The following is a 57,671-nucleotide window of genomic DNA, read 5'->3' as shown; positions in this document are numbered from 1 at the left end:
AAGAAAGCGGGCAAACTCGCTAAAGATGTGAAAAGCGCAGCCGTATTAGGTGCTGGCATTATGGGAGGCGGTATCGCTTACCAAAGCGCCAGCAAAGGCACGCCAATCGTGATGAAGGATATCGCTCAACCTGCATTAGATTTAGGTTTAGGCGAAGCCGCCAAACTGTTATCTGCGCAAGTTGCTCGTGGCCGCTCTACCCCAGAAAAAATGGCTAAAGTGCTGAACAACATCACCCCAGCATTAGACTATGCACCAGTGAAACATGCTGACGTGGTTGTCGAAGCCGTCGTTGAGCATCCAAAAGTGAAAGCACAAGTACTGGCTGAAGTTGAGCAATACGTCAGTGAAGATGCGATTATCGCCTCTAACACTTCAACCATTTCTATCAACCTGCTCGCGAAGAGCATGAAGAAGCCTGAACGTTTCTGCGGTATGCACTTCTTCAACCCTGTGCACAAAATGCCATTGGTTGAAGTTATCCGTGGCGAGCACAGCTCAGAAGAAACCATCGCATCAGTTGTCGCCTACGCCAGCAAAATGGGTAAAACCCCAATCGTTGTTAACGATTGCCCGGGCTTCTTCGTTAACCGCGTTCTCTTCCCTTACTTTGCTGGCTTTAACGGCCTGCTCGCCGAAGGTGGCGACTTTGCCGCTATCGACAAAGTAATGGAAAAACAATTCGGCTGGCCAATGGGCCCTGCTTATCTGCTAGACGTTGTCGGTTTAGACACAGGCCACCACGCCCAAGCAGTAATGGCCGAAGGCTTCCCCGATCGTATGGGCAAATCCGGCAATGACGCGATTGACGTGATGTTCGAAAACAAACGTCTCGGTCAGAAGAATGGCAAAGGCTTCTACGCTTACTCTGTGGATAGCCGCGGTAAGCCAAAGAAAGACGTCGACCCAACCAGCTACGAGCTGCTGAAGGCCGCCTTTGGTGAACAAAAAGCATTCGATGCGGATGAAATCATCGCCCGCACTATGATCCCAATGATTATCGAAACCGTTCGCTGTTTAGAAGAAGGCATTGTGGCATCACCTGCCGAAGCGGATATGGGCTTAGTCTACGGTTTAGGCTTCCCACCATTCCGTGGTGGTGTGTTCCGTTACTTAGATACTATGGGCGTAGCCAACTTTGTCGCCTTAGCTGACAAATACGCTCACTTAGGTGGTTTGTATCAAGTCACCGACGCCATGCGCGCCCTTGCAGCCAACAACGGTAGCTACTACCAAGCCTAATTAGCGGGAAAGGAATTTAATTATGAAACAAGCTGTTATCGTAGATTGCATTCGTACTCCTATGGGCCGCTCTAAGGCTGGGGTGTTCCGTAATGTACGTGCAGAAACACTCTCTGCCGAATTAATGAAAGGTCTATTACTGCGTAACCCGCAATTAGATCCCAATACTATTGAAGACGTTATTTGGGGCTGCGTGCAGCAAACCCTAGAGCAAGGCTTCAACATTGCCCGTAATGCATCATTGCTGGCAGGTATCCCGAAGACGGCTGGCGCCGTGACAGTCAACCGCCTATGTGGTTCTTCAATGGAAGCCATCCACCAAGCAGCACGTGCCATTATGACAGGCATGGGCGACACCTTTATCATTGGTGGTGTTGAGCATATGGGCCACGTCCCGATGAACCACGGTGTGGATTTCCATCCTGGTTTAGCCAATAACGTTGCTAAAGCATCTGGCATGATGGGCTTAACCGCTGAGATGTTAGGTAAGCTTCACGGTATTACCCGTGAGCAGCAGGATGCCTTTGCAGTGCGTTCACACCAACGCGCTTACGCAGCCACAGTTGAAGGACGTTTTGCCAAGGAAATCTATGGCATCGAAGGTCATGATGCTAACGGTGCACTGATTAAAGTACTGCACGACGAAGTGATTCGCCCAGAAACGACCATGGAATCGTTAGCAGCACTGCGCCCAGTATTCGACCCTGCAAACGGTACTGTGACTGCGGGTACCTCATCAGCCTTATCCGACGGTGCTTCGGCCATGTTAATTATGGAAGAATCTAAAGCGCGCGCTTTGGGTCTACCAATCCGTGCACGCATTCGCTCTATGGCGGTTGCAGGTTGTGATGCGGCTATCATGGGTTACGGCCCAGTGCCTGCCACGCAAAAAGCACTTGCTCGCGCCGGTATTACCGTTGCCGACTTAGATGTGATTGAACTTAACGAAGCCTTTGCTGCTCAGTCTTTACCTTGTGTGAAAGATTTAGGTTTAGCAGATGTGGTTGATGACAAAATCAACCTCAACGGCGGCGCAATTGCACTAGGTCACCCACTGGGTTGTTCTGGCGCGCGTATTTCAACGACGCTGATCAACCTGATGGAACACAAAGATGCGACCTTAGGTTTAGCCACTATGTGTATCGGTTTAGGCCAAGGTATTGCAACCGTTTTCGAACGCGTTTAATCCTTAACGATTCTCCCTTCAAAGAGCCGGACTCAGTTCCGGCTTTTTTATGCAGCTTTAAAATCATTGTGAAATAATGCCACGCTAAAACGTCGATGATAAAGTTGCTAAGCCAAAAACGCTTAAAGTTAGATTATCTCGATTTTATAGCAGCTATAAAAGTCCCGTATTTTTTTATGATGAAGAGATCCATCCCATTCTCAAGCATTTGAGGAAGATTAGGGATCACGAAATAACATTGTTCCACGTGAAACATCTCACTAATCCCGATTCTCGGATAAATAAAATGGAGTAAAACCAATTACCCGTTGCATCACAAAATCAGGCCGCCAACTTGGTTTATCAAAACCACTGGAGTAACATTAGCCAATTCTGTTTAACCGTTCAGTCGAGGTCATATGAACGACGTTTTCTCAACCGCACAACACAAACTGGATGCTCTTGGTTTGCGCTGCCCAGAACCAGTAATGATGGTGCGTAAAACGGTAAGACAAATGGCTCAAGGAGAAACACTGCTTATCATCGCGGATGATCCTGCTACTACCCGTGATATTCCCAGTTTTTGTGAGTTTATGGATCACACACTGATCGCCAGTGAAACCAACCAAATACCCTATCAATATTTGATTAAAAAGGGACTCTAAGTCCCAACATCGACATTAGGATAAGGACATCAAACATGCCGAAACTAGTTGCTATCGCCTACAAAACGATTAAACGCGGACCAATGAATGAGGTGCTGTGCGCGAATGTCACCCAGCACAGCGGTATTGAAAAAGATGTATTTGGTCGCCCAGGCAAAAGGCAAGTCACCGTACTCTCGCTCCAGCAGTGGCAAATAGCGTGTCAAAGTATAGGTGCAAATTTACCTTGGACGACTCGCCGCGCCAATCTTTTAGTCGATGGATTAACTTTTAGTCCTGCCGATGTGGGTAAACAGTTGCACATTGGGGATCTCTGCCTCGAAGTCACAGGAGAAACTGATCCCTGTAAAAAGATGGACCAAGCTCATGCCGGCTTAGAGTCAGCACTAACACCTGATTGGCGAGGCGGTGTCACTTGCCGTGTCATCAATGATGCCATGATCCACATCGGCGATCCCGTCACATTAAACTAATCATCACTTCATGGAGAGTAAGCTGCATTACTCTCCCACAGTTTCTCCGCCTCAACTGCTGCCCCTCGGTCATTAATTGAAACAGTATTTCCGTTTTCCTTACAGGGTATTTGTGCGATAACTTAGCGTAGCATTAACAAATATTTATCCAACCTGATAACAATCAAGCCCTAGAATAACGATAACAGGACATAACATGTTGAAACCTAAGCTGACACCGCTTTATATCGCCCTGATGCTTGGCCTTAACTCCCACGCTGTACAGGCAGCAGACGCCCAAAAAACGAGTTGGGACGTCAATGCGCCAGCCAATGCCCCGCTAGAAAAAGTGGCAATAGATGTAACCGAAGGCACTTGGATGAACATCAGTGTCAGTCCAGACGGCAAACATTTAGTATTCGATTTACTCGGTGATATTTATCAAATCCCAGTCACGGGAGGTGAAGCAAAACCATTAGCTCAAGGCATAGCCTGGCAAATGCAGCCCGTTTATAGCCCTGATGGTAAACACATCGCCTTTACCTCTGATGCGGATGGTGGTGACAATATTTGGATTATGGATGTCGATGGCAGCAATCCACGCACCGTCACATCAGAAACTTTTCGCTTACTCAACAGCCCAGCGTGGAGCCCTGATTCGCAATATTTAGTGGGTCGTAAACATTTTACCGCCAGTCGTAGTTTAGGTGCCGGCGAAGTATGGCTCTACCATGTTGCTGGTGGCGAAGGTGTAAAACTCACCGAACGCCCAAATGATGAGAAAGACTTAGGTGAACCTGCCTATTCACCCGATGGCCGCTATATCTATTTCAGTCAAGATGACACTCCAGGAAAAACCTTCCATTACTCCAAAGACTCAGTAAACGGCATCTATAAAATCAAGCGTTACGATACCAAAACAGGTGATATCGAAATTCTGATCGAAGGGACTGGCGGAGCCATTCGCCCAACCCCAAGTCCTGATGGCACCAAACTGGCCTACATCAAGCGTGATGATTTCCAATCATCCTTATATTTGCTTGATTTGAAATCCGGTGAAACCACTAAACTGTTCGGCGATTTAGACCGCGATATGCAAGAGACTTGGGCAATCCATGGTGTTTACCCGACGATGGCATGGACTCCAGACAACAAAGACATCTTCTTCTGGGCTAAAGGCAAAATTAACCGCCTCAACGTTGCTAATAAAACGGTCACCGATATTCCATTTTCCGTAAAAACCCAAATAGACGTTCAGCCTTCAGTACGCTTTAAACAAGATATTGATAAAGATGTATTCGATGTAAAAATGCTGCGAATGGCACAAGTTTCACCGGATGGAAGTAAGGTCGCCTTCGAAGCATTGGGTAAAATCTGGTTGAAGACACTTCCCGATGGCAAGATGTCGCGCTTAACCGAGTTAGATAACGATATCGAAGAACTCTATCCCCAGTGGTCGCGTGATGGCAAAAATATTGTCTTCACAACTTGGAATGACCAAGACCAAGGCACAGTACAAGTGATCAGCGCTAAAGGTGGCAAAGCGAAACAAGTTACCACTGAGCCAGGAAAATACGTCGAGCCCACCTTTTCTCCCGATGGCGAACTTGTGGTGTATCGTAAAACCCAAGGCGGCCATCTCACACCTCGAACTTGGTCGCAGGAACCAGGTCTGTACAAGGCCGATTTAAAAACCAAACAAAATAAAAAAATCTCCGCAGAAGGCTATCAAGCACAATTCGGAGCCTCAGCCGATCGCATATTTTTTATGAATAGTGGTGAAGATGACACACCGCAGCTTGCCTCTATTAACTTGGATGGGTTTGATAAGCGCGTTCACTACAGCAGTAAGCATGCAACTGAATTTAGAGTCTCACCCGACGGTAAACAGCTTGCCTTTGCCGAGCGCTTTAAAGTTTGGGTGACGCCCTTTGCTAAACATGGTGAAACCGTTGAAATCGGCCCTAACGCCAGCAATCTTCCAGTCACTCAGTTAAGTGTGCGAGCCGGCGAAAGTATCAGTTGGAATAGCAAGAGTAATCAACTCTATTGGACTCTTGGCCCAGAACTGTACCAAGCCGATGTTGATTCGCAGTATCTTAAAAAGAACGCGCAAACTAAGCCAAGCATTATCAATTTAGGCTTTACTGAAAAAGCTGATGTTCCACGTGGAACAGTCGCCTTTGTAGGCGGTAAAGTGATCACCATGGAAAATGACCAAGTCATCGATAAGGGAGTCGTGATCGTCAAAGACAATCATATTGTTGCTGTTGGCGACGCTAACACGGCAATTCCAAAGGATGCACAAGTTATCGATATAAGCGGCAAATCCATTATGCCCGGTTTGTTTGACGCTCACGCCCATGGCGCCCAGGCCGATGATGAAATAGTGCCCCAACAAAACTGGGCGCTCTACTCTGGATTATCCCTAGGCGTGACGACCATCCATGATCCATCGAACGATACCACTGAAATCTTTGCCGCTTCTGAGCAACAAAAAGCTGGTAATATCGTTGGCCCGCGGATTTTCTCCACTGGAACAATTCTCTACGGCGCAAATGCACCCGGATACACCTCGCATATCGACTCACTCGATGATGCAAAATTCCATTTAGAGCGACTCAAAAAAGTTGGTGCCTTTAGCGTTAAGAGCTACAACCAACCGCGTCGCAATCAAAGACAACATGTTATCGCTGCAGCTCGTGAACTCGAAATGATGGTCGTGCCAGAGGGTGGCAGCTTACTGCAACATAACCTGACCATGGTTGCCGATGGCCATACAACCGTAGAACACTCGTTACCCGTGGCAAATATTTATAACGATATTAAACAGTTCTGGGGCCAAACTAAGGTCGGTTACACTCCAACCTTGGTCGTCGCCTACGGCGGTATTTCGGGTGAAAACTATTGGTATGATAAGACCGATGTGTGGGCCCATCCACGTTTGTCTATGTATGTGCCAAGCGATATTTTGCAGGCTCGATCAATGCGTCGCCCCCACGCTCCAGACAGTCACTACAACCACTTCAATGTTGCTAAAGTGGCTAATGAGTTTAATAAATTAGGCATTCATCCAAATATTGGCGCCCACGGTCAACGTGAGGGTTTAGCCGCCCATTGGGAAATGTGGATGTTCGCCCAAGGTGGCATGAGCAATATGGATGTACTCAAAACTGCGACCATCAACCCTGCCACCACCTTCGGCTTAGAGCATCAACTTGGCTCGATTAAGCCAGGTAAGCTTGCAGATTTAATCGTTATTGATGGCGATCCATTAGCGGATATTCGAGTCACAGATAAAGTCACTTATACTATGGTCAATGGTAAGTTGTTTGATGCTGAGTCGATGAACCAACTCAATGGCAGCAAACAACAGCGTAAGCCTTTCTTCTTCCAGAAAATCTAATCTCAGCAAGTAGAAATAACAAAAGGCATGTTCCACGTGGAACATGCCTTTTCTATTTCGCTGCCCATCAAAGCAAACTGAATTAATTATTGATGATCACAACAAGCTTGATAAGAAATACAGTCAACTAGATGATCGTTCACCATTCCCACCGCCTGCATAAAAGCATAACAAATCGTCGGACCAACAAAGTTAAAGCCAAGCTTTTTTAATGCCTTAGACATAGCCTCTGATTCAGGTGTTTGCGCAGGCACCTGCGACATGGAGGTAAATTGATTCACCAATGGCTTGCCACCAACGAAGCTCCATAGAAATTCAGAAAAATCTTTGCCATCCGCAGTGTATGCTAAGTATCCTTTTGCATTACGAATAATCGAATGGATCTTAAGGCGATTACGCACAATTCCTGGGTTAGCCATCAACTCCTCGACTTTAGCGTCGTCAAAAGTTGCAATCACAGCCGGCTCAAAATCCGCAAAGGCTTGTTCGTAGTTTTGCTGCTTCTTTAAGATAGTAATCCAAGATAACCCAGCTTGTTGCCCATCTAAACAGAGCTTGGCAAACAACTCCTTCGAATCATAAACTGGGCGTCCCCACACCTTATCGTGGTACTCGCGATACAAGGGATCATCACTGACCCAATTACAGCGGATTTCTTCCATGGCCTATCTACCTTAACGTTTTAACGAAGAAGGTAAAAAATAACCTACATAAGCAGAGATCTACAAGGTATAATCGAAACCATTTTCTATTCAAGCTGACGGCAGTAGACAAGTAGACATGACGACGAAACACGACGTAAAAACATTTCAGGGTTTCATTCTAACCCTACAGGAATATTGGGCGCAGCAAGGCTGTGCAATCGTTCAACCTCTAGATATGGAAGTCGGTGCGGGTACATTCCACCCACAAACTTTCCTACGCTCTTTAGGGCCTGAGCCAATGAGCAGTGCCTATGTGCAGCCATCGCGCCGCCCTACCGACGGCCGTTACGGTGAAAACCCAAACCGTCTGCAGCACTACTACCAATTCCAAGTCGTGTTAAAACCGTCACCGGATAATATCCAAGAACTCTATTTAGGTTCTCTGCAAGCTCTTGGTATTGATACACAAATCCATGATATCCGTTTTGTGGAAGACAACTGGGAATCACCAACGCTAGGCGCTTGGGGTCTGGGTTGGGAAGTCTGGTTAAACGGCATGGAAGTGACTCAGTTTACTTACTTCCAACAAGTCGGCGGCTTAGAGTGTAGCCCTGTCACAGGTGAAATCACATACGGTTTAGAGCGTCTCGCCATGTATATCCAAGGTGTAGATAGCGTGTACGACCTCGTATGGACCGATGGTCCAATGGGCCTAATCACCTATGGCGATGTGTTCCACCAAAACGAAGTTGAGCAATCGACCTATAACTTTGAGCACGCAGACGTCGACTTTATGTTTGCCCTGTTCGATCAATGCGAAAAAATGTGTCAGCACTTATTGTCGCTTGAAAAACCATTACCTCTACCCGCCTATGAGCAAGTGATGAAAGCCTCGCACGCCTTCAACCTGCTCGATGCACGCCACGCCATTTCAGTGACTGAACGTCAGCGTTATATCCTGCGCGTTCGTACAATGGCTAAAGCCGTTGCTGAATCCTATTATCAGGCACGCGAAGCGCTTGGCTTCCCAATGTGTAAGTAGAGGTAACACATGAATTTTGAAAACTTACTCATCGAGTTAGGCACTGAAGAATTACCGCCAAAGGCGCTGCGTAAACTGGCTGAGTCTTTCTTAGCGAACTTCACCGAAGAATTGACCAAAGCCGATTTAGCTTTTAAATCAGCTGTTTGGTATGCAGCGCCCCGCCGTTTAGCCATTAATGTGACTGAACTGGCTATTGCTCAAGCGGACAAAATCGTTGAAAAGCGCGGCCCCGCTGTCAGCTCAGCTTTCGATGCCGAAGGTAAACCAACCAAAGCCGCAGAAGGTTGGGCACGTGGTAACGGTATTACCGTTGACCAAGCTGAGCGTTTGGTGACCGATAAAGGTGAATGGCTGGTTTATAACGCCAAAGTAGAAGGCGTTGAAACCAAGAGCTTAATCGCAGCGATGGCGCAACGTGCGCTGGATAAGTTACCCATTCCTAAGCCAATGCGCTGGGGAAGCAGCAAGACACAATTTATTCGCCCGGTTCACACCGCTACCATGCTGTTAGGCAGTGAGTTAATTGAAGGTGAATTGCTCGGCATTAAATCGGCACGTAATGTTCGTGGTCACCGCTTTATGGGGACAGGCTTCGAGCTTGACCATGCAGACAACTACCTGACACTGCTGAAAGAAAAAGGTAAAGTCATCGCCGACTACGAAAGCCGTAAAGCCTTAATCAAAGCCGATGCAGAAAAAGCGGCCGCTAAGATTGGTGGCACCGCCGATATCGAAGACGACCTGCTGGAAGAAGTCACCTCTTTAGTTGAATGGCCAGTCGTATTAACCGCAAGCTTTGAAGAGAAGTTCTTGAACGTGCCTTCAGAAGCCTTGGTTTATACGATGAAGGGCGATCAGAAATACTTCCCAGTATTCGATGATGCCGGTAAGTTACTGCCAAACTTTATCTTTGTCGCCAATATCGAATCAAAAGATCCGGCGCAAATCATTGCTGGTAATGAGAAAGTGGTTCGTCCACGCTTGGCTGATGCTGAGTTTTTCTTTAATACCGATAAGAAGCACACACTAGAATCACGTTTACCGAGCCTTGAGACCGTCTTGTTCCAACAACAACTCGGCACCTTAAAAGACAAAGTGACTCGTATCTCTGCCCTAGCCGCCTTTATTGCCGAACAAACTGGCGCTAACGCCGTTGATGCCGCCCGCGCAGGTTTATTGTCTAAAACAGACTTAATGACCAATATGGTGATGGAGTTTACCGATACTCAAGGCACTATGGGCATGCATTACGCCCGCCTAGACGGTGAAACTGAAGCCGTAGCCTTAGCCATGGAAGAGCAATACAAGCCAAAATTCTCTGGCGATACAGTTCCGACGGCAGCGGTATCTTGCGCAGTCGCTTTAGCGGATAAACTCGATACCTTAGTCGGTATCTTCGGTATTGGTCAGGCACCTAAGGGCGCAGCTGACCCATTTGCTCTACGCCGCGCCGCTATCGGTGTGCTACGCATTATCGTTGAGAACAAGCTGCCACTAGACTTAGTGACCCTAATTGCTAAGGCTCAGGAACTCCATGGAATCAACTTAAGCAACGCGAATGCAAGCGATGAAGTGCTTGAGTTCTTAATGGCACGTTTCCGTGCTTGGTACCAAGATAAAGGTATCGATGTTGATGTGATCCTCGCCGTATTAGCACGTCGCCCAACTCGCCCAGCTGACTTTGATAGCCGTATCAATGCGGTATCACACTTCAGAAGCTTAGAAGCCTCTAGCGCTCTGGCAGCGGCGAATAAGCGTGTATCTAACATTCTGGCGAAAGTAGAAGGCGAACTACCGACTGCGATAAATTCAGCTCTGTTAGCCGAAGCAGCAGAACAAGCGTTAGCTGCAAAACTTGCTGAACTTCAGCCTCTGCTTGCTCCACTGTTTGCGAATGCGGATTACCAACAGGCATTAACGCTGCTGGCGAGCTTACGTGAAAGTGTTGACCAGTTCTTCGAAGACGTGATGGTAATGGCCGATGACGAAGCCCTGAAAAACAACCGTTTAGCCCTGCTAAATAACCTACGTGAGCAATTCTTACATGTAGCGGATATTTCTCTACTCCAGTAAGTCACACGTTAGGTGCCAATAAAAAACGCGCTGATAGCGCGTTTTTTTTTGGCTGCAATTTATTAAAATTGCTGGAGTTTTTCATGCAACGCCTCAAATTGAACTTGATCGAGTCCAACCAAGGCTAACAAGTTACTCAGCATGTCTGCAGGCAATTTACCCGCTTGCTGCAGCATCGAAATCTCACTGATGATATTTGCGCGCCAAACCACTGCGGCAATCCCCTCATGCGGCCGGGTATGTAAGTGGGCAAGTTTATCCAGTTGAGCTTCAAAAATACTGGGTAACTGCCAATATCTTGCTAATAACGCACTTAAGGTAAGTGATTTGGCCGTCATCACTTGTCGGAATAACCAAGAATTTGGCTGCTCACCAGGCTCTGCTTGCACAAAAGCATCAAGCAACATTTTGAAGATGGCGAGCTTACCCACATCATGCAGTAATCCTAATAGGAATGCGGTATCCCTATCTTCTTCACTCAGCTCGCTAGTTAAAAAGGCCACCTGCATTGAATGACGCCAAATCTCAGCGCCAAAGCGCCGAAAATAAATGGGTTTAATATCTAGCATCTCACGCACTAGGCAGCTAGTCACAAAGCAACGTAACTGTTCACGGCCAAGTTGTACTAAAGCTTGCTGCAAGCTAGTCACTTCCCGCTCACCACGCTTAAAGGCCGGTGAGTTACACAGCTTAAGCACTTCGACGCTCAGTAAGGGATCTTGCTCGATTAACGCCAACAAGTCTTTAGTATCAAACTGTGGATCTGCTAACTTACGGTCTAGCTCCAATACCTTAGAGGGAAGCTTCAGCACCTTTTCGGCTATCACTTGTGGCGATGCTAAGGCTAGCTCTATTTCAGCCATGACACGCCGTTCAAGGTTATTAGCAACGCCACCAGCATCTTTGGTTCTGGCGGGGAATAACAAACTATAAAACAGCGCCGCTAAGTCAATACTCATCGAAGTATCACATTGCTCTTCTACACGTTTTTTAGGTGACGCTGTCGTTAAAGGTTTGCTGAGATCGGTCTGACTAAAGCTTTTAGGTCGCTCAAGTGTTGCTTGCTCACGGATATTAAAAATTTTGTTGAATATGGATTTAATCAAAATATTCCAACCTACGAAAGCTGTGTTTACTGAGCCAGTATTACATTATCCGTCCATTGTAATTGATATGCTAGAGCAGCCACTATCAGTATTATGTGCAGCTTGAGTATATGTTGCCAAACTTAAGATAAGGTTACCAAGTCGAATTGTTTCACGTGAAACCATAGTCCAATTTAGCTTGATAGCGTGAGCAATTTGAATAGCTGAATATGAGCATGCAACAACTCAACGGCTCGGAGAAAAACAAACATAATGTATAGTGCTTAGCACGACTCAAAATTGGAAGGCGCTTATGAAACTCTATATCGGCAATAAAAACTACTCTAGCTGGTCGCTCCGAGCTTGGTTAATGGCTGCGAAATCAGGCGTTAAGTTCGATGAAGTGCTATTACAACTCGATACCGATAGCTTCTACCAGCAACTCCAATCCATTTCGCCAACGCTAAAAGTACCAACACTGGTCGATGGTGACATTACCGTTTGGGATTCACTGTCGATTTGTGAATATATCAATGATTGTTATCTTTCAGGCGCTGCATGGCCACAAGAGCCAAAACAAAAAGCCAAGGCTCGCTCCCTCGCCTGTGAAATGCATTCAGGCTTTCATGCCCTACGAAATGCCCTGCCTATGAATATCCGTACCCGTCGATATGTCGAGCTTAGCCCCGCTGTTCAGCAAGATATTGCACGCATCGACAGCATTTGGTCTCAGCAAATGACTGAGTTTACCCCATCCAAAAATCAGGGCACTTGGTTATTTGGCGAGTGGTCAATCGCCGATATGATGTTTGCACCAGTGGTAATGCGCTTCTTTACCTATGAGATTGAAGTCTCGCAAGCGAGCCGAGCGTATATGGAATTTATTGTGAGCCAGCCAGAAATGCAGGCTTGGATAACTGCCGCAAAAGCGGAGACTGAAATTGTCGAAGCCGATGAGGCGGGTGTTGATAGGTAATTTGTTGCAAAAGAAAAGGGAAAGCTAAGCTTTCCCTTTTTTATCAATCAGTTATATCTGTAAAAAACGATATTAAACGTCTAGATATTAAACGTCTAAGTTAGCTACGTTCAGCGCGTTGGCTTCAATAAACTCACGACGCGGTTCTACTTGATCGCCCATCAAGCAAGTAAACAGCTGATCCGCACCAACGGCATCATCAATGGTCACTTGCAGCATACGGCGTGATTCAGGATCCATTGTGGTTTCCCACAATTGCTCAGGGTTCATCTCACCCAATCCTTTATAACGTTGGATATATAAACCACGTTTAGCTTCAGAAATAGTCCAATCTAGTGCTTCAATGAAGCTCCCAACTTCTTTCACTCGGTCGCCACGTTGCACATAACCACCGACTTCAATCAAGCCTTCTAGGGCTGTACCTAACTTAGCAATACGTTGATAATCCATTGATTGGAAGAAGTCATAGCTAAATAGGTAATGCGTGTCGATACCATGTTTACGAATGGTGATCTTTGGCAGATACACTTTACGCTCAGGATCGAGTACAGGCTCACCAGAATACAGCACGCCGCTATTTTCTAATTCCACCAACTCATGAATAAAGGCGTCTATCCATTCCTTCATCTTAGCTTCATCGGCCAACATCTCATTGCTGATCATTGGGTGGTAAAGCATCCGATTAGTGATATGCGTTGGATAACGTTGCTCTAAACGGGCAACAATCGCCTCTACTTCGCGGTATTGCGTCACTAAACGCTCTAATGGCTCACCCGACATACCTGGCGCACCTTGAGATGGATAAATGCTGGTGCCATCTAACGCTTGAGTGGTCAAATACTGAGTCAGTGCCGCTTCGTCTTTCAGATATTGTTCTTGCTTACCTTTCTTCACTTTGAATAAAGGTGGTTGAGCAATATACACATAACCACGTTCAATCAGTTCAGGCATTTGGCGGAAGAAGAAGGTCAACAGCAAGGTACGAATGTGCGAGCCGTCGACGTCAGCATCCGTCATGATGATGATGTTGTGGTAGCGAGTCTTATCTGGGTTGTATTCATCACGACCAATACCACAGCCAAGTGCGGTGATTAGTGTTGCAACCTCTTGAGAAGACAGCATTTTATCGAAACGGGCTTTCTCAACGTTTAAGATTTTACCTTTCAGTGGCAGAATCGCTTGATTCTTACGATTACGTCCCTGCTTAGCGCTACCGCCAGCAGAGTCCCCTTCCACTATGTAGATTTCTGAAAGACCAGGATCTTTCTCTTGGCAATCCGCCAGCTTACCAGGCAAACCACCTAAATCAAGCGCGCCTTTACGACGGGTCATTTCACGGGCTTTACGCGCCGCTTCACGGGCACGGGCCGCATCAACAATCTTACCAACGATTAACTTAGCATCGGCAGGATTTTCAAGCAGATAGTCGTTTAGCTTTTCACCCATGGTTTGTTCAACCGCGGCTTTCACTTCGCTAGACACTAGCTTGTCTTTGGTTTGCGAGCTGAACTTAGGATCGGGCACTTTAACCGAGATAACAGCCGTTAAACCTTCGCGTGCGTCATCGCCAGTCGCGTTGGTTTTGCCTTTCTTGTTATAACCTTCGTTTTCCATGTAGTTGTTTAGGTTACGTGTCAACGCACTACGGAAACCGGCTAAGTGAGTACCACCGTCACGCTGCGGGATGTTGTTGGTAAAACAGAATATGTTTTCTTGGTAACCATCGTTCCACTGCATCGCCACTTCAACGGTAATGCCGTCGTCACGCTCCTGCATAAAGTGGAATACATCTTTGTTTACCGGCGTTTTATTACGGTTCAAGTAATCAACGAATGCGCTGATACCGCCTTCGTATTTAAAGAATTCGTTTTTATTATCACGCTCGTCGACTAAGCGAATCCCCACACCAGAGTTAAGGAACGATAGTTCTCGCACCCGTTTAGCCAGGATTTCAAAGTGAAACTCAACATCACTGAAAGTTTGCTCACTGGGCCAGAAACGGATTTCGGTACCCGTTTTAGTTGCATCACCAATCTCTTTGATTGGCGCATCAGGTACACCATGGGTGTAAAACTGCTCGTGGACTTTACCATCGCGACGAATAGTTAATTGCAGCTTTTTAGAAAGCGCGTTGACCACCGACACACCCACACCGTGCAGACCACCTGACACTTTATAGGAGTTATCGTCGAACTTACCACCAGCATGCAGAACCGTCATGATAACTTCTGCGGCCGATACACCTTCTTCTTCATGGATAGAGACCGGAATACCACGGCCATCATCCTTAACAGAAACCGAACCATCCACATGGATAGTAATTGTGATATCAGTACAATGGCCCGCTAAGGCTTCATCGATAGAGTTATCGACTACTTCGAACACCATATGATGTAGACCCGTACCGTCGTCGGTGTCACCAATATACATCCCAGGTCTCTTACGTACTGCATCAAGGCCCTTAAGGACCTTAATACTCGAAGAATCGTAACTATTCTCTGACATATTATTCTCTCAATGGTTATTCAATTACCGTTACACGTCCGTGTTCCACATGGAACATCCTACTGGGAGGCGTGTGTAACGAATCGACTATTGCTGCTGGCTCAATGGCGGTCACAAACACTTGTGCACCAGTGTCCACTAGCTGTTTCAGCAATAGCTGCCTATGCTGTGCATCCAACTCGGATGGAAGATCATCCACAAGATAAATACTGTGTTTATCTATTTGTTGTTTGAGCAACTTTCCCTGTGCAATACGCAGTGCACAGACTAATAATTTCAATTGACCACGGGACAGGGCATCCTGCGCCGGCAAAGTGCCTACACGAAGTCTTAAGTCAGCTTTATGGGGACCGCTGACGGTATGACCCGTAGCCAAATCTCTGGGATATTGTGATTCGAGAAGTTGTGCAAAATCCGTTTTGCTATCCCAGCCGCGGGTAAATGAAACCTTAACATTCACCTGCGGTAAAAACTCCTCGATTATACCCTTAAGTAGCTCATTTAACGAGTCTACATAACGGTTTCGTATTTCGGTGACCTGCTCGGTATAACGGACAAACTCCCGATCCCAATATTGGATTTGATCATAGGGAGAATTATTCCTAAGCAGCTGATTTCGTTGCTTAAGAACTCGCCTCACATTCACCCACGCCGCATAAAACTGTGGGTCCGAATGAAAGGCCCCCCAATCAATAAACTGCCTGCGGGATTTTGGACCTTCAAACAATAACGAAAAGCTTTCCGGCGTGATGACTTGTATGGGCAAGGTTTCAGCTAAAGTCGATAGCCGTTTGACCTTTTCGCCGTCAATTTTGACTTCGGTTTCGCCACTGCGAAAACGCCGCAGACCAATTTTACTGTCGCCGCGGGGTAAATTTAAGGTCGCAAACAGGGTTAGTTTGTCTTGGTCGTTATTGATGACTCGCTGGGATAAGTGGCTGCGAAACGAGCGCCCCATCCCGAGAAAGTAAATCGCCTCAAGAATACTGGTTTTGCCACTGCCATTTTGACCATAGATCAGATTAATCCCCTCACTCGGGCTCAGTTGCGCCAATTGAATATTGCGAAAAGAATCAATATTAAGACGGATAAGGCTCATGCGTTACTCATCAAACCGCATCGACGGCTCAGGCCAAGACTCAGGACTGTTATCATACCGCAATTCACATCCATTAGAGTTAATAAGGCAACAAGGGATAAGGTCTGAAGACATATACGCCGCTAAAAAGCGGCGTATGGCACTGCGTAGAAATAGGATGACTATAAGCGCATTGGCATAACCACATACATGGAATCTTCTTCCAAGTGGTTTTCCAATAAAGCACTCGAGTTACCATCGATTAAAGTGATACGCACATCATCGGACTTAAGGTTGTTGAGCACGTCCAATAAGTAACTGACGTTGAAACCAATTTCGAGTGGCTGATTGTTGTAATCCACATCGATGATTTCTTCCGCTTCTTCTTGCTCTGGGTTATTAGCGGTGATTTTCAGTAATCCCGCTTCTAACTGAATGCGTACACCACGAAACTTCTCATTCGATAAAATAGAAGCGCGCGTTAAAGCTTGCTTGAAGTGGTTACGGCTGGCGATAACGATTTTATCACCGCCCTTAGGTAACACGCGGCGATAATCGGGGAAGCGACCATCGACTAATTTGCTGGTAAAGACTGTGGTGCTGGTGGTCGCGCGAATCGCGTTGTCGCCAATGGCAATCGCGATATCTAAATCATCGGCTTCCAACAAACGCGCCATTTCCATCACGCCTTTACGGGGCACGATCACTTGTTTTTCAGGTAATTGTGCATCTATGGTTCTGTGACTTAAGGCTAAGCGGTGACCGTCGGTAGCAATGGCGCGCAGCACATTACCTTCGGTTTCGAGCAATAAACCATTCAGATAGTAACGAACGTCTTGGTTCGCCATCGAAAACTGGGTCGCATCAATCAAAGACTTCAGCACGCCTTGCTTAAGGGTGAATTCGATTTCCGCCTGAAAGGCTTCCACGTTGGGGTATTCTTCTGCGGGCAGGGTTGCCAGCGAAAAACGACTACGGCCAGAGCGTAACAACCACTTGTTATCTTGCTGCTCGACCTTAAGCTCGCTTTGCTCGGGTAAGGATTTAACGATATCTAACAGCTTCTTAGCAGGAACTGTAGTTCGACCTTCTTCGATATCACCATGAATAACCGCCTGACCGACTAACTCAACTTCAAGGTCGGTACCTGTCATTTTGAGTGAGTGACCACTAACTTCTACAAGGAGATTTGCCAAAATAGGCAAGTTATGGCGTCTTTCTACCGCACCACAAACCAATTGAAGCGGCTTTAATAGGGCGTCCCTATCAATTGAAAATTTCATAGTGTCCAAATTCCTTGATTTTAAGAAGATAAGGTTCTAATCAAGTTAGCATAATCTTCTTTAATGTCGTGACTCTCTTCCCGTAGCTGAGCAATCTTACGACAGGCATGTAACACTGTGGTGTGATCTCGACCACCAAAGGCATCACCAATTTCCGGCAAGCTCTGGTTAGTTAATTCTTTGGATAACGCCATGGCCACTTGTCTTGGGCGCGCAACACTGCGCGAACGACGCTTAGACAACATATCAGCCATCTTGATTTTGTAGTATTCAGCTACGGTTTTCTGAATGTTGTCTATAGTGACTAATTTTTCCTGCAGTGCCAAGAGGTCACGTAGTGCTTCACGCACAAAATCAATCGTTATTGGGCGACCGGTAAAATTAGCGTTGGCGATCACGCGGTTTAACGCCCCTTCTAACTCGCGTACGTTTGAACGTAAGCGCTTAGCAATAAAAAAGGCCACTTCATCGGGCAGGTTAATGCCGCTCTCTTGGGCTTTACGCATCAAAATCGCCACGCGAGTTTCAAGCTCTGGCGGTTCAATTGCAACTGTTAAGCCCCAACCAAAGCGGGATTTTAATCTGTCCTCTACCCCGTCGATCTCTTTTGGATAACGATCCGATGTCAGGATGATCTGATGGTTACCTTCAAGCAGTGCGTTAAAGGTATGGAAAAATTCTTCTTGGGATCGGTCTTTATTGGCAAAAAATTGAATATCGTCGATAAACAGTGCATCGACACTACGGTAATAGCGTTTGAATTCTTCGATCGCATTGTTTTGCAGCGCTTTGACCATGTCTTGCACAAAACGCTCAGAATGCATATAAACCACTTTAGCATTGGGATTATTTTTAATGATCCCGTTACCGACAGCGTGCAACAAGTGAGTCTTACCTAGACCAGTTCCACCATATAAGAATAGTGGGTTATATGCACCGCCTGGATTTTCAGCTACTTGCAATGCAGCCGCTTTACCAAGTTGGTTTGACTTACCCTCAACGAAGTTATCGAATTGATAAGTTGGATTGATATTGCTGCGATGGTTAGTGTTAGTCACAGGCTCGGTGGTATTAAATGATGTACCAACAGAAGCCTTAGTTTGGGGATTGGGTACGCGCACTGCTGCGACGGGCGCAGGTTCTGGCTTTTTCGCGGACGGACGACTACCGATATCGAAGCGTAGCTTAGGCGCATCATTACCCATTTGCTCAGTAAAAAACTGATTAATGATATTGATGTACTTATCCCTAACCCAATCGAGCACGAAGCGGTTAGGCGCATATAACACCAAAGTATCTCCATCCATTTCGGCTTGTAACGGTCTGATCCACATACTGAACTGCTGAGCAGAAAGCTCATCTTGCAGTCTTCCGATACATTGTTGCCAAAGTGAAACCGCCACTAAGTTATCCCCAAAAGATCATCAAAAAGAGGTGTATTCTATAGCGAGATCTCAAGGATCGCTATCCTTAAAAAATAATTATCCCCAACAAGATCATTCTTTGTCAGCATCCTCGATCATCAAAGATCAAATTCGATCCTTTTATTCAACAAATAGGGAAAATCCCGCTTTATTAAGCGATCCAGATTGATCTATAATGGCGCCCCTTTGATCTGTTAACAGATCCTCTTAACTACTAGATGTAGTGTCCATACACAGAGTTATCCACATCTTATAGTGTGTGGGGGGAGTTGATCTAAGGATACGCTGGCAGAAATAACCCACTTGCTGACTTTCGTTGTTGACGGGGACAAGTAAAGTGATTACAATTCGGCCTCTTTTTTACCCTTACCTCTATTCGTGGAGATAAGGATATGTTCACTAATAACAAAGACGGATTGCCATCATGAGTAAACGTACTTTTCAACCTAGCAACCTGAAGCGCAAGCGTTCTCACGGCTTCCGCGCTCGTATGGCTACTGCAGGCGGCCGTAAGGTGCTTGCACGTCGTCGTGCGAAAGGTCGCGCTCGTTTATCTGCTTAATTAAGTGGATAACTAGTTGACTAGCTATACCTTTACGCGGGAGTTACGCTTGCTAACTCCCGCGCAATTTAAATCTGTATTTTCCAATCCCATCAAAGCATCTTCTGCTGAAATAACCTTGCTTGCCATTCCTAATTCGGAACAACATCCGCGTCTGGGTCTTACTGTTGCTAAACGCTACGTAAAACGTGCCAATCAGCGAAATCGCATTAAGCGAGTGATCAGAGATAGTTTTCGCCTCAATCAACACAATATTCCTCATCTTGATATTGTTGTGCTGGTTAGAAATGGGGTGATGGAAATGGAAAATGCCGAACTCAACAAGTTGATAGAAAAGCTATGGCGCAAACTCAGTCGCCGCTACAATGGCTAGCAACCACGTTTATTCGTGGCTATCAAATCTTCATCAGCCCAATCTTGGGACCTCGATGTCGTTTCAATCCCACTTGCTCTCATTACGCCATTGAGGCAATAAAAGTGCACGGAACCGCGAAAGGTTGTTGGTTTGCATTGAAACGCATATTAAAATGTCACCCTTTGCATCCCGGCGGTAGTGATCCCGTCCCCCCTAAAAATGACAGGTGTAATAAATAGGCTATGGAATCTCAACGCAATATATTGCTAATAGGACTACTGTTTGTCAGCTTTTTGCTGTGGCAACAGTGGCAAGCAGACAAAGCTCCAAAACCCGTTGCAACCGAATCGTCTGTAGTGGCGAATGCGACCACTAATCACAGTGCTGATGTTCCAGAAGCGGATACTGGTGTGCCAGCAGCAGTCGCTGCGACGCAAAATCTAATCACTGTTAAAACCGATCAGCTCGATGTGCAAATCAACCCTGTGGGTGGTGATATTGTTTTTGCTGCACTGGTTTCACATAAATTGGAACAGGGTAAAGACCAGCCATTTGTTTTGCTTGAGCAAACCAAAGATTACACTTATATCGCTCAGAGTGGCCTAATTGGCCGTGATGGTATAGATAGCAGTGCTAAAGGTCGCGCCGCATTTGCCGCCAGCAAAACTGAATTTACCTTAGCCGATGGCCAAGACACCTTAGAAGTACCACTGACCTATGTGGCTGATAACGGTGTGACTTACACAAAAGTGTTTATATTCCATCGTGGCAAGTTTAACGTTGATATCGATTACAAAATCAACAACACCTCAGCTGCTCCATTACAAGTTCAGATGTACGGTCAGATTAAACAGACCATCAAGCCATCTGAAAGCAGCATGATGATGCCAACTTACCGTGGCGCCGCGTTTTCGACTCAAGATGTACGTTACGAAAAGTACAAGTTTGAAGATATGAGCAAGAGCAATCTCAATCAACCGACTCTCGGTGGTTGGGCGGCGATGCTGCAACATTACTTCGTATCAGCTTGGATCCCACCAGCAACCGATAGCAACACGATTTTCTCGAGTGTAAGCGCTGGCGGTTTAGCGAACATTGGTTTCCGTGGCGCGATATATGATATTGCACCAGGTGCAACGCAAGAAATTAGCTCACAGTTTTATGTTGGCCCTAAAGATCAAAAAGCGCTATCTGCGTTATCTGATACCTTAAACCTAGTAGTTGATTACGGTTTCCTTTGGTGGTTAGCCGTTCCAATCCACTGGTTATTGATGTTCTATCAATCATTTGTGGGTAACTGGGGTGTGGCAATTATCCTGATCACCTTAACCGTTCGTGGTTTACTGTTCCCGCTTACCAAAGCGCAGTACACCTCAATGGCGAAGATGCGTAACCTACAGCCAAAACTGCAGGAACTAAAAGAGCGTTTCGGCGATGACCGTCAAAAGATGGGTCAAGCCATGATGGAACTGTATAAGAAGGAAAAAGTTAACCCTATGGGTGGCTGTTTACCTATTATTTTACAGATGCCAATCTTTATTGCCCTATACTGGGTATTGCTAGAGAGCTTCGAGCTGCGTCATGCTCCATTTATGTTATGGATCCACGACTTATCAGTACAAGATCCATACTACATTCTGCCGCTGCTGATGGGTGTGTCCATGTTTGTGATGCAAAAAATGCAACCCATCGCACCGACAATGGACCCAATGCAAGTGAAGATGATGCAATGGATGCCAGTGATCTTTACCGTATTCTTCCTGTGGTTCCCATCGGGTCTGGTACTGTACTGGTTAGTGGGTAACATTGTTGCCATCATCCAGCAGAAGATTATTTATGCAGGTCTAGAGAAAAAAGGCTTAAAATAAGCCCAAGCGCTAGATAGGAGCTAACAGCTCAGCATATTCAAAAAGGCGGCTTCATTGGCCGCCTTTTCCTTTAGATAATTTGATCGATATTAATGGGTATTTCCGTGACAACTGACACTATCGTGGCACAGGCCACCGCGCCCGGACGGGGCGGCGTGGGTATCATTCGTATCTCTGGTGATAAGGCAACTGATGTGGCCATGGCCGTATTGGGTCATTTACCTAAACCCCGTTACGCCGATTACTGCGACTTTAAAAATGCCTCAGGCCAAGTGATAGACCAAGGTATCGCACTGTTTTTTAAAGGCCCTAATTCCTTCACGGGTGAAGATGTATTAGAGCTGCAGGGCCACGGTGGTCAAATCGTCCTCGATATGCTGATCAAACGCGTGCTCGAAGTCGAAGGCATTCGCATCGCCAAACCCGGCGAGTTTAGCGAACAGGCCTTTATGAACGATAAACTAGACTTAACCCAGGCCGAAGCCATTGCCGACCTTATCGATGCCACCAGTGAACAAGCGGCTAAAAGCGCGCTGCAATCGCTCCAAGGTGAGTTTTCGAAGGAAGTGCATGAGCTGGTGGATCAAGTCACCCATCTGCGTTTATACGTCGAAGCCGCGATTGATTTCCCCGATGAAGAAGTCGACTTTTTAAGTGATGGCAAAATTGCCAATGCACTCTACAAAATCATCGACAAACTCAGCGCCGTCCAAGCCAGTGCCAAGCAAGGCTCGATTATCCGCGAAGGCATGAAGGTGGTGATTGCCGGTCGCCCCAATGCCGGAAAATCCAGTCTACTTAATGCGCTCGCCGGTAAAGAGTCGGCGATTGTGACCGAAATAGCTGGCACCACTCGCGATGTGCTGCGCGAACACATTCATTTAGATGGTATGCCGCTGCATATTATCGACACCGCAGGTTTACGGGATACCACAGATACGGTTGAACAAATCGGTATCGAGCGCGCTTGGAATGAAATCAACAGTGCCGATCGGGTGTTGTTTATGGTCGATGGCACCACCACGGATGCCGTCGATCCTCACGATATTTGGCCCGATTTTATCGATCGTCTCCCCGCCAATTTAGGCGTGACCGTTGTCCGCAATAAGGCCGATCTCACCGGTGAAAACCTCGCCATGACCGAAGAAAAAGGTTACAGCGTGTATAGGATCTCGGCCAAAACAGGCCTCGGTGTTGACGAGTTAAAACAGCACCTTAAATCGCTGATGGGTTATCAGAGTAATCTCGAAGGTGGCTTTATCGCCCGTCGTCGTCACCTCGAAGCATTGGATGTTGCCGCAAGCCATCTGCAACTCGGTAAAGAGCAATTAGAGGTTTATCTCGCAGGTGAACTGTTAGCAGAAGAGCTCAGAATGGCGCAACTCGCCCTATCTGAAATCACTGGCCGTTTTACTTCAGACGATCTACTCGGCAAAATTTTTAGCTCATTCTGTATCGGGAAGTAAAATAGTAAAACGCATCAAACCAAATCAAAACAACATTATGATTTTAAAATAATTTTGTTTTATTGGGTGGGAAGTGATTTGAAGGGTTTTGTCGATTCTTGCTCCGTATGTGCTCCGAAGATAAATTTTGGAGCACATTTGTAATATAAGAAAAAAACCCATTAAATAAATATATTAGTAGACAAGAATAAAGCCTAAACTTGCCTAATTGGCCAAAATAGAACGAATACTGTTCCTCCACGACCCGATGGCTGGCAGACCACATGGCCGCCGTGAGCTTCAACAATAGTCTTAACCACGGCAAGACCAAGCCCGCTACCGCCACTTTTTCGTGAACGAGAAGGATCGACTCGACGAAATGCTTCGAATACGTAACTGGCGGCAGCATCAGGGATACCTGGCCCCTCATCTTCCACACTTAGATAGCAATTATCATCCGAATGATAGAGCCGCACGGTTAACTCGCCGGGATCTGCATGCTGGCGAGCATTTTCTAGGAGTGCGATTAGCACCTGACGGATACGGATGGCATCACAGTAAACTTGAAGGCTAGAATCGAGTTCCAACTTAAGTTTGAGTCCTCTGGCATCTAAAGCCGCTGCAAAGGTTTCAATCACTGTACTAAGTTCATCCGCTAAACAAACCTCTACACGATGTAACTCTAAGTGGCCACTGTCGTTAAGGCTCAGCACTCGTAAATCTTCTATCAGGTGATTTAAGCCTTCGACCTGCCGTAACAATCCCTCGAACAACTCACTATTAGGACTAAAAACACCTTCCGCTAAGCCCTGCAATCGACCACGCAAAATGGTGACCGGAGTGCGAAGCTCATGGGCAATAGCCGCATTCCAAAACTCCCGCTCGCGGGTCATACACTCTAATCGCTCAGCCATCGCATTAAAGTCACTGACCAGTTGCGCGGTTTCTCCCATAGTATCTTGATCCATTTTTGCGCGTGCGTTGAGTTTACCTAGAGCGACTTCGCGTAGGCTATATGCCACAGAATTCAACGGATTGAGGATTCGCCGAGACAGACGAACAGCAACAAAAAGCGACATCCCCAATGCGGCGGCGATAGTGCAAACAATCCAGAGCATCTCCATCCGAGAAGGCATCCAAGTTTCAGAGATGCTGCCAGGCAAGTAGGTCACCGCAATAGCATAGAAAACATAGGAACCAAATACCGACAGGAAAATAATCCCTAGCGTCATCACTGCTAAGGATTTAATAATTTGTCTGCGTAAGCCTGGTGATTGCTTCATACTTCACCACCAAAGCGATAGCCAACCCCCCAGATGCTGAGCGGTACTCCTTGAATATTAAGGGCTTCAAGTTTTTTACGCAGCTTGCTGATATGACTATCTACAGTGCGTTCCTGAGTATCACCTTCGGGCAAGCAATTAATCAGCAGCTCCTCACGGCTAAAAACACGTTTTGGCGCCCGCATCAGACAGGCTAACAGTTTAAATTCAGTGAGTGTCAGATCGAGTATTTGCTGCTGACCTTTCAAGTTCACGCTGGCCTCGTGACTGTCTAAGTCGATTTGAAACTGGCCGACGCGCAATATTTGGCTATTGGTAGACGGGTTAATTCGGACGCGTCGCAAAACAGCTTGAACCCTAGCGACCACCTCAGCAGGATTGAAAGGCTTAACCACATAGTCATCGGCACCGAGGCGTAACCCCATTAACTTATCGATATCTTGGTCAAGCGCGGTAAGCATGATCACTGGTGTATCGCCACGGGAACGAATTTCATTCAATACCTTCCAGCCATCGAGATTAGGCATCTGTACATCAAGCAACAACAGATCGGGCTTAAATGTACCGTGCATGGCTAATGCTTGAATACCATCCGTAGCGTGTTGAGTTCGCAGCCCACTTCGCTGTAAATAGGCAATCAGAATCTCGGCAATCTCGGCTTCATCTTCGGCAATCAGTACAAGTGCCGAAGTCATCTGACTTTTTGTGGCATTGAGATTGGACATAAATAGCTCTAAGGCTGAAATTGAAGAACTTTATCACTCCCTCCACACATTCTCCACAAAGCCTCGAATAATTCGCAATAGCGACTCGTCATAATTCAGTGAGTTCTCAAGCATTGGTCAATGTCATCAGTGAGAACGTAGCAAATAGAGGAGAGTTGGTTATGTTCAGCAAAAAACGGCATTTAAACTTGGTACTCTTGGTAGGAATTGCCGTAATGGGATTGATGGGTTGCGACTCCGCGGAGCAGGAGGAAAATCCCCCCTCTCTAATCCAGGTTTCTGTAATCACACTGGATAACGAAGCACTATTGGTCACAGAAGATCTACCTGGTCGAGTTGTTGCTGTTCGCAGTGCAGAGATCCGCGCGCAAGTTAGCGGCATAGTTCAACATCGTCTGTTCGAACAAGGCAGCGAGGTAACATCTGGCACAGTGCTATTCCAGATTGATCCTGCACAATTTAAAGCCGATGTTGCTATTGCGGCAGCCGCCTTGCAACGAGCCGAAGCCGTATTGGTTCGTTCTCGCCAGGAAACTGCACGCTTGGCCTCCCTGTTAAAAACCGAAGCGGTTAGCCAACAAATGTTTGATGATGCAATTTCCCTGCGCGATCAAGCCGCAGCAGATGTCGCCCAATCCCAAGCGACACTTACGCGGCGCCAGTTAGATTTAGAATTTGCCAGCGTCAAAGCCCCTATCTCAGGGCAAATTGATCAAGCCTTAGTGAGTGAAGGAGCCTTAGTCTCACCGACTGATACCACCCCAATGGCGAGGATCCAACAAATTGACCAAGTGTATGTCGATGTTCGACTGCCAGCATCAATGTTAGACAGCATGCGCCAGCAAGCAAACGAAGCTAACCCAGAGTTAAGCGTAGAGATCCTGAGCAGCAGCGGTGAGTCTCTTGGCATGAAAGGTCATATCTTATTTTCGGGCTCCGAGGTGGATACAGGTACCGGTGATGTACTGCTGCGTGTACTCGTTGATAATCCACAACATCGCCTATTGCCCGGTCTTTTTGTAAAAGCTCGGGTTCCAAAGACTTACTATTCTTCCACTCTGAGAGTGCCACAACAGACGGTCACCCGTAAGGCGGGTCAATCCCAAGTATGGGTACTCAATGCGGAGGGCAAGGTACAGCCAGTAGCAATTAAAGTCGATGAGCTAGTGGCAGGCCGCTACCGCGTGATATCAGGACTATCTGCTGGCCAGCAGATAGTCGTTGAAGGCATCGAACGCCTAAGTCCTGATGCGCAGGTTCATGCTCGGCTTTGGCAACCCACAGCAGAGCAGCAATTAAGTGCCGATGTGCGCTGATTTGGAGACATACCATGCCACAGTTTTTTATTAACCGCCCAGTATTTGCATGGGTGATAGCCCTCTTTATCGTACTGATTGGTTTCATCTCGATTCCGCAATTACCTATTTCTCGCTACCCTTCGGTTGCCCCCGTGTCGGTGAGCATTTATGCCGCTTATCCAGGAGCCACGCCACAAACACTTAATGAATCTGTGATAAGCCTTGTGGAGCGTGAACTATCGGGGGTAAAAAACCTACTGTACTTTGAATCATCAGTTGACAGCTCAGGAAGTGCACAAATTACCGCCACCTTCAAACCGGGCACAGATGCGGAACTTGCCCAAGTTGATGTGCAAAATCGCATTAAGGCAGTCGAACCACGCTTACCTCAAGTCGTACGGCAGAGCGGTCTGCAGGTTGAGTCGGCGGCATCGAGCTTTCTGATGATGATTGGCATGACGTCACCTAATGGTCAATTCGACGAAGTCGCGCTAAACGACTATTTGGCGCGAAATGTTGTCGAGGAACTACGCCGAATCGACGGTGTGGGACGAGTGCAATTATTTGGTGCAGAGCAAGCCATGCGTGTCTGGGTTGACCCCAATAAACTCACCGCCTATGGGCTGACAATGAACGACCTTGCTCTGGCGATTGAACAGCAGAACGCACAAATCGCCCCAGGCCGACTCGGTGATGAGCCAGCCTTGCCCGGACAACGCCTAACAGTCCCATTGACCGTACAAGGACAACTGACCACACCCGAGGAGTTCGCCGCTATTGCCCTACGTTCCAGTGTCGATGGCGCCAAATTGGTGTTGGCTGATGTGGCTAGAGTTGAGCTGGGCGCTCAGTCCTATGGCTTTTCGAACCGTGAGAATGGTGTAACGGCAACCAGTGCCGCGATTCAACTATCCCCAGGCGCCAACGCCGTTCGCACCGCTTCAGCAGTGCGAGAACGCTTAGCCGAACTAGCAACCAGCATGCCCTCAGGCATAAGCTATTCAGTGCCCTTCGACACAGCACCTTTCGTCAAAGTGTCTATCAAAAAAGTAATTTATACCCTGTTTGAAGCTATGGGCTTAGTGTTTCTGGTCATGTTCCTGTTCTTGCAGAAGCTGCGCTACACACTAATTCCAGCCATCGTCGCCCCCATCGCATTGCTCGGCACCTTTGCCGTAATGTTGCTGGCGGGTTTTTCAATAAATTCGCTGACTATGTTTGGCATGGTATTGGCCATTGGCATTATTGTTGACGACGCTATTGTGGTGGTTGAAAACGTGGAACGGCTGATGGCGACCCAAGGGTTATCTCCCAAAGAAGCGACCTCACGGGCGATGAAGGAAATTACTGGTGCGGTAATAGGTATAACCTTAGTGCTAACGGCTGTGTTTATTCCCATGGCCTTTGGTAGCGGCTCGGTGGGCGTTATCTATCAACAATTTAGTTTGGCTATGGCGGTGTCGATCTTAATTTCAGCCTTCCTCGCCCTGTCTTTAACCCCAGCTCTATGTTCGACACTATTGCATCCTGTCAGTGCAGATCACCAACACAAAAGCGGATTTTTTGGTGCTTTTAACCGCGCCTTCGAACGCTTGACGACTCGTTACAGTGCACGGTTAGTACACTTGGTAGGGCGTAGCGGGCGAATGATGGCAGCATTTGCAGTGATCTGCGCTGTACTCGTATTAGCGGTTAAGGAATTACCTTCGTCCTTCCTACCCGACGAAGATCAAGGCTACTTCATGACCTCTATTCAATTACCCACTGGCGCAACGAGCGAACGTACACTAGAAGTGGTAAAAAAATATGAAGCACACGTAGCTACTCGCCCAACATTGGATACCAATATGGTAGTACAGGGCTTTAGCTTTGCAGGCTCAGGCCCAAACGCTGCCATGGCTTTCACTATGCTCAAAGATTGGGATAAACGTAATGGTGCCACAGCGGCAGAGGAAGCAGAACTTGCACAACAAGCTATGGCAAATAACGTCGAAGGCACTGTCATGAGCCTGATGCCACCTGCCATCGACGAGCTGGGGACTTCATCAGGCTTCACTCTATACCTGCAAGATAGAGCCAACCGTGGTGAAACGGCGTTACTTGCTGCACAGGCGCAACTGCTCGAGTTAGCGGCTCAAAGCAAGGTGGTTAGCAATGTCTACCCAGATGGTTTACCGCCCGGTGAAAGCATTAACCTAGATATAAATCGACCAAAAGCCGAGGCTATGGGCCTGTCTTTCACAGCGGTAAGCAGCACGCTTTCGGCGGCCATGGGATCACAGTATGTCAATGATTTTCCGAATAATGGACGTATGCAACAAGTCATTCTGCAAGCGGAAGCGTCTGCACGTATGCAGCTAGATGACGTGCTAAGCCTGCGGGTGCGTAATACTAGCGGTGGCATGGTACCTCTGCGGGAGGTAGTGACACCCAAATGGAGTGAATCGCCACAGCAAATGATGCGCTTTCAAGGCTTTCCGGCAGTACGAATTTCGGGAGGTGCTGCGCCAGGTGTTTCCAGCGGAGCCTCCATGGCAGAAATGGAACGCCTAGTGGCACAGTTACCACTAGGCTATGCGATAGCGTGGACAGGGGCATCATTACAGGAACGCCAATCGGCTGCACAGGCGCCGCTGCTTATGTTGTTGTCTGCGCTGGTGGTATTTTTAGTTCTTGCTGCACTGTACGAAAGCTGGTCGATTCCGCTATCGGTAATGCTGGTAGTACCGCTGGGACTCATTGGAGCCGTGGCAGCTGTTATGCTACGAGGCATGCCTAATGACGTGTTTTTCAAGGTGGGGATGATTACCATCATTGGCCTATCAGCGAAAAACGCCATCCTTATCGTCGAATTTGCCCGCCAATTACACGCCGAGGGACGCAGTTTGGTCGATGCAGCAGTAACCGCTGCACGGCTGCGGCTGCGTCCAATCTTGATGACTTCGCTAGCCTTCACCCTTGGCGTCCTCCCTTTGATGCTTGCAAGCGGCGCGAGTGCAGAAACTCAACATGCTATCGGCACCGGCGTTTTCGGCGGTATGCTTAGCGGAACCATACTAGCAATATTCTTTGTTCCTATCTTTTTTGTCTTTGTCATCGGCACACAAGAGCGCATTAATACCAAGCTAGTAAGACGTAATAATTTCAAAAAGGCCAAAGGATAAAGGATAAACACCTATACACGTGTACTGAGTTTAGACTACTACGCTCCCCACGGAATAGTAGTAAGCTAGTCCTAACAACGGCTGGCTTACTACTAGCATGTTGTACGGCCAAATAATAATAAATTATTTAAAAATAAAAGGTTTCAAGCTAATTAATCAAAAGTCTATTTATTACTTCCTACTTTCCCAGATATCCCACTTTTAACATGCTGAAAATCCCCTAGAATGGATTCCTCCATGGCAAAAGCTAATAAAAGGTTGCACTTCACATGTGCACCAATAGCTTTCTAACACTTTGAGTAGTTTTATATTTTTAGTTTCTGTATAGGGAAGTAAAAGAGTAAACGCATCCGATAAATTAAAATCCATATTATGATTTTTAAATATTTAATTGATGATTAAAAGGTTGCTACCCAAAAAACACATGCCCCTCGTTAACATTTTAACGAGGGGCATTTTTTTGCAAAAAACTGGACCCTACCACAGAGAAGCTATTCCGCAGCCGCGCGGTTTAATCGATCCCAAATATCAGCCCACTCCTCAAGACGAGGCGGCGCTTCAACCAAAAGTGTTTTAATCCCCTTTAGGTCTAATGCGTAAAGAGAGGCATAAAGAGCTTGTCGATATCCTTGGTGGTTGTTCGGTAATATCAGCTTATGTTGGCAATGGATATTTTCCATCAGGGCTGAATATCCCAATATCCCCGTAGCTTCAGGCTCTGCATAAAATTGCGTTGCGAGTGAAGCAGCAGCACAAATTACGACTTTGGCATTAGGTTGATAATGGACTTTCATATTGCCAGAAATAGCTTCTTGATGGCATTCAGGCGTAATAACGGAGAACGGTAAGTAGGGCTGAAAATCCCTCGCGGATAATGGACCACTTCGCAAAATCTCAGCTTGATTTTCACTGATCCGTAAAATAGTCGACTCAGTACCCACACTGCAAATCCCACCATCGAGTACAGCAGCAATCCTTCCATCAAGCCCACTCAATACTTGCTCAGCACTAGTCGGGCTGAGTTTTTTATGTAAGTTTGCAGATGGAGCTGCAACGGCAATATTGAACTGTTGCAGTAGTGATAAAAGCACCGGATGATCAGGCATTCTTATCGCAATACTGGGCAATCCACCAGTTATGACATCCGAAACCGAGGGATGACGCTCAAAGATAAGTGTCAGCGGCCCAGGCCAAAACGCCTCGGCAAGTGGTGCAACCCAATCTGGAATAACGTTAACCCAACGAGAAAGCTGATCGATGCTGCCAATATGAGTTATGAGTGGATGATTTCTAGGACGTTGTTTAGCCAAAAAAATCTTTTCAACCGCTTCAGGGTTACTGGCATCCGCCGCAAGCCCGTAGACAGTTTCAGTCGGTACTGCGACTAGTTCGCCCGCAATTAGCAACTCTCCCGTACGTTGTAAATCAGCAGGATTCAGCGCATTAAGTCTTTCTGTTCTCATGGATTACACCAGTGGCAACGATAAGGATCAGCCACACTCTCCTCTTTGGTTTCAATTTGTTGATATTGGCAGTGAATACATTGACGGATAAAAGCTTTAGCGAGATCTGTTGGCGTACCACACTCGCGGCAAGGCAAACCAACGATGCGATCGCGTAGCCAGAAATCCGCTTGATGACATTGTGGGCAATGTGTTTGAAGGCGCTCAACCAGTTGCTGTGCGGCCTTGATAATATATTGCTGCCGCAGCGGAGAATGCATCGCGCGAAGGTCTGGAGCGACATCAATTGGGCAAGCAAAACGACCATTTTCAGGCGCGAGATTCATCGCTTCTAATGTGGCTAGCAACATATCTAGATTAGCTACACCTTTGATCGTATGACCATCGACCTTAACTATCCACGCTTGACCCTCTTCGGCACCAGATAACGCCGCACTAAGTGCACTCACATCATCCCCTTGGTAACTTTGCAAGCTTACCGGACCAGATACATTCGCTACGATATCAATATTTTGCCTTGCATCATGCAGTACGATAAGCTCCGTATCCCAATTCATTATTCCAGGCAAAGGCCCTCCACCAAAGCTACCTTCGCTGCCTAACCCCGCCTCTAAACCGGTTAACTCACAGGCGAGTCGCGCTTTTTTCTTAGCGCACTCTAGTGGTAAAAGCGTACGCTCAACTTCTCCAGAAAAGGTACCCAGCATGTCGGTATCAAATGCATCCGTTGCGACAATTTCAATCCCAAGTGGCGACAGAATTGGCGCAATTTGTTCAGCCTTGCCATGTTTGCTTAACAGGGCAATTCGCTTTGGCATTTTATAATGTGATTGATGATCCATGATGAATACTCACTCCTGAAGTGAGGGGGCAATTCTTAACTTTAAGCAAACCTAGCCTTACTCAATATTCTCTACAACGCTATAACGACGCTGAATAAGGAAGGCTATTGTTGCCGTATCAGTGATGGGATGTAAAATAGATAGATATTCACATAACGTTCTATATAAGTGAACGATTCTATGAGAAACCTCAATTTTCACCATCTACATTACTTCTGGACTGTCGCTAAAGAAGGACATTTAACTCGAGCCTCCCAGAGACTAAACGTTTCACAATCGGCTTTATCATCCCAGATCAGACAGTTAGAGGAACAACTAGGGCATGATCTGTTTCACCGTCAGGGCCGGGCATTATTACTGACAGAGGTTGGGCATCTCGTTCTCGAGTACGCTGAAGGAATTTTTAATTTAGGCCACGAATTGCTTTCAGTTATGGAAAATGGCGAGCACCAAAGGCTTCAGCTACTAAGAATAGGTGCAGTGGCGACCCTTTCACGCAATTTCCAAGAAAACTTATTACGCCCGGTCATTAAATTAAATAACGTCAAACTTGCTTTAAAATCATCCAACTTTGATGATCTACTCGAGCAATTGCGTGTACATAAATTAGATTTGATCCTCTCAAATCGCCCTGTAGCTTCGGACTCTTCAACCCCTTGGCGCTGTAAATTAATTGCTCAGCAAGGCGTATGCTTAGTCGGCCCAAATAAAGCGGAATTCAATGCATTACGCTTTCCAGAGGATCTCACAAAAGTAAAATTACTATTACCTGGCCCCGACAGTGATATTCGTAGGCAATTTGATTTGTACTGCGAGCAACATGGGCTCTCACTAACCCCTTATGCAGAAGTCGATGATATGGCGATGCTCAGACTATTAGCGCGGGATTCGGGTGCGGTAGCCGTAGTACCTGAAGTGGTTGTACAAGATGAGATTCAAGCGGGACTATTGAAAAACTACGCGGCCTTAGATTGTGTGACTGAAAGTTTTTATGCCATAACCGCTAAAAGACACGTTGATTTACCGATCTTGCATACTTTGTTAAGCACAAAAATGGAGTAACTGATATCACAATCAGTCGATTGGGATTGATTTTAGTTGCACATAAGCGGCTAGTGCGTTTATTCATCTATTAACCCGATCTGAGGTTAAATAGCATATGTTTGCCAGCCAATTTAGGGCTGAAATTGGCTGGCATTTTGCAGTATCATTGGCTTAAACCAATGAATTACCATAATTTAAACATCTTAACCAAAAAATATCAGCTCAATCATACCTGCCGATAGTGATCTTGCATTTGGTATGAACGGGCATACAGTGCAAACACTAATGCCGCCAAAATAGCAAAACCCGCAAAGAAAAACATTTGGAATGCCGTCACGCTCATCCCCGTTTGCATTATTTGCTCAGTCACAGCAGGACTTTTAACACTCACATTGGCAAGCAATACCCAAAGGTTACCAACGGTAACAGAAAGCGTCCAAAAACTCATGATTGTCCCTTTCATCGCTTTAGGCGCTTGGCTATAGGCAAACTCTAATCCTGTCGCCGAAACCAGAACTTCACCAAAAGTCAGCAAAGCGTAAGGTAGAATTTGCCAGAAGATCGAAAGTGCTGAACCACCATCCATCATCAATTGAATCGTCCCCACCACAATCCAACTCAATCCAGTAATGGCAATCCCCGCCCCCATTTTACGTAATGCGGTTAACTTAATCCCCATACGCTCAATCGCGGGGTATAACACAAAGTTATTAAATGGAATCAATAACATCACTAACAGTGGATTTAAAGCCTGCATCATTGCAGGTTCAAACCACGAAGGTTTAACCATATCGTTAGCCTGCAAAATCCAAGTCGAAGCCTTTTGATCGAATAGCGACCAAAATGGGGTCACCAACGCAAATAAGACCAGAATTCGAAGAACTGAGCGTACACCATCTACCGCAATATCAGGATGACAGCTTCGAGCACGCTCAAGTTGTAATGAGGCGCCCGCCCCAACAAATCCCATGAGTAGCACCATAGCACTACAAAGACCGGCAACAATCCCAAGTGTTGGAATATTGATTAGCGCATAAGCAGCTGATATTAATCCAATTAATGCCAGCACTAACCCGATATTTCCCTTACCTTCCACTTTAGTAAGCAAAGCACTACGGATCACAGGTAAAAAACCATGGGGATCCTTTGGTTCTGGCGGCATATGCACATAACGCTTACGACCTAACCAGAAAAATACCGTCGCAATAAACATCAGCACGCCGGGGATCCCGAAAGCAACAGCGGCACCAAAGTTTTTAAGTAACAATGGCATAGATAAGGATGCGAAGAAAGAACCAAAGTTGATCGTAAAGTAGAACATATCAAAGGCTTTTTGAGCCAATGACTTATTAGTCTGATCAAATTGATCGCCCATAAAGGAAGATACTAAAGGTTTTATCCCACCAGAACCTAAAGCAATTAAAAATAACCCAGTATAAAAACCTTGTACACTGTGCTCAAAAATCGCCAAAAAAGCATGGCCCACGCAATAAAGTAAGCTTAACCAAAGAATGGTGTTGTACTTACCAAAAAATCTATCCGCAATCCAGCCACCCAATAATGGGAAAAAGTACACACCAATTACAAAGGAATGGAACACATCCTTAGCTACAGCGCCACGGAGCTCCTCCGGAATGGACAGCAAAAGTGCTGTCATTAAGAAAGGTGTTAGAATGTTGCGCATGCCGTAAAAGCTGAAACGCTCACAAGCTTCACTGGCAATAATATAGGGGATTTGACGTGGCCATTTTGGCGCATCAACAGGTGTAGTCATCTGTTATCCTATTATAATTGTTATAAAAAACTTAAGGTTATCGGTATAAAACCAAGATTGCAGCCAAGGATACTAACAGACTGCGAATCAATATTGGCTAAATTTATACAACAAAATACGCTAAGTAGATGTAAGCCCCAAAAATGATAGAAAATTAACGACCACAGAGAGCAGTAACAATGACCAAAATTGCTATATTAGTCGGTACCACCCTCGGCAGCAGCGAATACATTGCAGATGAAATGCAGGCTCAGCTGACCAAATTAGGGCATGAAGTAGACACTTTTTTAAGTCCAACACTGGATTCACTGCAACCCTATTCCCTCTGGATCATCGTTTCATCAACCCATGGCGCAGGTGATCTTCCCGATAATCTACAGCCATTTTGTAAAGAAGTTCTACTCAATACACCAAATCTACACAAAATTAAGTTCGCATTATGTGCCATTGGTGATTCGAGTTATGACACCTTTTGCCAAGGCCCAGAGAAGCTTGTTGATGGACTTGAATATAGCGGTGCAAAAGCGTTTGTGGATAAGATCCAGATCGATGTACAACAGGATCCTGTACCAGAAGACCCAGCTTTAGCGTGGTTGGCACAATGGCAAGATCAAATTTAAGATCCTCATTTTCAAAATACCTGAAACAACCCACAGTTTAGATCTTATTTATCCACAAAAAACTATTTATATGTATATTTTTGTGGATAAACTATTATTTAGATCTGATCAACCTCTGTGCTATTCACATCATGATCCGCTTAAAGATCCACCCTGTGGATAAATAGCGGATCTATCCCCACCTTTAATGACAGTAGATCTCGGTTAGATCACAGGATCAAAAGATCATTAACCACTGATATAAAAGAGAAATTAGCCTTACCCACAGGAAAGTGCGATCCTAATAGTAAACATAATAAGAAGATCTATATAAAGATCTTAAGATCTATTAGTCCAGATCCACTGGATCTATTTTCGAAAAATGATCATTCACCTCAATCAAAGCAAATGCTAAAATGATCGGCTATCATTGGGTCACTTAAGTTTTTAAAGGTAAGGTCATGCATTTTCATGAACGGTTTGATGTTATTGTAGTTGGTGGTGGTCATGCCGGAACTGAAGCCGCATTAGCCGCAGCAAGAATGGGTTCTAAGACATTATTGCTAACGCATAATCTTGATACTTTAGGACAAATGTCATGTAACCCTGCGATCGGTGGCATTGGTAAAGGTCATTTGGTTAAAGAAATTGATGCATTAGGCGGTGCAATGGCGATCGCAACCGACTATGCAGGGATCCAATTTAGAACCTTAAACTCGAGTAAAGGCCCAGCGGTAAGAGCAACTCGTGCACAGGCAGATCGCGCGTTATATCGTCAGAAGATCCAAAATATTCTGCAAAACCAACCTAACTTACGTATTTTCCAACAAGCTGTAGATGATCTTGTTGTAGAAAATGATCGCGTTATCGGTGTCGTTACCCAGATGGGATTAGCCTTCGAAGCCGCTGCTGTCGTATTAACCGCAGGGACTTTCCTAAGTGGTAAGATCCATATAGGGTTAGAAAACTACAGTGGCGGTCGTGCAGGCGATCCACCATCTATCGCACTCGCCCATCGTTTACGCGAGCTGCCTATCCGTGTTGGCCGTTTAAAAACCGGTACACCACCACGTATCGACGCCAATACCATCGATTTTACTCAGATGACAGAACAAAAAGGTGATACGCCATTACCTGTAATGTCATTTATGGGCGATTTGAGCCATCACCCGAAACAAATTTCTTGTTGGATCACCCATACCAATGAAAAAACACACGATATTATTCGTGGAGGTTTAGATAGAAGCCCTATGTACTCCGGTGTTATTGAGGGGATAGGCCCACGTTACTGCCCTTCTATCGAAGACAAGATCCATCGTTTTTCTGATAAATCATCGCACCAGATCTTTATCGAACCAGAAGGCTTAAACACCAATGAGATTTACCCTAACGGGATCTCTACCAGTCTTCCCTTTGATGTACAGTTAAATTTGGTTCGTTCGATCAAAGGGATGGAAAATGCTGAGATCGTACGTCCAGGATACGCGATTGAGTACGATTATTTTGATCCTAGAGATCTTAAAAACTCGTTAGAAACCAAAACCATTAATGGATTATTCTTTGCTGGCCAGATCAACGGTACAACCGGTTATGAAGAAGCTGGCGCCCAAGGTTTACTCGCTGGCATGAACGCAGCACTGCAAGTTCAAGGCAAAGAAGCTTGGTGCCCTCGTCGCGATGAAGCTTACATCGGAGTATTGGTTGACGATTTATCGACGTTAGGCACTAAAGAACCCTACCGCATGTTTACCAGCCGCGCCGAATACCGCCTATTGCTGCGTGAAGACAACGCCGATCTGCGTTTAACCGCAAAAGGTCGTGAACTGGGTCTGGTGGATGATGCGCGCTGGGCGTCTTTCAGTGAAAAACTGGAATCGATCGAATTAGAGCTACAGCGTCTACGTAGCCAGTGGATCCATCCAAATTCTCCATTAGTGCCAGTGTTAAATCCGCACTTGAATACGCCTATTTCTCGCGAAGCATCTTTTGAGGAATTACTTCGTCGTCCAGAAATGGATTACAACAAACTGATGCAGATTGAAGGCTTTGGTCCTGGTCTTACCGATCCACTCGCCGCTGAGCAAGTACAGATCCAAGTGAAATATTCTGGTTATATTCAACGTCAGCAGGAAGAGATCAATAAAGCGGTACGTAATGAGAACACGGGTTTGCCATTGAACCTTGATTACAAAGAGGTTCCTGGGCTTTCAAATGAGGTGATTGCTAAGTTAAATAGCCATAAGCCTGAAACCATTGGTCAAGCGTCACGTATCTCAGGTATCACCCCAGCAGCGATTTCAATTCTGCTAGTACATCTGAAAAAACGTGGTTTATTACGCAAGAGCGCGTAAAAGCTAGCTTAATCGCCAGTTTGGTCGCAGAAGGGAAGCATTCAGGCTTCCCTTCGACGTTTCAGGGCTTCATAATAGCCGACGAGTTTATCATTGCATTTTTGTTGAGGTTGTTCAGTGTTATCTGCCCAGTTAGAGGCCTATTTAGCCGAAATTAATCTGCCCGCTACCGCTGAGCAGAAAAAGCAACTGCTTGATTTTGTTGGCATGCTCAACAAATGGAATAAAGCCTATAACTTAACCTCAGTAAGAGATCCCGAGATCATGCTTGTCCGTCATATCATGGACAGCTTAGTGGTATCAAAACATCTGCAAGGTGAACGCTTTATTGATGTTGGAACTGGTCCTGGACTGCCTGGCATCCCATTGGCGATTATGAATCCAGATAAAACTTTTGTGCTACTTGATAGCTTAGGTAAACGCATTCGTTTTCAAAAACAAGTAGCCTTTGAATTAGGCATTCATAATATCAGTTCGATAGAAAGCCGAGTTGAGACCTATCAACCCGAGCAAAAGTTCGATGGTGTGCTAAGCCGTGCCTTTGCGTCAATCCATGATATGTTGACATGGTGCCATCACTTGCCTGCTGAGCATGGGCAATTTTATGCGCTCAAGGGACAACTGAGTGATGAAGAGATGCAACAAATCCCCGCTGGCTTTGAGATAACTGAAACCATCGAACTCAAGGTGCCAAAACTCGATGAGCAAAGACATTTACTCAAAATAATCAAAGAATAACAGGCTTAAAGCTCCTCATTTTGAATGGATTTTTAAGTAGGCAATAAACCAGAATTTACATACAGGGTGACATTGTGGGTAAAGTAATTGCCGTGGCCAACCAGAAAGGTGGCGTAGGGAAAACAACAACTTGTGTCAATTTAGCCGCCTCATTAGCCGCGACTAAGCGTAAAGTGCTACTGATCGATCTTGATCCACAGGGCAATGCCACTATGGGCAGCGGTGTCGATAAATACGAAGTCGAAAACACGGCTTACGAACTGCTGGTAGAAGAAAAGCCCTTCGATGAAATAGTGGTCAAAGACACCACGGGAAAATACGATCTAATTGCCAGTAATGGCGATGTGACTGCGGCAGAAATCAAACTCATGGAGTTTTTTGCCCGTGAAGTGCGGTTACGTAATGCACTCGCGCCGATAAAAGATCAATACGATTATATCTTTATCGATTGCCCTCCTTCGCTCAACATGTTGACAGTTAATGCGATGTCGGCGGCGGATTCTGTGCTGGTGCCAATGCAGTGTGAGTACTTTGCACTGGAAGGCTTAACCGCCTTGATCGATACCATCACCAAATTGGCAGCCGTGGTGAATCCTGGTCTTGGGATCGAAGGGATTTTACGCACTATGTATGATCCGCGTAATCGTCTTTCAAATGATGTGTCCGATCAGCTAAAACAACACTTTGGCGATAAGGTGTATCGCACTGTGATCCCGCGTAACGTGCGTTTAGCCGAAGCGCCGAGCTTTGGTGCACCCGCTATGTATTATGATAAATCGAGCGCGGGAGCTAAAGCATATTTAGCGCTGGCTGGTGAGATGATCCGCCGTTCCGAACAGAAAACTCAGGCTAAGCGAGCGTAAAGGAAAACCATGACGTTAAAGAAAAGAGGGTTAGGTAAAGGCTTAGATGCCTTACTGAGTAATAGCCACGCCGCGAGTAAAAAACACACGGAAGAAGTGGTCGTTGTCGATAAAAAAGAGGAACTTATCCATCTTGATCTCGACCTATTACAGCCGGGAAAATACCAACCTCGTAAGGACATGTCTCCCGAGGCATTGGAAGAACTTGCCCATTCCATCCGTAATCAAGGCATTATCCAGCCGATTGTAGTGCGCCCTGTTAGCAATAACCAGTATGAGATTATTGCCGGTGAGCGCCGTTGGCGCGCTTCCCAATTGGCGGGTGTTGAAAAAATCCCTTGTATCGTTAAAGCGGTTCCCGATGATGCTGCTATTGCTATCGCCTTGATCGAAAACATTCAGCGTGAAGACTTAAATGCCATGGAAGAAGCCATTGCATTACAACGTTTAATGCAAGAATTTGAACTGACTCACCAACAGGTCGCCGATGTTGTGGGAAAATCTCGGGCGAGTGTATCTAACTTGTTACGTTTAAACGGTTTAAATGAGCCTGTTAAGCGTTTACTCGAGTATGGCGATATTGATATGGGCCATGCGCGCGCTTTGCTCGCAATTGAGGGTGAAGAACAAACAAATCTGGCGAGATTAGTGGCAGCCAAGGAATTAACCGTTCGCGAAACTGAACGATTGATTAATCAAACCTTAAATCCACCCAAACCCGTCGAAACTACGACTAAAGATCAAGATGTTTGTCGTTTAGAGCAGCAGTTAATTGAAAGATTAGGTGCCAAGGTTTCGATCGCTCATAGCAGTAAGGGGAAGGGTAAAATTGTAATTAACTATCAGAATCTGGCTGAATTAGACGGAATTCTTAGCAAAATTCGTTAATGTCTGTAGATTAACAGTTTTTAATGTAAATTTGTGACATATGTTAATTTTGGATTTTGACTGTTTTGACGCTATATCACGTTAAAAGTGCTGTTTTTCCTTATCTCAAAGTTGCAATGAAGGCGTGAAAAGGTATACTTTCGCAAGCTTTTTGTGCATCGACATAAATACGGATATTTGTCATCCGGTCATCGAAACAAAAAGTATAAATGCGGAGAGGATGAGTTGAGTAAGGTTTTAGCGCGTCGTGGCCGGTGGTCAGCCTATAAATTGGTGATGATGCAGGCGGCGGTGGCTGGGGGTGCTTCAATTCTCTTTTTCGTCGTGTGGGGAGTTCAGTTTGGCTATTCTGCATTAGCAGGTGGTTCAATTGCTGTGCTCCCTAATTTTGTATTCGCGACCCTCGCTTTCTCCCATACGGGAGCAAGTTCAGCTGCAAAAGTGATTAAAACTTTTTACTGGGGGGAAGCGGTAAAGTTGCTGTTAACCATCGCAATGTTTTCGCTAGTGTTTATCAATCTTAAGGTCGCATTTATGCCTCTTTTTGTTTGTTACGTGCTGACGTTGATCGTGCATTGGACAGCTCCTTTATACTTCAAGCAAAGTTAAGTGGGATGAATCATGGCTGCAACTGGTGAAGCGTTAACACCGCAGGGCTATATCCAGCATCACCTTACCAACCTACACGTTGGTGAAGGCTTCTGGACATGGCACATTGATTCGTTGTTCTTTTCGGTTGGTCTTGGTGTTCTGTTCCTGTGGATTTTCCGTAGTGTTGGTAAAAAAGCGACTTCAGGTGTTCCCGGTAAGCTGCAATGCTTTATCGAGATGATCGTGGAGTTCGTTGATAACAGCGTGAAAGAAAGTTTTCATGGCCGCAATGCCGTGATCGCGCCTTTAGCTCTGACCATTTTTGTATGGGTATTCATGATGAACTTCATGGATATGCTCCCTGTAGACTGGCTGCCTTGGCTAGCAAGTTTAGCGGGAATTCCATACTTAAAAGTGGTTCCGACGACTGATGTAAACATCACCTTCAGCTTAGCTATCGGTGTGTTTGTGCTGATTATTTACTACAGCATTAAGGTCAAAGGCGTGTCTGGTTTTGTTAAAGAACTGACGCTACAGCCCTTTAACCATAAGGCAATGATACCCGTCAACCTCCTATTAGAGACTGTTACCTTAATCGCTAAACCAATTTCATTGGCATTGCGTCTATTTGGTAACTTGTACGCAGGTGAGTTGATCTTCATCCTTATTGCGCTGATGTATGGTACCAACTTGTTATTATCTTCCCTAGGTGTGACTCTGCAACTAGGTTGGTTAATTTTCCACATTTTGGTTATCACGCTGCAGGCGTTTATCTTCATGATGTTGACCATTGTTTACTTAAGCATGGCCCATGAAGATCATTAAGGATTGCTGAAGAAATTTTAAACTAAATCATCAACTAATTAGATTTAGATTTTAGATACTGGAGATACAGATGGAAACGATTTTAGGCATGACAGCTATCGCTGTTGCTCTGCTGATTGGTATGGGTGCTCTTGGTACTGCAATCGGTTTCGGCTTATTAGGTGGCAAGTTCCTGGAAGGCGCTGCGCGTCAACCAGAAATGGCTCCTATGCTGCAAGTTAAAATGTTCATCGTAGCGGGTCTGTTAGACGCCGTAACAATGATCGGTGTTGGTATCGCATTATTCATGCTGTTCACCAACCCACTGGGTGCAATGCTGTAAGAAAACGCTTCTGTCTTAACTCTAAATAGGAGGCTGTTGTGAATTTCAACGCTACCCTAATCGGTCAGACGGTCGCCTTTATCATCTTCGTGTGGTTCTGCATGAAGTTTGTATGGCCCCCTTTGATGAATGCCATCGAAGCGCGCCAAAAAAGGATTGCTGACGGTCTAGCTGATGCTGATCGTGCGGTAAAAGACCTAGAGTTGGCTCAAGCGAAAGCGACTGACCAACTAAAAGAAGCCAAGGTGACGGCTAACGAAATTATTGAGCAAGCTAACAAGCGTAAAGCTCAAATAGTGGAAGAAGCTAAAGCCGAAGCAGACGCTGAGCGTGCCAAAATCATCGCTCAGGGTAAAGCAGAAATTGAAGCTGAACGTAATCGCGTGAAAGAGGATCTGCGTAAGCAGGTTGCTACTCTTGCCATCATGGGTGCTGAGAAGATCCTTGAGCGTTCTATTGATCCAGCCGCCCACAGTGACATAGTTAATAAACTAGTCGCTGAAATTTGATAAGGGAGTTTGAGTTATGGCTGAATTAACCACCATCGCTCGCCCTTACGCAAAGGCAGCTTTTGACGTTGCTGTTGAACACAACGCAGTGGATACCTGGGCTGAAATGCTCACGTTTGCCGCATTGGTTAGTGAAAACGAAACCATGCAGCCACTGCTGACTGGCTCTTTAGCCAGCACCAAACTCGCCGCACTCTTTATCAGTGTGTGTGGTGAGCAAATCAATGAGCAAGGTCAAAACTTGATAAAGGTAATGGCTGAAAACGGTCGCTTAAAGGTACTACCTGCTGTATCTGAGCTTTTTGCTCAATACCGTAATGAGTGGGCAAAAGAAGTGGAAGCCGATGTGGTTTCTGCAGCTGAGCTCAGCTCTGAACAACAGCAGCAGATCAGTATTTCTTTAGGGAAACGTCTCGCACGCAAAGTTAAGCTGAATTGCAGCACTGACGCCGCGCTTATCGCCGGTGTAATCATTAAGGCAGGTGACTTAGTCATTGATGGCTCTGTCCGCGGTAAGTTATCGCGTCTGTCTGAAAAGCTGCAGTCGTAATTGGGAGTTTGAGCATGCAACTGAATTCCACTGAAATCAGCGATCTGATTAAGCAGCGGATCGAGCAGTTCGAAGTCGTTAGCGAATCTCGTAACGAAGGTACTATCGTTGCGGTTAGTGACGGCATTATCCGCATCCACGGCCTAGCCGATGTGATGCAAGGTGAAATGATCGAACTGCCTGGTAGCCGTTTTGCAATCGCGTTGAACCTTGAACGTGATTCTGTCGGTGCCGTAGTAATGGGCCCTTATGCTGATTTAGCAGAGGGCGTAAAAGTTAAAACTACTGGCCGTATTCTGGAAGTTCCAGTCGGTCGTGGCCTGTTAGGCCGCGTAGTTAACACTCTGGGTGAGCCTATTGACGGAAAAGGAGCTATCAACAACGATGGTTTCTCTCCTATTGAAGTGATTGCTCCTGGTGTTATCGAGCGTAAGTCAGTAGATCAACCCGTTCAAACTGGTTATAAAGCCGTTGACGCTATGATCCCAATCGGTCGTGGCCAACGTGAATTGATCATTGGCGACCGTCAAACTGGTAAAACAGCCATGGCGATCGACGCAATCATCAACCAGCGCGATTCTGGCATTAAGTGCGTATACGTAGCAGTAGGCCAAAAGGCTTCTACTATCGCTAACGTAGTGCGTAAGCTAGAAGAACACGGTGCATTAGCTAACACTATCGTTGTGGTTGCTACAGCTTCTGAAGCTGCTGCGCTGCAATACTTAGCACCGTACTCTGGTTGTGCTATGGGTGAATACTTCCGCGATCGTGGTGAAGATGCTCTGATCGTATACGATGACCTGTCTAAGCAAGCAGTTGCTTACCGTCAGATCTCGTTACTATTGAAGCGTCCACCAGGCCGTGAAGCTTATCCTGGTGACGTATTTTATCTACACTCTCGTTTACTAGAGCGTGCTTCACGCGTAAACGAAGATTATGTAGAAAAGTTCACTAAAGGTGCAGTAACAGGTAAAACCGGTTCGTTAACCGCGCTGCCTATTATTGAAACTCAGGCGGGTGACGTATCTGCATTCGTACCGACCAACGTAATTTCGATTACTGACGGTCAGATCTTCCTTGAGACTGATCTGTTTAACTCTGGCTTACGTCCAGCGGTTAACCCAGGTATTTCTGTTTCTCGTGTTGGTGGTGCGGCTCAGACTAAGATCATCAAGAAACTGTCTGGTGGTATTCGTACTGCTCTTGCACAGTATCGTGAACTTGCTGCGTTCTCACAGTTTGCATCTGACTTAGACGATGCAACTCGTGCTCAGCTAGAGCATGGTGTGCGTGTTACCGAACTGATGAAGCAAAAACAATATGCTCCTATGAGTGTAGCTGCTCAAGCTGTGTCTATTTTCGCAGCTGAAAAAGGTTACCTGAAGGGCATTGAGCTGAAAAAAGTTGGTGATTTCGAAGCCGCTCTGCTCTCGTACATGAACAGCGAGCATGCTGCTTTAATCAAGCTTATCAACGAGACTGGCGATTATAACGCCGATATCGAAGCTGAATTAAAAGCTGGCCTCGACAAGTTCGTAGCAACCCAAACCTGGTAACAATGATAGAGGTGTCTTAAGACACCTCAGGTCCAGATTGGAGAGTAGAGATGGCCGGCGCTAAAGAGATTAAAACCAAGATCGCGAGTGTAAAAAACACTCAGAAGATCACGTCCGCCATGGAAATGGTGGCAGCCAGCAAAATGCGCAGAGCGCAGGAACGCATGGCTGCGAGCCGTCCATACGCGGAAAACATGCGTAAGGTGATCGGTCACGTAGCGCAAGGTTCTCTCGAGTATAAACACCCCTACTTAGAGGTGAGAGAGGCTAAGCGGGTTGGTTACATTGTTGTGGCAACCGACCGTGGCCTTTGTGGTGGTCTGAACGTCAACCTCTTTAAAAAGGTTGTTGCAGACGTGAAAAGCTGGAAAGAGCAAGGTGCAGAATTTGAATTCTGTCCTATTGGTGCTCGTAGTGTGCAGTTTTTCAAAAGCTTCGGTGGACAGGTTTCTGCCCATGCTTCAGGTTTAGGCGATGCGCCAAAGCTCGCTGACCTGATCGGGACAGTACGTGTGATGCTAGATGCTTACAACGAAGGCAAACTGGATCGTCTGTATGTAGTGTTCAACAAGTTTGTAAACACTATGACGCAGACTCCTGTGATCGAGCAGCTGCTACCTTTGCCTAAATCGGAAGATGATGAGGTTGCTCATCGTTGGGACTACATCTACGAACCTGATCCAAAAGCCCTTTTGGATACCTTATTGGTTCGTTATGTAGAATCTCAGGTTTACCAAGGTGTTGTTGAAAACATTGCTTCCGAACAAGCTGCCCGTATGGTGGCGATGAAGGCGGCAACGGACAACGCGGGTACACTGATTGACGATTTGCAATTGGTCTATAACAAGGCTCGTCAGGCTGCGATTACGCAAGAACTGTCGGAAATTGTTTCTGGTGCCTCTGCGGTTTAGGTTAGGTAACGAATACAAGTTTTAGAGGATTAATCATGAGCACAGGTACTGTTGTCCAAGTGATTGGCGCGGTTGTGGACGTAGAGTTTCCACAAGATGCCGTACCTCAGGTATATGACGCTCTGAAGATCACAGGTGAAGGCTCCTGTAATGGTTTGGTGCTGGAAGTTCAGCAACAACTAGGTGGTGGTGTAGTTCGTACCATCGCTATGGGTACTTCTGATGGTCTGCGTCGTGGTCTTGAGGTAGTAAACTCAGGTTCACCTATTTCTGTTCCTGTTGGTACCGCCACTCTTGGCCGTATCATGAACGTTTTAGGCGACCCTATTGATGAAGCTGGTGCAATTGGCGAAGAAGAACGTTATGTGATTCACCGCAGCGCTCCTTCATACGAAGAGCAATCAAACACGACTGAACTGTTAGAGACGGGTATCAAGGTTATCGACCTTGTATGTCCATTCGCTAAGGGTGGTAAAGTAGGTCTGTTCGGTGGTGCGGGTGTTGGTAAGACAGTTAACATGATGGAACTGATTAACAACATCGCTAAAGCTCACTCAGGTCTTTCTGTATTCGCTGGTGTAGGTGAGCGTACTCGTGAGGGTAACGACTTCTACTACGAGATGAAAGATTCTGGCGTTCTCGACAAAGTAGCCATGGTTTATGGCCAAATGAACGAGCCACCAGGAAACCGTCTGCGTGTAGCACTGACCGGTCTGACTATGGCTGAAAAGTTCCGTGACGAAGGTCGTGACGTACTGTTGTTCGTTGACAACATCTACCGTTACACCCTAGCCGGTACTGAAGTATCAGCACTGTTAGGTCGTATGCCTTCTGCGGTAGGTTACCAACCCACTCTGGCTGAAGAAATGGGCGTTCTGCAAGAGCGTATTACTTCAACTAAGACGGGTTCTATTACCTCTGTACAAGCGGTATACGTACCTGCGGACGACTTGACTGACCCGTCACCAGCAACAACCTTCGCTCACTTAGATGCGACTGTTGTATTGTCACGTCAAATCGCTTCTCTGGGTATTTACCCAGCGGTTGACCCATTGGATTCGACTTCTCGTCAATTAGATCCATTAGTGGTTGGTCAAGAGCACTATGACGTAGCTAACGGTGTACAAACTGTTCTGCAACGCTACAAAGAGCTGAAAGACATTATTGCGATTCTCGGTATGGACGAATTGTCAGATGATGACAAGATGACCGTTTCCCGTGCACGTAAGATTGAGCGTTTCTTGTCTCAGCCTTTCCACGTAGCAGAAGTCTTTACTGGTTCTCCTGGTAAGTACGTTTCTCTGAAAGACACTATCCGTGGCTTTAAGGGAATTCTGAGTGGCGAGTTCGACCACATTCCAGAACAAGCGTTCTACATGGTTGGTTCTATCGACGAAGCTGTCGAGAAAGCTAACAAAAAGAAATAACTAAGTAGTCATACTTAGTTTTTTAAGGAGAACGGGATGGCAGCCATGACAGTACAGCTTGATATAGTAAGTGCAGAGAGCAGCATCTTCTCAGGTCGCGTAGCTAGCCTACAAGTGACCGGTTCTGAAGGTGAGTTGGGCATCATGCATGGCCACGCTCCACTGTTAAGCTATATCAAACCTGGCATGGCGCGCATCGTCAAACAAGACGGCAGCGAAGAAGTGTTTTATCTTTCTGGTGGTTTACTGGAAGTACAACCTTCTTCTGTTTCTGTGTTAGCTGATGTGGTTATGCGTGCCAAAGATATTGATGAGCAGGCAGCATTAGAAGCCAAGCGTCGTGCAGAAGCCCATATGGCAACTGCGGGTGCGGACTTTAATTATGATGCCGCTATGGTTGAGTTAGCGAAAGCAATGGCTCAATTACGTGTTGTTGAAACCATCAAGAAAAACATTGCCAGATAAAGGTTATTGTTTGTGATAAAAGGCGGTTATCGAAAGATACCCGCCTTTTTTGTTGGTTTTTTCGCTGCGTTTTGAGATCTGCCTTTCGCTTTGCTGCGCCTTTCCGTTAAAATTGCGCCATTAAATCGAGCTCAGTTTATCCCTTTGGGATGTTAATCAAGGATATGGCAATGGCATTAAATGTAGTGATCTTGGCAGCAGGAAAAGGAACTCGCATGCGCTCGGATCTTCCTAAGGTATTACATCCTATCGCTCATAAGAGCATGGTGCAGCATGTGATTGATACTGCACACCATATTGGCAGTGATGCTATACAGCTCGTTTATGGCTACGGTGCCGATAAATTAAAATCCGCTTTGGGTGAGCAGCAACTCAATTGGATGTTGCAAGCCGAGCAGTTAGGCACTGGCCATGCGGTCGCTCAGGCGATTCCTAATATCGATGATAATGATACTGTGCTGATCCTTTACGGTGATGTGCCGTTAATCCAAGCCTCTACACTTGAAGCTTTGCTCGCTGCGCGTCCCGATAATGGTGTGGCGATTTTAACCGTCAATCTAACCAATCCTACTGGCTATGGCCGTATCGTGCGCGAGCAGGGCAAGGTTGTCGGTATTGTCGAACAAAAAGATGCTAATCCCGAGCAACTTGCTATTAATGAAGTTAACACGGGCATTATGGCGGTTCCTGGTAATGCATTAAAAACCTGGCTTGGTCGCCTATCGAATAACAATGCCCAAGGTGAATACTATCTAACGGATATTATCGCCATGGCCCACGCCGATGGGGTTGAGATTAATACTGCTCAGCCGCAATCTGCTATCGAAGTGGAAGGTGCCAATAACCGCGTGCAGCTTGCACAACTTGAGCGCGCTTATCAGGCCCGTGAAGCCGAAAAGCTGATGATTGCTGGCGCTAATTTGCGCGATCCAAGCCGTATCGATATCCGTGGTGAAGTGACCGTGGGTATGGATGTGATGGTCGATGTGAACGTGATTTTCGAAGGTAAAGTGGTGATTGGCAACAATGTCAGCATTGGTGCTGGCGCGATTCTGATCGATTGTGAAATTGCCGACAATGCCGAGATCAAACCTTACTCTATTATCGAAGGCGCTAAACTCGGCGTAGCAGCCAGTGCGGGGCCTTTTGCCCGTTTACGCCCCGGTGCTGAGTTAATGCAAGATGCCCATATCGGTAACTTCGTTGAGATGAAAAAAGCCGTTTTAGGTGTGGGGTCTAAGGCGGGTCACTTAGCCTATTTAGGCGATGCGCAAATCGGTGCGGGTGTGAATATTGGTGCGGGCACTATTACCTGTAATTACGATGGTGCCAATAAACACTTAACCGTGATTGAAGATAATGTGTTTGTGGGAAGTGATACTCAGCTGGTGGCGCCGGTGACCATTGGTAAAGGCGCGACGCTTGGTGCGGGGTCAACAATTACCCGTGATGTGGGTGAGGATGAGCTAGTGATCACCCGTGTTAAGCAAAAACATCTGACTGGCTGGCAACGTCCGGTAAAGATTAAGAAGTAACGGCTTCATTTTTTGTTATACAAAGCGGCAATTAGCCGCTTTATGTTTTTTTGTCAAAGGTCAAAATCCTCACCAAATAAAAATCAGCTAAATTAATGTTGAATTAATACTGTGGTGTTATGGGTAATTCATTGTTTTTATTCAAAGTTGATCTAAGTCACGCGAAACTGTAAATTCATGTAAAGAATATTAAATAAAAACAATTCTTATTTATATTGCCTGCAATTCTAAGACGAAAGGTCTACTTGAGGTGTTGGCAATGGTATTTAAATATTCAGTTGTAGGTTTGGCCGTTGGGGCTGTATTAATGGCGATGCCTGTTATGGCAGAAGCGCCAAACGATGCAAACATTGAACGTATTAATGTAACAGGCCGTACTTTTAACGATTATAAAGTCGGTAGCGCATCGGGCGCTATGCGTGGCGATATTGACTTAATGGATACCCCGCAGTCCGTTAATGTTATCCCTGATTTTGTTACCGATGAACAATTAGCAACTAACCTTGCGGAAGTCTTAGTTAACGATTCGAGCGTAACGGCGGGTACTACTCGTTGGAACCGCCAAGTCTTCAGTATTCGTGGCTTCGAACTCGATTCGGGCAACGGTTATCTCATCAACGGCCACCAGCAATGGTCTCATTACGTTCAACCTATTGAAACGCTACAACAGGTTGAGGTACTAAAAGGCCCTTCAAGTATGTTGTATGGCCAATCCGGTCCTGGCGGTTTGGTTAATATGGTCACCAAAAAGCCGACCTATGATTCAATGCTCGATTTAGGTTTTGATACTGATGGCTACGGCTCTACCCGTGCGCAGTTAGATGCGGGAGGCAGCTTAAACGATGCTCAAAGCATTCGTTATCGTGGTGTGTTAGTTAAACAAGACACTAAATACTGGCGCGAATATTCAACTACTAATGAAAACCAAGAGCGTGATCGTTGGTTGGGTTACTTAAACTTAGAATTTGATATCAGTGATGATGTTTTGTTATCGGTTAAGTACGACCATACCCAAGACAAAGCGGGCATCGATGCGGGTGGTTGGTTAGATAAACAAGGCAATGTGATTGGCGAGCGTAAAACCGTATGGGACGCGCCTTGGGCCTTTACCGATAATACTGTTTCAAATTTAGGTGCAGATCTGACTTGGCAAATGAGTAACGACTGGAAAGTTAAAGTCGGCTACAACGATCAACAATTTAATCGCCAACGTTTCGACTCTGCCCCTGTTTATGCGGCAGATCCCTTCACCAAGGGGTATAGCATCAAGCCTTTTGATCGATATGACGATTGGCAGCATAAAACTGCTTATATTGATTTTACGGGCGAGTTTGAATTAGCAGGCTTGGAACATCAATTCCTTATTGGTGCCAACTATTTAGATTACTTCTACCAGCAACAAATCGCTCGTGGTGCAACTCAAACAGTGATCCCTGGACAACCAGTTGTTCAGCCTGACCTTGATTACCATCAGGGTAAATTAAGTGCTCCAAGCGAATACAAATACTACGGTTTCTATCTGCAAGATTTAATGACTATCAACGAACAATGGAAATTGCTTGCAGGTGTACGTTATGACGAGCAGAAAAAAGACGGTGAAGGGGAAAATAGCTATGCTGTATCGCCAAAATTCGGGGTGATTTATTCGCCTATGGATAATGGCAGTATTTATGTCAACTATTCAAAAAGCTTCACCCCACAAGGTGCAGTGAATAACGAATACGATATCAATAACAAACTTAACCTAAAGCCTGAATACGGTATTCAATATGAAGTGGGAACAAAGTGGGAACTGTTTGACGATAGTTTGCTGCTAACGGCAGCGGTATTCGATATCACACTTGAAAACATTACCATTTCAGAAAAATTGCCAACGCCTATTGGTGATTATACTGATATCACTACCCAAGGCGGTGAGCAAAAGCACCGTGGTTTTGAAATGGGTGCCCAAGGCAAAATTGGAGATAGCTGGTTTGTGACATCATCGATGATGTATTTAGATGCTGAATATCAAACGGGTGATGCTCGTGAAGGTAATACTCCTATTGATGCCCCTGAATGGTCTGCCAATATCTGGACTCGTTACGAAGTAACTGACAACTTTGCGATGAACTTTGGTGCTATCTACGTTGGTGAGCGTTTTGCTGATACTGCTAACACTATCACCAAAGATGGTTACGTCCGTTTTGATGTTGGTGCTGCTTATACTATGGATATTATGGGTAAAGACGTTAGCATCCGTGCAAACGTGAGAAACCTATTTGATACTGAATACTTAGATGGTGGTAGCGATAAGATGGTCACTATCGGCCAAGATCGTAACTTCAGCGTGGCACTTGAAGCTAAGTTTTAAGCTCAGTTCCCCTTTTTAAGTTTCATACAATTAAAGCGGTTTACCTTTGGGTGAACTGCTTTTTTATTATTTTTCATTAAGTTAATTAATCCAACTTAAAGGCTACCCATCTTGATTCGAAATTATCTTTCGAATACTAGCAAAAATGTTTCGTTTCTTTATAATATATCTTTCGAATCGAAAGTTAACTGAAAGGTTTTATGAATAAACGAAATACACAGCAACGACGTCACAGTATTATTAGCATTCTGAATGAACAGGGTGAAGTGAGTGTCGATGAGTTGTCATTACGTTTCGAAACTTCAGAAGTGACTATTCGTAAAGACTTGGCAGAACTTGAAAAAACTGGACTATTGCTGCGCCGCTACGGTGGTGCTGTGGCTATTCCCGATGAAGTAACGCAGCAGTTTTCTGCCAAGATTGCTCCTAATAAGTTATCTATTGCTAAAGCAGCGGCGCAGCTGATCAAAGATCACAATCGCATCATTATCGATAGCGGTACCACCACTTCAGGCTTAATTGCTGAACTCAACCAAAAACGTGGGCTGGTGGTAATGACCAATGCTCTGCATTTGGCTAACGCGATTCACGAACTTGAAAATGAGCCGACCCTATTGATGACCGGTGGAACCTGGGATCCGCATTCCGAGTCGTTCCAGGGGCAAGTGGCCGAACAGGTATTACGCTCCTATAACTTTGACCAACTGTTTATCGGTGCCGACGGTATCGATTTAGCGCGAGGCACCACCACCTTTAATGAGCTGACGGGTTTAAGTAAGGTGATGGCTGAGGTTTCCCGTGAAGTCATCGTGATGGTGGATTCGGACAAAATAGGCAAGCGGATCCCTAATTTAGAACTACCTTGGTCGCAAATCAGTGTACTAGTCACCGATGAGCGCATCGAAGAGAGCGCCCTTAACCAAATTACCGAGCAAGGCGTGAAAGTCATCTTAGCGCCCTACTCGCCTTAGGCATTTGCCCGTGATAAGCCAGAGCAAATGACTCAAACAACTTCATTTTTATTTTTCATTTTATAGGTAAAAACTATGTGCGGAATCGTTGGCGCCGTGGCGCAAAGGGATGTGGCCGAAATTCTGGTCGAAGGTTTACGTCGTTTAGAATATCGTGGATATGATTCTGCGGGTGTTGCGGTGATCCACAATGGCGAACTCAATCGCACCCGCCGCGTGGGTAAAGTGCAGGAGCTTTCTACGGCACTCGAAACCGATCCGCTAGCGGGCGGCACTGGTATTGCGCATACACGTTGGGCGACCCACGGTGAGCCAAGCGAGCGCAATGCTCACCCACATTTATCTAAAGGCGATATTGCCGTTGTGCACAATGGCATTATCGAAAACCATCATAAACTGCGTGAAATGCTTAAAGAACACGGCTACCACTTCAGCTCTGATACCGATACTGAAGTGATTTGCCACTTAGTTCATCACGAATTAAAAACGCACGACACCTTACTGGCCGCGGTGCAAGCCACGGTTAAACAACTCGAAGGCGCTTATGGCACTGTGGTGATTGACCGCCGCGACAGCGAGCGCATGGTCGTCGCGCGTTCCGGCAGTCCACTGGTGATTGGTTTTGGTTTAGGTGAAAACTTTGTCGCGTCTGATCAATTGGCGCTGTTGCCTGTGACCCGTTCTTTCGCGTTTTTAGAAGAAGGTGACGTGGCTGAAGTGACTCGTCGCACAGTGAGCATTTTCGATGTGCATGGCAATAAAGTTGAGCGCGAAGTTAAAGAATCTGAAATCACCCACGATGCCGGTGACAAAGGTGAATATCGCCACTATATGCTCAAAGAAATCTATGAGCAGCCACTGGCACTGACGCGTACTATTGAAGGCCGCATCGCCAACAAACAAGTGCTCGACACGGCTTTTGGTGATAATGCCGCTGAATTCTTAAAAGATATTAAACACGTACAGATTATTGCCTGTGGTACTAGCTACCATGCGGGTATGGCTGCGCGTTATTGGTTAGAGGATTGGGCTGGCGTTTCTTGTAATGTCGAAATCGCCTCCGAATTCCGCTACCGCAAGTCGCATTTATTCCCCAACAGCCTGTTGGTGACTATTTCTCAATCCGGCGAGACCGCCGATACGCTGGCGGCGATGCGTCTAGCCAAAGAAATGGGCTATAAGGCGACGCTAACTATCTGTAACGCACCAGGCTCTTCCTTAGTCCGTGAGTCTGACATGGCATACATGATGAAAGCTGGCGCCGAAATTGGCGTTGCTTCAACTAAAGCCTTTACCGTGCAATTAGCGGGTTTATTAATGCTGACTGCGGTGATCGGTCGCCATAATGGCATGTCGGAGCAAATGCAGGCCGAGATCACTCAAAGCCTACAGTCTATGCCTGCCAAAGTGGAGCAAGCATTAGGCTTAGATGATGCGATTGCTGAATTGGCGGAAGACTTTGCCGACAAACACCATGCCTTATTCCTTGGCCGTGGCGATCAGTACCCTATTGCGATGGAAGGTGCGCTGAAACTTAAAGAGATCTCCTATATCCATGCTGAGGCATATGCTTCTGGCGAGCTGAAACATGGCCCACTGGCCTTGATTGATGCCGACATGCCCGTCATAGTGGTGGCGCCAAACAACGAACTGTTAGAAAAGCTGAAATCTAACGTTGAAGAAGTGCGTGCCCGTGGTGGTTTAATGTATGTGTTTGCCGATGTGGATGCTGAGTTTGAGTCTGACGAGACTATGAAGGTTATCCCGGTTCCACACTGCGATATCTTTATGGCGCCGCTGATTTACACTATTCCATTACAGTTGCTGTCATATCACGTTGCGTTAATTAAGGGCACCGATGTGGATCAACCGCGAAACCTCGCTAAATCGGTGACGGTGGAATAAATTGGAAGCAATAAAAAACCGCCTAAATGGCGGTTTTTTATTGGGGCTTGATTAGAGTATGTGCTGGTGGCTTAGGCTATTAAGCTGTTATTGCATCAAGCGCGTGTTGCTTTTTTGCTTCTAAACGTTTCCATACTTTATCGTGGAAATAAAATACCACAGTGTTAATTGCGGGCTCTACTAAGGCGACTGCCCCACCAACAAGCACACTGCCTGTTAATAAATAAGTGACAGTAAAAGCAACGCTGAAATGTAATACGGCAAAAGTAAGTGTCTTGGTCATGATTCTATCCTCTAATGTAAGCCCCTTTTGGGAATGATTAGATGATAACAATTCTCATTAAAATTTAAAGCCGTATTTTGAGATTAGTTTAAACGGTTTTTTCTATCTATAAGCGTTAGAAAGTATAAAGCCCTCTGTTGAGGGCTTTATACTGCAATGAGTCGTGATTAGTAATGCCAAGGGAAGGCTGAGAAGTCTTGATCGCGTTTCTCAAGGAAGGCATCACGCCCTTCTTGAGCTTCGGCACTGGCATAGGCTAAACGTGTGGCTTCACCCGCAAACAGTTGCTGGCCGACCATGCCATCGTCGGTCATGTTAAAGCCGTACTTCAACATCCGCATCGCCGTTGGCGATTTTGAGTTGATTTCTTTCGCCCACATTAATGCTTCGACTTCGAGTTCGGCATGGGGAACAGATTTATTCACCATTCCCATGGCAAAGGCTTCATCGGCACTGTAGTTAAAGCCGCAGAAGAAAATTTCTCTCGCGCGCTTTTGGCCAATCATCTTGGCAAGATAAGCACTGCCATAGCCTGAGTCGAAACTCGCGACATCGGGATCGGTTTGTTTGAAGACGGCGTATTCCTTGGAGGCTAAGGTTAAGTCGCAAACCACATGCAAACTGTGTCCGCCACCCACGGCCCAACCAGGCACGACCGCGATCACTACTTTTGGCATAAAGCGGATCAATCGTTGGACTTCGAGGATATGTAAACGCCCCATTCTGGCTAAATCGGCTTTGCCCTCTTCGGCGCCTTCATATTTATAGCCATCTTTGCCGCGAATACGTTGATCGCCACCCGAGGAAAACGAATATTGTCCTTTGGCCGAGGGGCCATTGCCAGTGAGTAATACACAACCTACATCGGACCATTGACGAGCGTGATCGAGGGCGATATATAACTCATCAACCGTTTTTGGACGAAAGGCATTGAGGCAATCTGGGCGATTGATGGCGATACGCACTGTGCCGTGGGCTTTGGCTCTATGGTAAGTAATATCGTCGAAGTTAAATCCGTCGACTTCATCCCACAGTGTGGGATCAAAAATATCTGATACTGGTTTAGTCATGATGCAAGGCCTATATAATTGAAGCTCAAAGGCTAGGCGGAATCATGTTTCTGGTCAATCGTCTAAGCACCATGCTTAGTGATGAATTGCAAAATTCCGTTTGCCTGTTAGTGGAATTAGAGGTTATCGCAGATAAATAGCAAGTTATCTCGGCTAAAAATGGGATGCTCAGTGGCTGTAGTGCCGCAGTAGTTTTCTTTAAAATCTGCAATGCCATCTTCGGTGAGTGGGATTTTATTAAACTCTTCAGCCTCAGATGCTGATAACCGTTCCAATATCTCTGTTCGTGCTTTCGTGAGATTTTGATTAATTTTAATTATCTGAGTGCCCATTGCTGAGCTCACTTTGCTTTCTATCTTTTGAACCATTTCCTCTGTTTTTGCTATAGGTGCATCTAGTTTGTCGGTTTCAGTGTATAAGTAATATAATGCACCACAAAGGAGCGCTAATATGATCCAACCTTTCATCTTTTAGTCCAACATAAGTGAATAACCATTAATAATATGGGTATAATAAGCCAGTTTTCGTCCAATATTAAAGCAGTAAAAGGCTGTCACGATGAACGCAGAATCTAATAACAAGGACTATTCGAAAACCAATCGAATTAAGATTCACCAGCCTGATGCAGATAAGGCTGATCGCTTTAACCCCCGTAATCGGATTTATGTCCGTGCAATCGATGGATTATGGAGTAGTTTACGCCGCCGCATGGGCTGGATAGCAATGCTCTTCTTCCTGATATTACCTTGGATCCCTTGGAGCGACCGTCAAGCCGTATGGTTTAACCTCGCTGAGCAGAAATTCCATGTCTTTGGCTTAACGATTTGGCCGCAGGATCTGACCTTACTTGCCGCTCTCTTTATGATAGCCGCCTTTGCGTTATTTTTTGTGACAACCTATCTCGGCCGAGTCTGGTGTGGTTACACTTGCCCGCAAACCGTTTGGACGTTTATGTTCATTTGGTTTGAGGAAAAACTCGAAGGTGCCCGTAATAAGCGTATTAAGTTAGATCAAATGCCATGGGGTTTTGACAAAATCTGGCGCAAAACCGCAAAACACACTGCATGGATAGTGCTTTCACTCATCACAGCAATGACCTTTGTGTCCTATTTTGTGCCGAGCCGTGAAGTCTATGTCGATGTATTTACCCTTAATGCATCAGGCGCAATCTACTTCTGGGTGGTGTTTTTTACCTTAGCGACCTACGGTAATGCGGGTTGGATGCGTGAAATCATGTGTATCCATATGTGCCCTTACGCGCGTTTCCAATCGGCGATGTTTGATAAAAACACCTATATCGTTGGTTACGATGCAAAACGCGGTGAGACCCGCGGCCCGCGCTCACGTAAAGCCGACCCCAAAGAAATGGGTCTAGGAGATTGTATTGACTGCGACCTTTGTGTTCAGGTTTGCCCTACCGGTATCGATATTCGTAATGGCTTGCAATATGAATGTATTAACTGTGGTGCCTGTATTGATGCGTGCGACCAAACCATGGAGCGGATGGGATACCCTCTAGGGCTGATTAGTTACACCACCGAAAATAAACTCGAAGGTATTAAAGAGAAGGTACTGCGTCCGAAGCTGGTGGGTTATGGTGTGGTGCTGGCCGCGATGATACTTATCTTTATCTATGCGAGTGCGACAATTGCGCCTGTGCGTATGGATATTATCCGCGACCGTAATCAACTCTATCGAGAAAATGATCGAGGTTTGATTGAAAACACCTTCACCTTGAAGATCCTGAATAAGACAGAGCAAGCTCATGAATACACTATGAGTGTTGAAGGCCTCAACAACTATAAGTGGTATGGACCTACCTCAGTGACGATTGCTGGTGGAGAGGTATTAACTCTACCTATTAGTATCGGGGTCGATCCGGTCGAACTTTCGCGTTCAGTGACAAACATCGAGATAAAAGTGAAAACCCATATTGATGGTGAAGAAGTCGAAGTCGAGCAAGAATCGCGATTCTTTAGCCCATAGTTACTGTTTCGTTAACCAAATGAGTTTAAAAAGGGACTGTTTAGTCCCTTTTTTATTCATGTTGCTGGATATCTAGGCGTCTAGATGATTAATCATAATTTTCTGAC

General features: G+C 46.0%; 49 protein-coding genes (1 of these 49 only partly in view). 35 read left to right on the top strand and 14 right to left on the bottom strand.

Annotated elements, in window-relative coordinates; translation table 11 throughout:
• The 5 genes from L976_RS15685 to L976_RS15665 form a co-directional block, all read left to right on the top strand.
• Nucleotides 1-1,242: part of a 3-hydroxyacyl-CoA dehydrogenase NAD-binding domain-containing protein coding region (locus tag L976_RS15685; protein ID WP_231570504.1), annotated on the top strand (this coding region is incomplete at its 5' end). Its footprint begins 21 nt before the window's first position; the window shows 1,242 of its 1,263 annotated nt.
• A 22-nt stretch (nucleotides 1,243-1,264) separates the two neighbouring features.
• The gene (fadA, locus tag L976_RS15680) at nucleotides 1,265-2,428 is read left to right on the top strand and encodes an acetyl-CoA C-acyltransferase FadA (RefSeq protein ID WP_037429364.1); all 1,164 of its coding nucleotides are present in this window, start codon (nucleotides 1,265-1,267) and stop codon (nucleotides 2,426-2,428) included.
• A 398-nt stretch (nucleotides 2,429-2,826) separates the two neighbouring features.
• Nucleotides 2,827-3,072, top strand: coding sequence for a sulfurtransferase TusA (gene tusA / locus L976_RS15675; RefSeq protein ID WP_037429363.1), 246 nt, complete (start codon nucleotides 2,827-2,829; stop codon nucleotides 3,070-3,072).
• A gap of 35 nt (nucleotides 3,073-3,107) precedes the next feature.
• Nucleotides 3,108-3,545 (top strand): MOSC domain-containing protein, encoded by a 438-nt coding sequence (locus tag L976_RS15670; protein WP_047538196.1) that lies wholly within the window; start codon nucleotides 3,108-3,110, stop codon nucleotides 3,543-3,545.
• A 196-nt stretch (nucleotides 3,546-3,741) separates the two neighbouring features.
• Nucleotides 3,742-6,930 (top strand): amidohydrolase family protein, encoded by a 3,189-nt coding sequence (locus L976_RS15665; RefSeq protein ID WP_047538194.1) that lies wholly within the window; start codon nucleotides 3,742-3,744, stop codon nucleotides 6,928-6,930.
• A gap of 86 nt (nucleotides 6,931-7,016) precedes the next feature.
• On the opposite strand, the gene L976_RS15660 is transcribed toward L976_RS15665, so the two are convergent.
• A complete protein-coding gene (locus L976_RS15660) occupies nucleotides 7,017-7,592 on the bottom strand; it encodes a DNA-3-methyladenine glycosylase I (protein WP_047538192.1) in 576 nt (191 codons plus the stop codon).
• Nucleotides 7,593-7,710: 118 nt separating this feature from the next.
• Between L976_RS15660 and glyQ the strand changes: the two genes are divergently transcribed.
• Both glyQ and glyS read left to right on the top strand, forming a co-directional pair.
• Nucleotides 7,711-8,616 carry a glycine--tRNA ligase subunit alpha gene (gene glyQ, locus L976_RS15655; protein ID WP_047538190.1) on the top strand — a complete coding sequence of 302 codons (906 nt, stop codon included), beginning with the start codon at nucleotides 7,711-7,713 and terminating at the stop codon, nucleotides 8,614-8,616.
• Between the two features lie 9 nt (nucleotides 8,617-8,625).
• Nucleotides 8,626-10,692, top strand: coding sequence for a glycine--tRNA ligase subunit beta (glyS, locus tag L976_RS15650; RefSeq protein ID WP_047538187.1), 2,067 nt, complete (start codon nucleotides 8,626-8,628; stop codon nucleotides 10,690-10,692).
• A gap of 62 nt (nucleotides 10,693-10,754) precedes the next feature.
• On the opposite strand, the gene L976_RS15645 is transcribed toward glyS, so the two are convergent.
• Nucleotides 10,755-11,798: an HDOD domain-containing protein gene (locus tag L976_RS15645; RefSeq protein WP_047538183.1), complete on the bottom strand. Its 1,044-nt coding sequence runs from the start codon at nucleotides 11,796-11,798 to the stop codon at nucleotides 10,755-10,757.
• A gap of 292 nt (nucleotides 11,799-12,090) precedes the next feature.
• On the opposite strand from L976_RS15645, the gene L976_RS15640 reads away from it, so the two are divergent.
• The gene (locus L976_RS15640) at nucleotides 12,091-12,753 is read left to right on the top strand and encodes a glutathione S-transferase family protein (RefSeq protein WP_047538180.1); all 663 of its coding nucleotides are present in this window, start codon (nucleotides 12,091-12,093) and stop codon (nucleotides 12,751-12,753) included.
• Nucleotides 12,754-12,840: 87 nt separating this feature from the next.
• On the opposite strand, the gene gyrB is transcribed toward L976_RS15640, so the two are convergent.
• The 4 genes from gyrB to dnaA form a co-directional block, all read right to left on the bottom strand.
• Nucleotides 12,841-15,258 (bottom strand): DNA topoisomerase (ATP-hydrolyzing) subunit B, encoded by a 2,418-nt coding sequence (gene gyrB / locus L976_RS15635; RefSeq protein WP_047538178.1) that lies wholly within the window; start codon nucleotides 15,256-15,258, stop codon nucleotides 12,841-12,843.
• Between the two features lie 16 nt (nucleotides 15,259-15,274).
• The gene (recF, locus tag L976_RS15630; protein WP_037413470.1) at nucleotides 15,275-16,357 is read right to left on the bottom strand and encodes a DNA replication/repair protein RecF; all 1,083 of its coding nucleotides are present in this window, start codon (nucleotides 16,355-16,357) and stop codon (nucleotides 15,275-15,277) included.
• 161 nt (nucleotides 16,358-16,518) lie between these two features.
• Nucleotides 16,519-17,619 (bottom strand): DNA polymerase III subunit beta, encoded by a 1,101-nt coding sequence (gene dnaN / locus L976_RS15625; protein ID WP_011620839.1) that lies wholly within the window; start codon nucleotides 17,617-17,619, stop codon nucleotides 16,519-16,521.
• Between the two features lie 20 nt (nucleotides 17,620-17,639).
• Nucleotides 17,640-19,022 carry a chromosomal replication initiator protein DnaA gene (gene dnaA, locus L976_RS15620; protein ID WP_037413464.1) on the bottom strand — a complete coding sequence of 461 codons (1,383 nt, stop codon included), beginning with the start codon at nucleotides 19,020-19,022 and terminating at the stop codon, nucleotides 17,640-17,642.
• A gap of 445 nt (nucleotides 19,023-19,467) precedes the next feature.
• Between dnaA and rpmH the strand changes: the two genes are divergently transcribed.
• From rpmH to mnmE, 5 genes are all read left to right on the top strand, one after another.
• The gene (gene rpmH, locus L976_RS15615; RefSeq protein WP_011070423.1) at nucleotides 19,468-19,605 is read left to right on the top strand and encodes a 50S ribosomal protein L34; all 138 of its coding nucleotides are present in this window, start codon (nucleotides 19,468-19,470) and stop codon (nucleotides 19,603-19,605) included.
• Between the two features lie 16 nt (nucleotides 19,606-19,621).
• Nucleotides 19,622-19,978, top strand: coding sequence for a ribonuclease P protein component (rnpA, locus tag L976_RS15610; RefSeq protein ID WP_011070422.1), 357 nt, complete (start codon nucleotides 19,622-19,624; stop codon nucleotides 19,976-19,978).
• The gene (gene yidD / locus L976_RS22410) at nucleotides 19,945-20,199 is read left to right on the top strand and encodes a membrane protein insertion efficiency factor YidD (RefSeq protein WP_037413461.1); all 255 of its coding nucleotides are present in this window, start codon (nucleotides 19,945-19,947) and stop codon (nucleotides 20,197-20,199) included. Before rnpA ends, yidD begins: the two co-directional genes overlap by 34 nt.
• Before the next feature lie 3 nt (nucleotides 20,200-20,202).
• Nucleotides 20,203-21,828 (top strand): membrane protein insertase YidC, encoded by a 1,626-nt coding sequence (gene yidC, locus L976_RS15605; protein ID WP_047538161.1) that lies wholly within the window; start codon nucleotides 20,203-20,205, stop codon nucleotides 21,826-21,828.
• Nucleotides 21,829-21,932: 104 nt separating this feature from the next.
• Nucleotides 21,933-23,294, top strand: coding sequence for a tRNA uridine-5-carboxymethylaminomethyl(34) synthesis GTPase MnmE (mnmE, locus tag L976_RS15600; RefSeq protein WP_047540589.1), 1,362 nt, complete (start codon nucleotides 21,933-21,935; stop codon nucleotides 23,292-23,294).
• Between the two features lie 194 nt (nucleotides 23,295-23,488).
• Here the strand turns inward: mnmE and L976_RS15595 are convergent, their stop codons facing one another.
• Nucleotides 23,489-24,556, bottom strand: a complete 1,068-nt coding sequence (locus tag L976_RS15595) for an ATP-binding protein (RefSeq protein WP_047538158.1) — start codon at nucleotides 24,554-24,556, stop codon at nucleotides 23,489-23,491.
• A complete protein-coding gene (locus L976_RS15590; RefSeq protein WP_047538154.1) occupies nucleotides 24,553-25,281 on the bottom strand; it encodes a response regulator in 729 nt (242 codons plus the stop codon). Before L976_RS15590 ends, L976_RS15595 begins: the two co-directional genes overlap by 4 nt.
• A 161-nt stretch (nucleotides 25,282-25,442) precedes the next feature.
• Here L976_RS15590 and L976_RS15585 point away from each other — a divergent pair, with 161 nt between their 5' ends.
• Both L976_RS15585 and L976_RS15580 read left to right on the top strand, forming a co-directional pair.
• Nucleotides 25,443-26,597 carry an efflux RND transporter periplasmic adaptor subunit gene (locus tag L976_RS15585; protein WP_047538151.1) on the top strand — a complete coding sequence of 385 codons (1,155 nt, stop codon included), beginning with the start codon at nucleotides 25,443-25,445 and terminating at the stop codon, nucleotides 26,595-26,597.
• 14 nt (nucleotides 26,598-26,611) lie between these two features.
• On the top strand, nucleotides 26,612-29,743 hold the full coding sequence (locus tag L976_RS15580; RefSeq protein WP_047538147.1) for a multidrug efflux RND transporter permease subunit: 3,132 nt from the start codon (nucleotides 26,612-26,614) through the stop codon (nucleotides 29,741-29,743).
• Nucleotides 29,744-30,234: 491 nt separating this feature from the next.
• On the opposite strand, the gene L976_RS15575 is transcribed toward L976_RS15580, so the two are convergent.
• Both L976_RS15575 and L976_RS15570 read right to left on the bottom strand, forming a co-directional pair.
• The gene (locus tag L976_RS15575; protein ID WP_047538144.1) at nucleotides 30,235-31,206 is read right to left on the bottom strand and encodes an L-threonylcarbamoyladenylate synthase; all 972 of its coding nucleotides are present in this window, start codon (nucleotides 31,204-31,206) and stop codon (nucleotides 30,235-30,237) included.
• Complete coding sequence (locus L976_RS15570) at nucleotides 31,203-32,048, bottom strand: DUF6671 family protein (RefSeq protein WP_052184003.1); 846 nt, start codon at nucleotides 32,046-32,048, stop codon at nucleotides 31,203-31,205. The genes L976_RS15575 and L976_RS15570 overlap by 4 nt, the downstream gene beginning before the upstream one ends.
• A 180-nt stretch (nucleotides 32,049-32,228) precedes the next feature.
• Here L976_RS15570 and L976_RS15565 point away from each other — a divergent pair, with 180 nt between their 5' ends.
• Nucleotides 32,229-33,110, top strand: coding sequence for a LysR family transcriptional regulator (locus tag L976_RS15565; protein WP_047538141.1), 882 nt, complete (start codon nucleotides 32,229-32,231; stop codon nucleotides 33,108-33,110).
• Between the two features lie 208 nt (nucleotides 33,111-33,318).
• On the opposite strand, the gene L976_RS15560 is transcribed toward L976_RS15565, so the two are convergent.
• Nucleotides 33,319-34,866 (bottom strand): POT family MFS transporter, encoded by a 1,548-nt coding sequence (locus L976_RS15560; RefSeq protein WP_047538140.1) that lies wholly within the window; start codon nucleotides 34,864-34,866, stop codon nucleotides 33,319-33,321.
• Between the two features lie 179 nt (nucleotides 34,867-35,045).
• On the opposite strand from L976_RS15560, the gene mioC reads away from it, so the two are divergent.
• From mioC to glmS, 18 genes are all read left to right on the top strand, one after another.
• Nucleotides 35,046-35,486 carry an FMN-binding protein MioC gene (gene mioC / locus L976_RS15555; RefSeq protein ID WP_047538137.1) on the top strand — a complete coding sequence of 147 codons (441 nt, stop codon included), beginning with the start codon at nucleotides 35,046-35,048 and terminating at the stop codon, nucleotides 35,484-35,486.
• Between the two features lie 440 nt (nucleotides 35,487-35,926).
• On the top strand, nucleotides 35,927-37,816 hold the full coding sequence (mnmG, locus tag L976_RS15550; RefSeq protein ID WP_037413447.1) for a tRNA uridine-5-carboxymethylaminomethyl(34) synthesis enzyme MnmG: 1,890 nt from the start codon (nucleotides 35,927-35,929) through the stop codon (nucleotides 37,814-37,816).
• 117 nt (nucleotides 37,817-37,933) lie between these two features.
• Complete coding sequence (gene rsmG, locus L976_RS15545) at nucleotides 37,934-38,554, top strand: 16S rRNA (guanine(527)-N(7))-methyltransferase RsmG (RefSeq protein ID WP_047538135.1); 621 nt, start codon at nucleotides 37,934-37,936, stop codon at nucleotides 38,552-38,554.
• A 74-nt stretch (nucleotides 38,555-38,628) separates the two neighbouring features.
• Complete coding sequence (locus L976_RS15540; RefSeq protein WP_011718840.1) at nucleotides 38,629-39,417, top strand: ParA family protein; 789 nt, start codon at nucleotides 38,629-38,631, stop codon at nucleotides 39,415-39,417.
• Nucleotides 39,418-39,426: 9 nt separating this feature from the next.
• Complete coding sequence (locus L976_RS15535) at nucleotides 39,427-40,305, top strand: ParB/RepB/Spo0J family partition protein (protein ID WP_037413441.1); 879 nt, start codon at nucleotides 39,427-39,429, stop codon at nucleotides 40,303-40,305.
• 225 nt (nucleotides 40,306-40,530) lie between these two features.
• The gene (locus tag L976_RS15530) at nucleotides 40,531-40,914 is read left to right on the top strand and encodes an ATP synthase subunit I (RefSeq protein ID WP_011074336.1); all 384 of its coding nucleotides are present in this window, start codon (nucleotides 40,531-40,533) and stop codon (nucleotides 40,912-40,914) included.
• 12 nt (nucleotides 40,915-40,926) lie between these two features.
• Entirely contained in the window at nucleotides 40,927-41,721 is a 795-nt protein-coding gene (gene atpB, locus L976_RS15525) for a F0F1 ATP synthase subunit A (RefSeq protein ID WP_037413438.1), read from the top strand.
• A gap of 70 nt (nucleotides 41,722-41,791) precedes the next feature.
• Nucleotides 41,792-42,043: a F0F1 ATP synthase subunit C gene (gene atpE / locus L976_RS15520; protein ID WP_006083840.1), complete on the top strand. Its 252-nt coding sequence runs from the start codon at nucleotides 41,792-41,794 to the stop codon at nucleotides 42,041-42,043.
• A 38-nt stretch (nucleotides 42,044-42,081) separates the two neighbouring features.
• Nucleotides 42,082-42,552, top strand: a complete 471-nt coding sequence (gene atpF / locus L976_RS15515; protein ID WP_011624650.1) for a F0F1 ATP synthase subunit B — start codon at nucleotides 42,082-42,084, stop codon at nucleotides 42,550-42,552.
• A 16-nt stretch (nucleotides 42,553-42,568) separates the two neighbouring features.
• A complete protein-coding gene (atpH, locus tag L976_RS15510) occupies nucleotides 42,569-43,102 on the top strand; it encodes a F0F1 ATP synthase subunit delta (RefSeq protein ID WP_037413434.1) in 534 nt (177 codons plus the stop codon).
• A 14-nt stretch (nucleotides 43,103-43,116) separates the two neighbouring features.
• Nucleotides 43,117-44,658 carry a F0F1 ATP synthase subunit alpha gene (atpA, locus tag L976_RS15505; protein WP_037413433.1) on the top strand — a complete coding sequence of 514 codons (1,542 nt, stop codon included), beginning with the start codon at nucleotides 43,117-43,119 and terminating at the stop codon, nucleotides 44,656-44,658.
• A gap of 50 nt (nucleotides 44,659-44,708) precedes the next feature.
• Complete coding sequence (gene atpG / locus L976_RS15500; protein WP_037413431.1) at nucleotides 44,709-45,569, top strand: F0F1 ATP synthase subunit gamma; 861 nt, start codon at nucleotides 44,709-44,711, stop codon at nucleotides 45,567-45,569.
• A gap of 35 nt (nucleotides 45,570-45,604) precedes the next feature.
• A complete protein-coding gene (gene atpD, locus L976_RS15495; protein WP_037413426.1) occupies nucleotides 45,605-46,996 on the top strand; it encodes a F0F1 ATP synthase subunit beta in 1,392 nt (463 codons plus the stop codon).
• Nucleotides 46,997-47,032: 36 nt separating this feature from the next.
• Nucleotides 47,033-47,461 (top strand): F0F1 ATP synthase subunit epsilon, encoded by a 429-nt coding sequence (locus L976_RS15490; protein WP_011624645.1) that lies wholly within the window; start codon nucleotides 47,033-47,035, stop codon nucleotides 47,459-47,461.
• A gap of 170 nt (nucleotides 47,462-47,631) precedes the next feature.
• Nucleotides 47,632-48,996: a bifunctional UDP-N-acetylglucosamine diphosphorylase/glucosamine-1-phosphate N-acetyltransferase GlmU gene (gene glmU, locus L976_RS15485; RefSeq protein ID WP_037413421.1), complete on the top strand. Its 1,365-nt coding sequence runs from the start codon at nucleotides 47,632-47,634 to the stop codon at nucleotides 48,994-48,996.
• A 259-nt stretch (nucleotides 48,997-49,255) separates the two neighbouring features.
• Nucleotides 49,256-51,349, top strand: coding sequence for a TonB-dependent siderophore receptor (locus tag L976_RS15480; RefSeq protein ID WP_047538120.1), 2,094 nt, complete (start codon nucleotides 49,256-49,258; stop codon nucleotides 51,347-51,349).
• A gap of 200 nt (nucleotides 51,350-51,549) precedes the next feature.
• Entirely contained in the window at nucleotides 51,550-52,320 is a 771-nt protein-coding gene (locus tag L976_RS15475) for a DeoR/GlpR family DNA-binding transcription regulator (RefSeq protein ID WP_047538117.1), read from the top strand.
• Between the two features lie 75 nt (nucleotides 52,321-52,395).
• The gene (glmS, locus tag L976_RS15470; RefSeq protein WP_047538114.1) at nucleotides 52,396-54,225 is read left to right on the top strand and encodes a glutamine--fructose-6-phosphate transaminase (isomerizing); all 1,830 of its coding nucleotides are present in this window, start codon (nucleotides 52,396-52,398) and stop codon (nucleotides 54,223-54,225) included.
• Between the two features lie 79 nt (nucleotides 54,226-54,304).
• Here the strand turns inward: glmS and L976_RS15465 are convergent, their stop codons facing one another.
• The 3 genes from L976_RS15465 to L976_RS15455 form a co-directional block, all read right to left on the bottom strand.
• Nucleotides 54,305-54,508, bottom strand: a complete 204-nt coding sequence (locus L976_RS15465; protein ID WP_047538110.1) for a DUF2061 domain-containing protein — start codon at nucleotides 54,506-54,508, stop codon at nucleotides 54,305-54,307.
• Nucleotides 54,509-54,675: 167 nt separating this feature from the next.
• Complete coding sequence (locus L976_RS15460; RefSeq protein ID WP_047538107.1) at nucleotides 54,676-55,578, bottom strand: 1,4-dihydroxy-2-naphthoyl-CoA synthase; 903 nt, start codon at nucleotides 55,576-55,578, stop codon at nucleotides 54,676-54,678.
• Between the two features lie 116 nt (nucleotides 55,579-55,694).
• The gene (locus L976_RS15455; protein ID WP_037424115.1) at nucleotides 55,695-56,045 is read right to left on the bottom strand and encodes a hypothetical protein; all 351 of its coding nucleotides are present in this window, start codon (nucleotides 56,043-56,045) and stop codon (nucleotides 55,695-55,697) included.
• 91 nt (nucleotides 56,046-56,136) lie between these two features.
• Here L976_RS15455 and ccoG point away from each other — a divergent pair, with 91 nt between their 5' ends.
• Nucleotides 56,137-57,564, top strand: coding sequence for a cytochrome c oxidase accessory protein CcoG (gene ccoG, locus L976_RS15450; RefSeq protein ID WP_047538104.1), 1,428 nt, complete (start codon nucleotides 56,137-56,139; stop codon nucleotides 57,562-57,564).
• Nucleotides 57,565-57,671 lie beyond the last annotated feature (107 nt).

The organism is Shewanella sp. ZOR0012, assembly GCF_000798835.1.
Taxonomy (GTDB): domain Bacteria; phylum Pseudomonadota; class Gammaproteobacteria; order Enterobacterales; family Shewanellaceae; genus Shewanella; species Shewanella xiamenensis.
The sequence above is the reverse complement of the archived record's forward strand: the minus strand, read 5'-3'. Positions and strand labels throughout refer to the sequence as shown.

Bases quoted from the DNA above. Each gene is read 5' to 3' on its own strand.
- L976_RS15535 (WP_037413441.1), top strand. From the start codon at position 39,427: ATGACGTTAAAGAAAAGAGGGTTAGGTAAAGGCTTAGATGCCTTACTG.
- L976_RS15580 (WP_047538147.1), top strand. From the start codon at position 26,612: ATGCCACAGTTTTTTATTAACCGCCCAGTATTTGCATGGGTGATAGCC.
- L976_RS15460 (WP_047538107.1), bottom strand. From the start codon at position 55,578: ATGACTAAACCAGTATCAGATATTTTTGATCCCACACTGTGGGATGAA.
- L976_RS15560 (WP_047538140.1), bottom strand. From the start codon at position 34,866: ATGACTACACCTGTTGATGCGCCAAAATGGCCACGTCAAATCCCCTAT.
- atpG (WP_037413431.1), top strand. From the start codon at position 44,709: ATGGCCGGCGCTAAAGAGATTAAAACCAAGATCGCGAGTGTAAAAAAC.
- glyS (WP_047538187.1), top strand. From the start codon at position 8,626: ATGAATTTTGAAAACTTACTCATCGAGTTAGGCACTGAAGAATTACCG.
- L976_RS15575 (WP_047538144.1), bottom strand. From the start codon at position 31,206: ATGAGAACAGAAAGACTTAATGCGCTGAATCCTGCTGATTTACAACGT.
- atpH (WP_037413434.1), top strand. From the start codon at position 42,569: ATGGCTGAATTAACCACCATCGCTCGCCCTTACGCAAAGGCAGCTTTT.
- mnmG (WP_037413447.1), top strand. From the start codon at position 35,927: ATGCATTTTCATGAACGGTTTGATGTTATTGTAGTTGGTGGTGGTCAT.
- ccoG (WP_047538104.1), top strand. From the start codon at position 56,137: ATGAACGCAGAATCTAATAACAAGGACTATTCGAAAACCAATCGAATT.
- gyrB (WP_047538178.1), bottom strand. From the start codon at position 15,258: ATGTCAGAGAATAGTTACGATTCTTCGAGTATTAAGGTCCTTAAGGGC.
- yidC (WP_047538161.1), top strand. From the start codon at position 20,203: ATGGAATCTCAACGCAATATATTGCTAATAGGACTACTGTTTGTCAGC.
- L976_RS15570 (WP_052184003.1), bottom strand. From the start codon at position 32,048: ATGGATCATCAATCACATTATAAAATGCCAAAGCGAATTGCCCTGTTA.
- atpD (WP_037413426.1), top strand. From the start codon at position 45,605: ATGAGCACAGGTACTGTTGTCCAAGTGATTGGCGCGGTTGTGGACGTA.
- L976_RS15455 (WP_037424115.1), bottom strand. From the start codon at position 56,045: ATGAAAGGTTGGATCATATTAGCGCTCCTTTGTGGTGCATTATATTAC.
- atpE (WP_006083840.1), top strand. From the start codon at position 41,792: ATGGAAACGATTTTAGGCATGACAGCTATCGCTGTTGCTCTGCTGATT.
- L976_RS15665 (WP_047538194.1), top strand. From the start codon at position 3,742: ATGTTGAAACCTAAGCTGACACCGCTTTATATCGCCCTGATGCTTGGC.
- atpB (WP_037413438.1), top strand. From the start codon at position 40,927: ATGGCTGCAACTGGTGAAGCGTTAACACCGCAGGGCTATATCCAGCAT.
- recF (WP_037413470.1), bottom strand. From the start codon at position 16,357: ATGAGCCTTATCCGTCTTAATATTGATTCTTTTCGCAATATTCAATTG.
- dnaN (WP_011620839.1), bottom strand. From the start codon at position 17,619: ATGAAATTTTCAATTGATAGGGACGCCCTATTAAAGCCGCTTCAATTG.
- L976_RS15595 (WP_047538158.1), bottom strand. From the start codon at position 24,556: ATGAAGCAATCACCAGGCTTACGCAGACAAATTATTAAATCCTTAGCA.
- rpmH (WP_011070423.1), top strand. From the start codon at position 19,468: ATGAGTAAACGTACTTTTCAACCTAGCAACCTGAAGCGCAAGCGTTCT.
- L976_RS15475 (WP_047538117.1), top strand. From the start codon at position 51,550: ATGAATAAACGAAATACACAGCAACGACGTCACAGTATTATTAGCATT.
- L976_RS15565 (WP_047538141.1), top strand. From the start codon at position 32,229: ATGAGAAACCTCAATTTTCACCATCTACATTACTTCTGGACTGTCGCT.
- L976_RS15480 (WP_047538120.1), top strand. From the start codon at position 49,256: ATGGTATTTAAATATTCAGTTGTAGGTTTGGCCGTTGGGGCTGTATTA.
- L976_RS15490 (WP_011624645.1), top strand. From the start codon at position 47,033: ATGGCAGCCATGACAGTACAGCTTGATATAGTAAGTGCAGAGAGCAGC.
- L976_RS15660 (WP_047538192.1), bottom strand. From the start codon at position 7,592: ATGGAAGAAATCCGCTGTAATTGGGTCAGTGATGATCCCTTGTATCGC.
- L976_RS15640 (WP_047538180.1), top strand. From the start codon at position 12,091: ATGAAACTCTATATCGGCAATAAAAACTACTCTAGCTGGTCGCTCCGA.
- fadA (WP_037429364.1), top strand. From the start codon at position 1,265: ATGAAACAAGCTGTTATCGTAGATTGCATTCGTACTCCTATGGGCCGC.
- glmU (WP_037413421.1), top strand. From the start codon at position 47,632: ATGGCATTAAATGTAGTGATCTTGGCAGCAGGAAAAGGAACTCGCATG.
- L976_RS15670 (WP_047538196.1), top strand. From the start codon at position 3,108: ATGCCGAAACTAGTTGCTATCGCCTACAAAACGATTAAACGCGGACCA.
- L976_RS15465 (WP_047538110.1), bottom strand. From the start codon at position 54,508: ATGACCAAGACACTTACTTTTGCCGTATTACATTTCAGCGTTGCTTTT.
- glyQ (WP_047538190.1), top strand. From the start codon at position 7,711: ATGACGACGAAACACGACGTAAAAACATTTCAGGGTTTCATTCTAACC.
- atpA (WP_037413433.1), top strand. From the start codon at position 43,117: ATGCAACTGAATTCCACTGAAATCAGCGATCTGATTAAGCAGCGGATC.
- mioC (WP_047538137.1), top strand. From the start codon at position 35,046: ATGACCAAAATTGCTATATTAGTCGGTACCACCCTCGGCAGCAGCGAA.
- L976_RS15590 (WP_047538154.1), bottom strand. From the start codon at position 25,281: ATGTCCAATCTCAATGCCACAAAAAGTCAGATGACTTCGGCACTTGTA.
- tusA (WP_037429363.1), top strand. From the start codon at position 2,827: ATGAACGACGTTTTCTCAACCGCACAACACAAACTGGATGCTCTTGGT.
- yidD (WP_037413461.1), top strand. From the start codon at position 19,945: ATGGCGCAAACTCAGTCGCCGCTACAATGGCTAGCAACCACGTTTATT.
- L976_RS15585 (WP_047538151.1), top strand. From the start codon at position 25,443: ATGTTCAGCAAAAAACGGCATTTAAACTTGGTACTCTTGGTAGGAATT.
- glmS (WP_047538114.1), top strand. From the start codon at position 52,396: ATGTGCGGAATCGTTGGCGCCGTGGCGCAAAGGGATGTGGCCGAAATT.